55 protein-coding genes (2 of these 55 only partly in view) are annotated in these 56,037 nt (G+C 64.6%); 32 read left to right on the top strand and 23 right to left on the bottom strand.

Going from position 1 to position 56,037, the window contains the following annotated elements; all coding sequences use genetic code 11:
- The 6 genes in view from ACP159_RS18280 to ACP159_RS18255 are tightly spaced (at most 10 nt apart) and all read left to right on the top strand, a layout consistent with a single transcriptional unit that may run on beyond the window.
- Positions 1-142 carry the 3' end of a monovalent cation/H+ antiporter subunit A gene (locus ACP159_RS18280; protein ID WP_425101147.1) on the top strand. It extends 2,738 nt beyond the left edge of the window, so 142 of the gene's 2,880 nt are visible here — the last part of the coding sequence; its start codon lies beyond the left edge, outside the window; it ends in the stop codon at positions 140-142.
- Between the two features lies 1 nt (position 143).
- Positions 144-551 carry a Na+/H+ antiporter subunit C gene (locus ACP159_RS18275; protein ID WP_425101146.1) on the top strand — a complete coding sequence of 136 codons (408 nt, stop codon included), beginning with the start codon at positions 144-146 and terminating at the stop codon, positions 549-551.
- A complete protein-coding gene (locus tag ACP159_RS18270) occupies positions 551-2,164 on the top strand; it encodes a monovalent cation/H+ antiporter subunit D (protein ID WP_425101165.1) in 1,614 nt (537 codons plus the stop codon). The genes ACP159_RS18275 and ACP159_RS18270 overlap by 1 nt, the downstream gene beginning before the upstream one ends.
- Positions 2,165-2,167: 3 nt before the next feature.
- On the top strand, positions 2,168-2,659 hold the full coding sequence (locus ACP159_RS18265; RefSeq protein ID WP_425101145.1) for a Na+/H+ antiporter subunit E: 492 nt from the start codon (positions 2,168-2,170) through the stop codon (positions 2,657-2,659).
- Complete coding sequence (locus ACP159_RS18260) at positions 2,656-2,925, top strand: K+/H+ antiporter subunit F (RefSeq protein ID WP_425101144.1); 270 nt, start codon at positions 2,656-2,658, stop codon at positions 2,923-2,925. Before ACP159_RS18265 ends, ACP159_RS18260 begins: the two co-directional genes overlap by 4 nt.
- Positions 2,926-2,935: 10 nt before the next feature.
- Complete coding sequence (locus ACP159_RS18255) at positions 2,936-3,304, top strand: Na+/H+ antiporter subunit G (protein ID WP_425101142.1); 369 nt, start codon at positions 2,936-2,938, stop codon at positions 3,302-3,304.
- A 42-nt stretch (positions 3,305-3,346) separates the two neighbouring features.
- On the opposite strand, the gene ACP159_RS18250 is transcribed toward ACP159_RS18255, so the two are convergent.
- Together ACP159_RS18250 and ACP159_RS18245 are read right to left on the bottom strand one after the other, a co-directional pair.
- Positions 3,347-4,153, bottom strand: coding sequence for a sugar phosphate isomerase/epimerase family protein (locus ACP159_RS18250; RefSeq protein WP_425101141.1), 807 nt, complete (start codon positions 4,151-4,153; stop codon positions 3,347-3,349).
- A 2-nt stretch (positions 4,154-4,155) separates the two neighbouring features.
- Positions 4,156-5,835 carry an FAD-dependent oxidoreductase gene (locus ACP159_RS18245; protein ID WP_425101140.1) on the bottom strand — a complete coding sequence of 560 codons (1,680 nt, stop codon included), beginning with the start codon at positions 5,833-5,835 and terminating at the stop codon, positions 4,156-4,158.
- A 111-nt stretch (positions 5,836-5,946) separates the two neighbouring features.
- Between ACP159_RS18245 and ACP159_RS18240 the strand changes: the two genes are divergently transcribed.
- From ACP159_RS18240 to ACP159_RS18210, 7 genes are all read left to right on the top strand, one after another.
- Positions 5,947-6,894 (top strand): LysR substrate-binding domain-containing protein, encoded by a 948-nt coding sequence (locus ACP159_RS18240; RefSeq protein ID WP_425101139.1) that lies wholly within the window; start codon positions 5,947-5,949, stop codon positions 6,892-6,894.
- 147 nt (positions 6,895-7,041) lie between these two features.
- Positions 7,042-8,043: a Bug family tripartite tricarboxylate transporter substrate binding protein gene (locus tag ACP159_RS18235; RefSeq protein WP_425101138.1), complete on the top strand. Its 1,002-nt coding sequence runs from the start codon at positions 7,042-7,044 to the stop codon at positions 8,041-8,043.
- Between the two features lie 101 nt (positions 8,044-8,144).
- Positions 8,145-8,717: a tripartite tricarboxylate transporter TctB family protein gene (locus ACP159_RS18230; protein WP_425101137.1), complete on the top strand. Its 573-nt coding sequence runs from the start codon at positions 8,145-8,147 to the stop codon at positions 8,715-8,717.
- Positions 8,714-10,216, top strand: a complete 1,503-nt coding sequence (locus ACP159_RS18225) for a tripartite tricarboxylate transporter permease (RefSeq protein WP_425101136.1) — start codon at positions 8,714-8,716, stop codon at positions 10,214-10,216. The genes ACP159_RS18230 and ACP159_RS18225 overlap by 4 nt, the downstream gene beginning before the upstream one ends.
- A 3-nt stretch (positions 10,217-10,219) precedes the next feature.
- Positions 10,220-11,062 carry a shikimate dehydrogenase family protein gene (locus ACP159_RS18220; protein ID WP_425101135.1) on the top strand — a complete coding sequence of 281 codons (843 nt, stop codon included), beginning with the start codon at positions 10,220-10,222 and terminating at the stop codon, positions 11,060-11,062.
- A 198-nt stretch (positions 11,063-11,260) separates the two neighbouring features.
- A complete protein-coding gene (locus ACP159_RS18215; protein ID WP_425101134.1) occupies positions 11,261-11,611 on the top strand; it encodes an MbcA/ParS/Xre antitoxin family protein in 351 nt (116 codons plus the stop codon).
- Complete coding sequence (locus ACP159_RS18210; RefSeq protein ID WP_425101133.1) at positions 11,611-12,123, top strand: RES family NAD+ phosphorylase; 513 nt, start codon at positions 11,611-11,613, stop codon at positions 12,121-12,123. Before ACP159_RS18215 ends, ACP159_RS18210 begins: the two co-directional genes overlap by 1 nt.
- Before the next feature lie 593 nt (positions 12,124-12,716).
- Here the strand turns inward: ACP159_RS18210 and repC are convergent.
- From repC to repA, 3 genes are all read right to left on the bottom strand, one after another.
- Positions 12,717-13,817, bottom strand: a complete 1,101-nt coding sequence (gene repC / locus ACP159_RS18205) for a plasmid replication protein RepC (RefSeq protein ID WP_425101132.1) — start codon at positions 13,815-13,817, stop codon at positions 12,717-12,719.
- 240 nt (positions 13,818-14,057) lie between these two features.
- A complete protein-coding gene (repB, locus tag ACP159_RS18200) occupies positions 14,058-15,026 on the bottom strand; it encodes a plasmid partitioning protein RepB (RefSeq protein WP_425101131.1) in 969 nt (322 codons plus the stop codon).
- Positions 15,026-16,225: a plasmid partitioning protein RepA gene (repA, locus tag ACP159_RS18195; RefSeq protein ID WP_425101130.1), complete on the bottom strand. Its 1,200-nt coding sequence runs from the start codon at positions 16,223-16,225 to the stop codon at positions 15,026-15,028. Before repA ends, repB begins: the two co-directional genes overlap by 1 nt.
- 500 nt (positions 16,226-16,725) lie before the next feature.
- Between repA and ACP159_RS18190 the strand changes: the two genes are divergently transcribed.
- Complete coding sequence (locus ACP159_RS18190; protein WP_425101129.1) at positions 16,726-17,805, top strand: hypothetical protein; 1,080 nt, start codon at positions 16,726-16,728, stop codon at positions 17,803-17,805.
- A 61-nt stretch (positions 17,806-17,866) separates the two neighbouring features.
- On the opposite strand, the gene ACP159_RS18185 is transcribed toward ACP159_RS18190, so the two are convergent.
- On the bottom strand, positions 17,867-18,865 hold the full coding sequence (locus ACP159_RS18185; RefSeq protein WP_425101128.1) for a substrate-binding domain-containing protein: 999 nt from the start codon (positions 18,863-18,865) through the stop codon (positions 17,867-17,869).
- A gap of 151 nt (positions 18,866-19,016) precedes the next feature.
- On the opposite strand from ACP159_RS18185, the gene ACP159_RS18180 reads away from it, so the two are divergent.
- The 4 genes from ACP159_RS18180 to ACP159_RS18165 are packed head-to-tail and all read left to right on the top strand — an operon-like array spanning position 19,017 to position 24,120.
- Positions 19,017-20,039 carry an ABC transporter substrate-binding protein gene (locus ACP159_RS18180; RefSeq protein ID WP_425101127.1) on the top strand — a complete coding sequence of 341 codons (1,023 nt, stop codon included), beginning with the start codon at positions 19,017-19,019 and terminating at the stop codon, positions 20,037-20,039.
- Positions 20,040-20,096: 57 nt separating this feature from the next.
- Positions 20,097-22,271, top strand: coding sequence for an ABC transporter permease (locus ACP159_RS18175; protein ID WP_425101126.1), 2,175 nt, complete (start codon positions 20,097-20,099; stop codon positions 22,269-22,271).
- Complete coding sequence (locus ACP159_RS18170) at positions 22,268-23,326, top strand: ABC transporter ATP-binding protein (protein ID WP_425101125.1); 1,059 nt, start codon at positions 22,268-22,270, stop codon at positions 23,324-23,326. Before ACP159_RS18175 ends, ACP159_RS18170 begins: the two co-directional genes overlap by 4 nt.
- Positions 23,326-24,120 carry an inositol monophosphatase family protein gene (locus tag ACP159_RS18165; RefSeq protein WP_425101124.1) on the top strand — a complete coding sequence of 265 codons (795 nt, stop codon included), beginning with the start codon at positions 23,326-23,328 and terminating at the stop codon, positions 24,118-24,120. Before ACP159_RS18170 ends, ACP159_RS18165 begins: the two co-directional genes overlap by 1 nt.
- Here ACP159_RS18165 and ugpC read toward each other — a convergent pair whose 3' ends face one another.
- The 10 genes from ugpC to ACP159_RS18115 form a co-directional block, all read right to left on the bottom strand.
- Positions 24,121-25,119 (bottom strand): sn-glycerol-3-phosphate ABC transporter ATP-binding protein UgpC, encoded by a 999-nt coding sequence (gene ugpC, locus ACP159_RS18160; protein ID WP_425101123.1) that lies wholly within the window; start codon positions 25,117-25,119, stop codon positions 24,121-24,123.
- A complete protein-coding gene (gene ugpE, locus ACP159_RS18155; protein ID WP_425101164.1) occupies positions 25,119-25,955 on the bottom strand; it encodes a sn-glycerol-3-phosphate ABC transporter permease UgpE in 837 nt (278 codons plus the stop codon). Before ugpE ends, ugpC begins: the two co-directional genes overlap by 1 nt.
- Positions 25,956-25,972: 17 nt before the next feature.
- Entirely contained in the window at positions 25,973-26,854 is an 882-nt protein-coding gene (gene ugpA / locus ACP159_RS18150) for a sn-glycerol-3-phosphate ABC transporter permease UgpA (RefSeq protein WP_425101122.1), read from the bottom strand.
- 210 nt (positions 26,855-27,064) lie between these two features.
- A complete protein-coding gene (gene ugpB, locus ACP159_RS18145; protein WP_425101120.1) occupies positions 27,065-28,363 on the bottom strand; it encodes a sn-glycerol-3-phosphate ABC transporter substrate-binding protein UgpB in 1,299 nt (432 codons plus the stop codon).
- A 94-nt stretch (positions 28,364-28,457) separates the two neighbouring features.
- On the bottom strand, positions 28,458-29,357 hold the full coding sequence (locus ACP159_RS18140; RefSeq protein ID WP_425101119.1) for an HAD-IIA family hydrolase: 900 nt from the start codon (positions 29,355-29,357) through the stop codon (positions 28,458-28,460).
- Between the two features lie 2 nt (positions 29,358-29,359).
- Positions 29,360-30,112: a phosphonate ABC transporter, permease protein PhnE gene (gene phnE, locus ACP159_RS18135; RefSeq protein WP_425101163.1), complete on the bottom strand. Its 753-nt coding sequence runs from the start codon at positions 30,110-30,112 to the stop codon at positions 29,360-29,362.
- Between the two features lie 62 nt (positions 30,113-30,174).
- A complete protein-coding gene (phnE, locus tag ACP159_RS18130; protein ID WP_425101118.1) occupies positions 30,175-30,990 on the bottom strand; it encodes a phosphonate ABC transporter, permease protein PhnE in 816 nt (271 codons plus the stop codon).
- Entirely contained in the window at positions 30,987-31,778 is a 792-nt protein-coding gene (phnC, locus tag ACP159_RS18125) for a phosphonate ABC transporter ATP-binding protein (protein WP_425101117.1), read from the bottom strand. The genes phnE (ACP159_RS18130) and phnC overlap by 4 nt, the downstream gene beginning before the upstream one ends.
- A 69-nt stretch (positions 31,779-31,847) precedes the next feature.
- A complete protein-coding gene (gene phnD / locus ACP159_RS18120; RefSeq protein ID WP_425101116.1) occupies positions 31,848-32,816 on the bottom strand; it encodes a phosphate/phosphite/phosphonate ABC transporter substrate-binding protein in 969 nt (322 codons plus the stop codon).
- Between the two features lie 72 nt (positions 32,817-32,888).
- Complete coding sequence (locus ACP159_RS18115) at positions 32,889-33,710, bottom strand: DeoR/GlpR family DNA-binding transcription regulator (RefSeq protein ID WP_425101115.1); 822 nt, start codon at positions 33,708-33,710, stop codon at positions 32,889-32,891.
- Between the two features lie 160 nt (positions 33,711-33,870).
- On the opposite strand from ACP159_RS18115, the gene ACP159_RS18110 reads away from it, so the two are divergent.
- The gene (locus ACP159_RS18110) at positions 33,871-35,505 is read left to right on the top strand and encodes a Na/Pi cotransporter family protein (protein ID WP_425101114.1); all 1,635 of its coding nucleotides are present in this window, start codon (positions 33,871-33,873) and stop codon (positions 35,503-35,505) included.
- A gap of 120 nt (positions 35,506-35,625) precedes the next feature.
- Here ACP159_RS18110 and ACP159_RS18105 read toward each other — a convergent pair whose 3' ends face one another.
- Genes ACP159_RS18105 through ACP159_RS18095 form a run of 3 tightly spaced genes read right to left on the bottom strand, consistent with a single transcriptional unit; the run spans position 35,626 to position 37,653 of the window.
- A complete protein-coding gene (locus ACP159_RS18105) occupies positions 35,626-36,081 on the bottom strand; it encodes an RpiB/LacA/LacB family sugar-phosphate isomerase (protein ID WP_425101113.1) in 456 nt (151 codons plus the stop codon).
- Between the two features lie 22 nt (positions 36,082-36,103).
- A complete protein-coding gene (locus ACP159_RS18100) occupies positions 36,104-36,871 on the bottom strand; it encodes a triose-phosphate isomerase (protein WP_425101112.1) in 768 nt (255 codons plus the stop codon).
- The gene (locus tag ACP159_RS18095) at positions 36,868-37,653 is read right to left on the bottom strand and encodes a DeoR/GlpR family DNA-binding transcription regulator (RefSeq protein WP_425101111.1); all 786 of its coding nucleotides are present in this window, start codon (positions 37,651-37,653) and stop codon (positions 36,868-36,870) included. The genes ACP159_RS18100 and ACP159_RS18095 overlap by 4 nt, the downstream gene beginning before the upstream one ends.
- Positions 37,654-37,789: 136 nt before the next feature.
- On the opposite strand from ACP159_RS18095, the gene ACP159_RS18090 reads away from it, so the two are divergent.
- Both ACP159_RS18090 and fsa read left to right on the top strand, forming a co-directional pair.
- Positions 37,790-38,818: a class 1 fructose-bisphosphatase gene (locus ACP159_RS18090; RefSeq protein ID WP_425101110.1), complete on the top strand. Its 1,029-nt coding sequence runs from the start codon at positions 37,790-37,792 to the stop codon at positions 38,816-38,818.
- A gap of 3 nt (positions 38,819-38,821) precedes the next feature.
- A complete protein-coding gene (gene fsa / locus ACP159_RS18085) occupies positions 38,822-39,475 on the top strand; it encodes a fructose-6-phosphate aldolase (protein ID WP_425101109.1) in 654 nt (217 codons plus the stop codon).
- 225 nt (positions 39,476-39,700) lie between these two features.
- On the opposite strand, the gene ACP159_RS18080 is transcribed toward fsa, so the two are convergent.
- From ACP159_RS18080 to ACP159_RS18070, 3 genes are all read right to left on the bottom strand, one after another.
- Positions 39,701-41,092, bottom strand: coding sequence for a UbiD family decarboxylase (locus ACP159_RS18080; RefSeq protein WP_425101108.1), 1,392 nt, complete (start codon positions 41,090-41,092; stop codon positions 39,701-39,703).
- Positions 41,079-43,514: an efflux RND transporter permease subunit gene (locus ACP159_RS18075; RefSeq protein ID WP_425101107.1), complete on the bottom strand. Its 2,436-nt coding sequence runs from the start codon at positions 43,512-43,514 to the stop codon at positions 41,079-41,081. The genes ACP159_RS18080 and ACP159_RS18075 overlap by 14 nt, the downstream gene beginning before the upstream one ends.
- Positions 43,515-43,579: 65 nt before the next feature.
- A complete protein-coding gene (locus ACP159_RS18070; protein WP_425101106.1) occupies positions 43,580-44,470 on the bottom strand; it encodes an outer membrane lipoprotein-sorting protein in 891 nt (296 codons plus the stop codon).
- Positions 44,471-44,859: 389 nt separating this feature from the next.
- Between ACP159_RS18070 and ACP159_RS18065 the strand changes: the two genes are divergently transcribed.
- The 11 genes from ACP159_RS18065 to ACP159_RS18015 all read left to right on the top strand — a co-directional run bounded on the left by ACP159_RS18065 (position 44,860) and on the right by ACP159_RS18015 (position 55,725).
- Entirely contained in the window at positions 44,860-45,528 is a 669-nt protein-coding gene (locus tag ACP159_RS18065) for a phosphoribosylanthranilate isomerase (RefSeq protein WP_425101105.1), read from the top strand.
- Positions 45,525-46,337: a tryptophan synthase subunit alpha gene (gene trpA, locus ACP159_RS18060; RefSeq protein ID WP_425101104.1), complete on the top strand. Its 813-nt coding sequence runs from the start codon at positions 45,525-45,527 to the stop codon at positions 46,335-46,337. The genes ACP159_RS18065 and trpA overlap by 4 nt, the downstream gene beginning before the upstream one ends.
- Positions 46,334-47,188: an AfsA-related hotdog domain-containing protein gene (locus ACP159_RS18055; RefSeq protein ID WP_425101103.1), complete on the top strand. Its 855-nt coding sequence runs from the start codon at positions 46,334-46,336 to the stop codon at positions 47,186-47,188. Before trpA ends, ACP159_RS18055 begins: the two co-directional genes overlap by 4 nt.
- A complete protein-coding gene (locus ACP159_RS18050) occupies positions 47,188-48,507 on the top strand; it encodes a protoporphyrinogen/coproporphyrinogen oxidase (protein WP_425101102.1) in 1,320 nt (439 codons plus the stop codon). Before ACP159_RS18055 ends, ACP159_RS18050 begins: the two co-directional genes overlap by 1 nt.
- On the top strand, positions 48,504-49,673 hold the full coding sequence (locus ACP159_RS18045; protein ID WP_425101101.1) for an MFS transporter: 1,170 nt from the start codon (positions 48,504-48,506) through the stop codon (positions 49,671-49,673). Before ACP159_RS18050 ends, ACP159_RS18045 begins: the two co-directional genes overlap by 4 nt.
- A 109-nt stretch (positions 49,674-49,782) precedes the next feature.
- A complete protein-coding gene (gene gfa / locus ACP159_RS18040) occupies positions 49,783-50,418 on the top strand; it encodes an S-(hydroxymethyl)glutathione synthase (protein WP_425101100.1) in 636 nt (211 codons plus the stop codon).
- Between the two features lie 110 nt (positions 50,419-50,528).
- The gene (locus ACP159_RS18035; protein WP_425101099.1) at positions 50,529-51,248 is read left to right on the top strand and encodes a LuxR C-terminal-related transcriptional regulator; all 720 of its coding nucleotides are present in this window, start codon (positions 50,529-50,531) and stop codon (positions 51,246-51,248) included.
- 10 nt (positions 51,249-51,258) lie between these two features.
- Positions 51,259-52,416 (top strand): FIST N-terminal domain-containing protein, encoded by a 1,158-nt coding sequence (locus ACP159_RS18030; protein WP_425101098.1) that lies wholly within the window; start codon positions 51,259-51,261, stop codon positions 52,414-52,416.
- Entirely contained in the window at positions 52,416-54,743 is a 2,328-nt protein-coding gene (locus tag ACP159_RS18025) for a PAS-domain containing protein (protein ID WP_425101097.1), read from the top strand. The genes ACP159_RS18030 and ACP159_RS18025 overlap by 1 nt, the downstream gene beginning before the upstream one ends.
- Positions 54,740-55,384 (top strand): hypothetical protein, encoded by a 645-nt coding sequence (locus ACP159_RS18020; RefSeq protein WP_425101096.1) that lies wholly within the window; start codon positions 54,740-54,742, stop codon positions 55,382-55,384. Before ACP159_RS18025 ends, ACP159_RS18020 begins: the two co-directional genes overlap by 4 nt.
- On the top strand, positions 55,384-55,725 hold the full coding sequence (locus tag ACP159_RS18015) for a hypothetical protein (protein WP_425101094.1): 342 nt from the start codon (positions 55,384-55,386) through the stop codon (positions 55,723-55,725). The genes ACP159_RS18020 and ACP159_RS18015 overlap by 1 nt, the downstream gene beginning before the upstream one ends.
- Before the next feature lie 36 nt (positions 55,726-55,761).
- On the opposite strand, the gene ACP159_RS18010 is transcribed toward ACP159_RS18015, so the two are convergent.
- Positions 55,762-56,037: the 3' end of a UbiX family flavin prenyltransferase gene (locus tag ACP159_RS18010; RefSeq protein ID WP_425101093.1), read on the bottom strand. Its footprint extends 360 nt past the window's final position; the window shows 276 of its 636 coding nt (coding positions 361-636); its start codon lies off the right edge, out of view; the stop codon is at positions 55,762-55,764.

Raw genomic sequence — 56,037 nt, 5'->3', positions numbered from 1 at the left:
GGTGATGCTCATGCTCTATTCCCTGTCCCGCCTCGCCCGGCATTCGGGCGAAACGGTAAACCTCGAACCGATGGACTACGACCCGTCCAAGGCCCAGCATTACTTCGAGGATGGTTTCAGGACCGAAGGGGAGAAGCACTGACATGGAAATCCTCGTCGCCTCCGCCATCGGCATCCTGACCGCCTGCGGCGTCTACCTGATCCTGCGCCTGCGCGTGTTCGCCGCCATCCTCGGCCTGTCGCTGCTGTCCTACGCGGTCAACGTCTTCCTGTTCGCCACCGGGCGGCTGTCGACCGACGCCGCTCCGATCCTAGACAAATACGCCGAGAACCCGGTCTACACGGACCCCCTGCCCCAGGCCCTCGTGCTGACCGCCATAGTCATCAGCTTCGGCATGACCGCCGTGCTGGTGATGTTCACCCTTGGCGCCTATCTCGAAGCCGGGAACGACCGCATCGACATGGATGAGGTCGAACCCGACGTGGACGCCCCGATTACAGAAGGCATTGCTCTCGACATGGATGCCGAGCCGATGGAGGAGCGCAAATGATCACCCACTGGATCATCGCGCCTGTCGCCCTGCCGGCGCTGATCGCACCACTGATCGGCTTTGTCATGCGGCACGACATTTCCGTGGCCCGGGCGTTCTCGGTTGCCGGGAACATCCTGCTGGTGGCCATTGCCGCCGGACTTGTCGCCATGGCGGGCGATGGCACCGTGCACGTCTACCGCCTCGGAAACTGGCCCGCGCCTTTCGGCATCGTGCTCGTTCTCGACCGGCTCAGCGCCACCATGGTGCTGCTCACGACGGTCCTTGCACTGATCGTGCTGATGCACGCCATCGCCTCCGGATGGGACAAACGCGGCAGGCATTTCCACGCGCTCTGGCAATTCCAGCTCATGGGCATCTGCGGTGCGTTCCTCACCGGAGACGCCTTCAACCTCTTTGTCTTCTTCGAAGTGCTGCTGATCGCCTCCTACGGCCTCATGGTCCATTCCGGCGGCCGGGTCCGGCTTCAGGCGGGGCTGCAGTACCTCGTGATGAACCTGGCTGGCTCGACGCTTTTCCTCATCGCCCTCGGCACGCTCTACGCCTCCACCGGCACACTCAACATCGCCGACCTGAGCCTCAAGGTGCAGCAGATGAGCCCGGACGACGCCGCGATCCTGCGCGTTGCCGCGGTGCTCCTCCTCCTGGTCTTCGCCATCAAGGCGGCGATCCTGCCGGTGCATTTCTGGCTGCCCGCGACCTATGCCAACGCCCCGGCCCCTGTGGCCGCGCTCTTTGCCATCATGACCAAAGTCGGCGCCTATGCGATCATCCGCATCCACACAGTGGTCTTCGGCCCCGGCACCCCGGCCACGGACGGTCTCATCACCACCGTGCTGTTCCCGGCAGCGCTCATCACCATCGCCATCGGTGCCTTCGGCGTGCTCGGCGCGCGACGGCTCATGTCGCTGCTGGCCTATTCCGTGATCGGCTCCATGGGTACGCTGATGCTGGCGATCTCGGTCTTCGAGCCCTACGCCATGACCGCGGCGCTCTACTACATCTTCCATTCCACCTTTGCCGCCGCGCTGCTCTTTCTCGTGGCGGACCTCGTCATCACGCGGCGCGGCAACGACATCCTGCGGCCACAGCCGAAGACCCTGCAAAACGGCCTCTTTGCCGCGCTGTTCTTCGGCGGGGCCATCGCGATGGCCGGGATGCCGCCGCTGTCCGGGTTCCTCGGCAAACTGCTGATCCTCGACGCGCTGCGCGGCGAGCACATGACGGCGGCGTGGATCGCCATACTGGCCGGGAGCCTGATCACCATCCTGGGCTTCGCCCGTGCGGGCTCCGTGCTGTTCTGGAAATCCGAACAGGTCACTCCCGAACCCGGCACCGGCCCCGTCGACGCCCTGCCCCCGCCGCCAGAAGCGCCTTTCCACGAATGGGCTCCTGCGGGCCTGGCGCTTCTGGCGCTCGCGGCGCTGACCATCTTCGCCGGACCCGCGGTGCAATATGCGGCGGACGGCTCCGACGAGTTGTTCAACCCGGCGGGCTACATCGGTGCGGTGCTGGACCCGGAGGCGCAGACGAAGGTTTTCGGCAAACATGACGAGGCCGATGCCGCGGATAGCCACGGCGAGACCACGGAAACCCACGGGGAGGGTCACTGAGCCATGTTCAAACGCATCTTCCCCCACCCGCTGCTGTCGCTGCTGCTGGTCATCGTCTGGACCATGCTCGTCAACAAGGTCACGGTCGGCAACCTGTTGCTCGGCGTCATGATCGGCTTTGCCTTGCCGATCATGACGGCAGCCTACTGGCCTGGCCGTCCGGAGATCCACCGTCCGCTCAAGATCGTCGAGTACATCCTCGTGGTGATCTGGGACATCGTCGTGGCCAATGTCGAGGTGGCGCTCATCGTCCTGTTCAAGCGGCATCGCGACATCCGTTCCCACTGGATCGTCGTGCCGCTCGACATCACCACACCGGAAGCGATTACCGTGCTGGCGGGCACCATTACCATGACGCCGGGCACGGTCACCGCACTCCTCTCCTCCGACGCCGGCAGCCTCCTGGTGCATTGCCTGCACACCGACGATCCGGAAAGCGTCATCGACGACATCAAGTCCCGCTACGAGGCCCGACTGAAGGAGATCTTCGCATGATCGGCTATGCCCTCACCTTCGCCATGACCTGCTTCGGTATCGGCCTGCTGTTCTGTCTCTGGCGGCTGTTGCGCGGTCCGACCCGGGCGGACCGCATCCTCTCGCTCGATACCATGGTCATCAACATGATCGCCATTCTCGTGCTCTACGGCATGAAACACGGCACGGCGGTCTACTTCGAAGCCGCGATGCTCGCCGCCATGGTCGGCTTCGTCTCCACTGTCGCCTTCTGCCGCTTCCTGCTGCGCGGCGACATCATCGAATGAGGAGCCGTCCATGATCGTCGACATCCTGATCACCGTCTTCATCGTCATCGGCGGCGTGTTCGGCCTCGTCGGCTCTTTCGGGCTGGTCAAGCTGCAGGACGCCATGCAGCGCCTGCACGCCCCGACCAAGGCCACCACCGTCGGCCTGGGCGGCGTGCTCATCGCCTCGATGATCTACTTCGCGGTGAAGGACGGGCATGTGTCCTTCCACGAACTGCTGATCACGCTGTTCCTGTTCATCACCGCGCCGATCACCGCGCATTTCATGGCGCAGACCTACCTGCGCATGCACCGGGAGGAGACCGATCTGCCGCCCTCCGGCCGTCCGGTCGGCTGGTCGATCTACCGGGACCCGCCCGAGGTCGAAGAGAGCGAGTGACGACGGCGCTTTGGCCGGATACGCAAGCGCAGGGCGAGCGCGTTATCCGGCATCGTCCAGGAATGCCCTGACCGACGAGCCCAATTCCCGAATGACCTGCAAAGCGGGCGTCGAGCGCATCCGGGCACTCTGCGGAACCTCGATCCCGAGAGGCAGATCCGGGGGCAATGCCGTCAGGAACGCTGTCAGGTCGATCTCCCCTGTCCCGGGCAGGAGCCGTTCCTCCCGCGCGGCGAACATCAGCGCAGCCTCGTCGTAAGACGGCAGGACCGGCGCGTCGCACAGGTGGGCGAACCGCAGGCGCTCGCGGGGCACGGACGCCAGCGTGGCATGCGACGATCCGGATCGGTCGAAATGCAGGCTGTCGGGCAGGATACCCACGCCCGGACCGGCCTCGGTGACGAGACGCAGGGCATCGTCCACCGTGCGAATGTCGGTCCAGGGGAAGAACTCGAGCGCGAGGCCCAACCCCCGCATCGCCGCCTCCCCGGAAAGGCGGCCCAGGGTGTCCGCCATACGGGATTGATCCGGATCATAAGGCGCGGTGATCACCTCCGTCGCGCCAAGCTCCGCCCCCACGTCGAGGAACGGCAGGAGCGTGGCGACGTCGGTCTCCGCCGATATCCGCACGAACTCGATGTCGTGGACCCGGACCCCTGTGGCGGCCATCGCGGCGCGGGTTACCCGCAGCAGGGCCTTGTCCTCCATGAGGGGATACCCCGGCGATGTCGGCGTCACGCGCAGGAGCCGCAGCCCGACCGCGTCGAACCCGCCTTCCGCCGCGGCGTGGATCAACTCGGGAGGGGTCAGATCAATGGCCGAGAGGTGGGCGAGGGAGAGTGTGCGCATGATCAGGCCTTGGTTGCTGCGTGCCGGCCCGCGATGAAGCCGAAGGTGAGAGCCGGACCGAGATTGATCCCGCCAGCGGGATAGTGACCGCCCATGACGCTCGCCATGTCCGTGCCGGCGGCATAGAGGCCGGGCACCGGCGCACCCGCCGCGTCGAGCACCCGCGCGGAGCCGTCGGTCTGCAATCCGGCAAAGGTGCCGAAACTGCCCGGCACGACCTTGACCGCGTAGAACGGCGGGTGTTCCAGGGGCGCGAGGCAGGGGTTCGGCGCGACATCCGGATCCCCCTGCAGGCGCATGTAGGGCGTGGTCCCCCGCCCGAAGGCAGCGTCGTCCCCGCGGCGGGCTCCGTCGTTGAATGCCTCAACCGTGTCCTCCAGTCCGTCCGGGTCGATGCCGCAGGCCCGCGCCAGTGCCGTCAGCGTCCGGGCGCGGGTGACGTAGCCGTTCCTGACCCAGGCGCCGAGGGGCACCGGCGCGGGCCGGACGATACCGAGACCGTATCGACGGATGAAACGGTGATCGCAGATCAGCCAGCTTTCCGCCGCCTGCCCGTCCGGCAGGGTCCGGAGCATGTCCAGCACGTAGTCGTGGTAGCCGAGCCCCTCGTTGGTGAAGCGCCTGCCGTTCGCCAGCACACCGATCACACCGGGTTTGCCCCGGTCGATGATGTGCGGAAATATGCCCGTCGTGCCGTCCCGGTTCGGGACACGGGAGACCGGGCAATAGGCCACAGCGCTGGCCAGCGTGGTCGCCTGCCGGCCGCCGACGCTTTCACCCAGGCGCAGCCCGTCGCCCGTGGCATGCGGCAACGCCAGTGACAGATGCGCGTCCGGGTGTGGAACCTGCACGGCGCGGCGTATCGGATCATGCGGGAAGCCTCCGGCAGCCAGCACGACACCTTTCGTGGCCGCGATCCGCACGGGCCCCTCCGGTCCGTCCAGCACGGCACCCGTCACCCGGCCTTCGTCGGTCACCAGACCCGATGCCGCATGTTTCGGCAGCAGCACCACCCCCGCATCCAGTGCCGACCGCAGCAGTCGGGCCACCAGAGCATTGCCGTTCCGGACTTCCATCCCCCGTCCGTATCGGATCAGGTCCCGGACATGCCGCGTCAGCCGGCGTCCGACATGCACCGCCGAGCTCAGCGACCGGGTTGCCGTCATGAAGGCCCGCAGGTCCGGTCCCGCCTGGATGGTCATCCCCCAGAAGGTCGTCTCCCGCATCGGCTTGCGGAGCAGGGACACCGCCGGGCCGAGGCCCCGCGCGTCATAGGGCTGCGCGATCACCGATCGCCCGCCCATGCCTGCGCCGGGCTTCTCGCTGTAGGTGTCAGGGATCGTCGCGCCACAGTCGAAGGTCAGCGCCGTGTTTGCGTCGAAGAACCCGACCATCTGCGGCGCTGCCGTCAGAAAGGCGTCCACAAGGTCCGGATTGAAGGCGTTGCCGAGCACGGACTCGAGATAGCGGCGCGGCTCCGCGGGATCCTCGACGATACCGTATCGGTGCGCCACCGGGTTGCAGGGCGCCCAGATCCAGCCACCCGACCAGGCAGTGGTGCCGCCCAATGTCGCGGACTTCTCGGCCACGATAACGCGCAAGCCATGGTGCGCCGCCGTCACCGCTGCCGCGAGACCGGCCGCGCCCGAGCCGATCACCAGCAGATCGCAGTCCCCGTCCATCTCCACCCTCTCCCGTTTGTCAGGAAGGTTGCGCCGTGGGCGCATAACGTCAAATGCTTGTTTTTATCCATGCGTAACGTCATGTTAATCTCAACCCACGGGGAGTCCACCATGCCGGAAATGACCCTGCGCCAGATCGAGGTGATCCGCGCCGTGATGCTGACCGGCACCATCAACGGAGCCGCCTCCATGCTGGGCGTGTCCGCCCCCGGTATCAGCCGTTTGGTGAAGCACACGGAGGAGTCGCTTGGAATCCGGCTGTTCGAGCGCAAGGCGGGGTTGTTCCTGCCCTCCGTCGAGGCGGCCAAGGTCTTCGACCAGCTGCGCGAGGTCTACAAGGGCGTGGAGAACCTGCAGCACGCAGTGGGTGCCTTGCAGCAGGGCGAGGATGTCCGGCTTTCCTGTGCCTCCGCCCCATCGGTGGCGCAGGTGGTTGCCGCGCGGGTGATGCAGCGGGTGCGGGCGCGCTATGCCGATCTGTTCATCGACCTGAACATCCTGAAGATCGAAGAGACAGTGGACTACCTTCTGCTGGAGCGCGGCGAGTTCGTCATCATGTCCTCGCCCGTTGCCAACGCCGCCGTGGAGAACGAGAAGATCGCCGAAGGGCGGCTGCTGGTGATCCTGCCGGAGGGCCATCCGCTGGCGAACCGCGCGGAGATTTCCGTGCATGATCTTGTCACGGAGGACGTGGTTGGTCTTGAACCGGCGGACCCTTACGGCCGCCTCCTGGCCCGGCCTTTCGAGCAGGAAGGGCTGGAGGTTCGCCACGCCGTCCGCGGACGTTTTGCGCAGACGCTGGTAAGTTTTGTGCGGTACCGTCTCGGCGTGGCGGTGATCGACGAGTTCTCCGTGGCGGAGATCCACATCCCCGGCATCGTCAGACGGCCGCTCAAGGAGCAGACCGGCGTCGGCATCCATGTGGTTCGCAAGAAAGGCCGCGTGCTCTCCGGCTATGCGGACTTCGCCATCGCACAATTCCGCCGCGAGTTGTCAAAGGCCATCGAAGCCGGGCCTGCCCTGCGTGGCGGGCAGATGTCCGTGGGCCGAGGAAAATAACATCAGGTTAATCTGTGCGCCGTCTAGGTATTTGACGTTAAGCCGTCGAATCAGCGAATGTGTGACGCATCGTTCCCGCGAGGAGGAGGACCCAGGATGACGGACCTCGGGATCAGGGGAACAGGCAGACGCTTGAGGGAGGATACCATGAAGCGCATTTTGATGGGCGCCGTTGCGGCCTTTGCACTGACCGCGGGCATGGCGGCAGCCGAATACCCGGAAAAGGAAATCCAGGGCATCATCCAGTGGGGAGCCGGCGGCTCCACCGACACCGTGATGCGCTCCGTGACGCCCCACGCCGAAGAGGTTCTGGGCGGCACCGTGGTCATGCAGAACATGACCGGTGCGGTGGGCGCGATTGCGCTGAACTACGTCGCCGACGCGGCGGCTGACGGCTATACTGTCCTGATGGGCGCCGAGAACCCGATGCTCTACAAGATCATGGGTCTGGGCGACAAGGATTACTCGGAGTTCACGCCGATCAATCTGCTGGCCCGGGGCACGCCGCTGCTCGTCGCCAACAACGATGCACCGTTCAACACCTATTCCGAGATGATCGCCTATGTGAAGGCGCATCCCGGCGAGGTGCGTTTCGGCTCCACCGGCCCCGGCGGCCTGCCGTCGGTCGTGACCGCGATGGTCGAGGCGGTCGAGGGTGATCTCGACGTGATTTTCGTCCCCTACGACGGTGACGGCCCGGCGCTGACCGGCCTGCAGGGCGGCGCGATCGACGTCATGCCTGCCGTGCTCGGCGCGGCCATCGAAGGCGTGAAGGCGGGCACCATGAAGGCTCTGGGCGTCGTCGACCTGGCCGAGAGCGAAAAGCTGCCGGGTGTCGAGGCGGTTGGCGCGGTGAACCCGGATTATGCCACCTACCTGCCCTGGGGTCCGTTCTTCGGCGTCTTCGTCAAGAAGGGCACGCCGGATGACGTGGTCGCCAAGCTGACCGATGCCTATGCGCAGGCCGCGACGAACGCCGACTTCACCGCCCTGATGGACGGGCGCGGCTTCACCCTGATGAACATCTCCGGCGACGAAGCCGAGGCGTTCCTGTCGAAATGGCAGCAGGGCACGGCGTGGCTGCTTCAGGATGCCGGCATGACCAAGGCGTCACCGGAGGACTTCGGTATCGCCCGCCCGGCGCAGTAACCGGCTTCTTGTCGGGCCACCGGCCCAAGATCACTCCGGGTGCCGCATTCCACCGGGTGCGGCACCTTTTTTCTGAGCAAATCCAACGGGAGGAGGGCCCCATGAGGATTGATCCTGACCATCACGACGGCACGTCGGACGCCACGCCCGGCGGTGAACAGGGCAAACGCCGCCCGGGGGAACTGGTCTTTGCAGGGTTTCTGCTGCTGGCCAGCCTCTATCTCACCCGCGACGCCTGGGGTATCGAGAATTCCTTTGGTCCCAACGGCCTGTCATCCCCCCGTTCGATACCGCTGGCAACCACCGTCGTCATGGTCATCAGCGCGGCGCTCGTCCTTTTCAGGACCGTGCGACTGCCGCTCGACCGCAGCGAGACGGTGATGAAGGACATCCTGCCCTGGACCGTGATCCTGTTCGTGGGCCTGCTCGTCGGCTACGGCGTTCTGCTCCGGCCGGTCGGCTTCCTGCCCGTTTCGGCACTGTTCCTGATCGTCGCGATCAAGGTGCTCGGACGGCGCGGCTGGCCCTGGACCATCGGAATCGCGCTGCTTTCCCTGCTGATCATCTGGCTGATCTTCCGCATCGTCTTCTCCGTACTCATGCCCGCCGGCATCGTGCCCGAGGCCGAACTGGTCCAGGCGTTTCGCGCGCTCGTCTCGGGAGGTGCGCAATGAGTGCCGTCATGGATTTCTTCATGGTCTTCACCCAGCCGCAACTGCTGTTGCTGGTGGGCCTTGGCACCTTTGCCGGCGTTTACGTCGGCGCGATCCCGGGTCTTTCCGTCACCATGGCGGTGTCGATCCTGATCTCCTTCACCTTCTCCTGGGACGTCTACCCCGCGATCTCGCTGATGATCGGCATCTACATGGGCGGCGTCTATGGCGGCTCGCGCACCGCGATCCTGCTGAACATCCCCGGAGCGCCCTCGGCTATCGCCACGGCGCTGGATGGTTATCCGATGGCGCAGCGTGGCGAGGCGGGCACCGCCATCGGCGTGACGACCGTGATGAGCTTCATCGGCGGTTTCATCGGGATCGGCGTTCTGGCGCTGGCCGCACCGTTCGTCTCGGACTTCGCCCTGAAATTCCAGCCGCGGGACTACATGCTGCTCGCCATTCTGGGAATCCTTCTGGTCGGTTCGCTGTCGCAGGGCAGCCTTGTCAAAGGCATCTTCGCCGGAGCGCTCGGTATCGCCATCGGTGCGGTGGGGCGCGACCCGCTGACCTTCACCGAACGCTTCACCTTCGATCTGCAACTGCTGAACGGCGGCATCTCCTTCATCGCGGTGATGATCGGCATGTTCGGGGTCTCCGAGGCGCTCCTGCAGTTGCACCACGTCGACAAGGACGCGGTGCGCCAGAAGATCACCCGCATCGTGCCGTCCCTGGCCACCGTCAGGAAACACCTGCCGCTCAGCCTGCAGACGTCCTCCATCGGTGTCATCATCGGCGCCCTGCCCGGCACCGGCGGCGACATCGCGGCCCTCATGGCCTATGACCACGCCAAGCGCGTGACCAAGAATCCGGATGTTCCGTTCGGCCAGGGGGCGATGGAAGGCCTCGTGGCCCCGGAAACCGCCAACAACGCCGCCGTCGGCGGAGCCTTCATCCCGATGATGACGCTCGGCATTCCCGGCGACGCGGTGACCGCCATCATGATCGGTGCGCTGTTCATCCATGGTCTGAACCCTGGCCCGATGCTGATGATCGAGAAGCCGGACATGTTCTGGTTCATCGTAGGCTGCCTCGTCATGGCGAATTTCTTCATGCTGCTGTTCGGTCTGACCGGGATCAAGCTGTTCACCAAGATCGTCGAGATGCCGCGGTCCGTGCTGATCCCGCTCATCATGCTGCTGTCGATTGTCGGCGCATTCGCGGTGAACAACGCCGTTACCGATGTCTACTGGATGCTCGGCTTCGGGGTCTTTGGCTACTTCATGCGGCATTACGGCTATCCCCTCGGCCCGGTGATCCTCGGCGTGATCCTGTCTCGGCTGCTCGATGACAACTGGAGACGGGCGATCATTTCGGAGCGCGAGGACCTGGGACGGTTCTTCCACGGCATCCTCACCAGCCCGCTCAGCCTGACGCTCTTCATCGCCGTCATTCTGGTCTTTGTCTCGCAGACGCCTGCCTGGCGATGGGGCAAGGCGAAGCTGCTCGGAAAGGCCTGAGCCATGGCGGAGGCGGATCTCAAACTGGGACTGATCGGCGACAACATCGCCCGGTCCCGCTCGCCGCTGCTGCACAGGCTGGCGGGTGCTCAATCGGGCGTGACCGTTCAGTACGATCGGCTGATCCCGAGTGATCTGGGAGAGAGCTTCGACGAGGTTTTCGACCGTTGTACCGGACGCGGCTATCGCGGGATCAACGTGACCTATCCATACAAGGAGCGTGCTGCGAAGAAGGTCACCGTCCCCGATCCACATGTCGCCGCCATCGGTGCAGTGAATACAGTCCTGTTCGAACCGGACGGCCCGCGTGGGCTGAACACCGATTACACCGGCTTCGTCGCCGCCTACCAAGGCGTTCGGGACAGCGGCCCGGGCGTGTGTTGCCTTATCGGCACCGGCGGTGTCGGGCGGGCTCTGGCGTTCGGACTGCTGTCGCTGGAGGCGGAAGAAATCCGGTTGGTTGACCGCGATGCGGGCAAGGCCGAAGCCCTGGCGTCCGACCTGCGCGCCATGGGAACCTCGTGCCGCATCGTGACCTTCGGCGATGCTTCGGAGGCTGCGGCAGGCGCGCAGGGGGTGTTGAATGGCACCCCTGTCGGGATGGTCGGCTACGGCGGCCCCCCCCTGCCCTCCCCTGCCATGTCCGGTGCTCAATGGGCCTTCGACGCGGTCTATACACCAGTCGAGACGGAGTTCCTGACGAATGCGGCCAAGGCCGGACTGACGATCATCTCCGGGTACGAGCTGTTCTTCTGGCAGGGCGTGCACGCCTGGGCGCACTTCTCATTGGGCCGACCGCTCGATCCGGTAGCCCTGCGCACTGCACTCGAAGCCGGTGCAGACTGACGTCTGACCGCACCGCCGGGGTGGACCGTCGGCGGCGGGTCACAGGTGATCGCGGGGCGACTGCCATGACGTTTGGTTCCGGGCGAAATCCGCGCCGCGAAGGCTCCCCCTGCCCTGTCCATGGCTGCCATCCCGCTCGGGCTTGATTTCCGGCGATTATGACGCTATATACTGTCATAATTACCGATGGAGACGCTGATGCAATTCGCCAAACTTGCGGAAGACGGACATTTCGAACCTCGCAAGATCGCAGCGGTTCTCCGGACGTCCTCCGAAGAGGTAGCCATGACCGTGGGGCTTGGCAAGGACGCGTTGCAACGGCGCACGCGTATCCTGTCGGACAAGACCCAACGTCGGCTGCGGGAACTCGTCGAGGTCCTCAACAAGATCGAGCCGCGTTTTGGCTCGGAGTTGATGGCCTATGCGTGGTATCGGTCTGAACCCCTGCCCGGTTTCGATGGACGGACTGCCATGCAACTGGTTCAGGATGGCAAGGCGCAACAGGTTCTCGAATACATCGACGCGGTCGACGCGGGCGTCTTCGCCTGATGCCGCTGACGGACGGCCGTTACGCAGGACCTCTCTATCGGGCCCTGAACCCCGTCTATGCCCGCGACCCATTGTCTGGTCGTGGCGCCGAGCTGCATGGCGGGCGGTTCAATCCAAAAGGAACACCCGCGCTCTATACTGCGCTCGATCCCGCCACTGCCCTCCGCGAAGCCAACCAGGTGGGCAGTCTGCAACCCACGGTGCTCGTGAGTTATCGTGCCGATCTCGGTCCGATCTTCGACACGCAGGATCCAGAAAGCCTTCGGGACCTTGGCGTATCGCCGCATCACCTTGCCGACTCTGGCTGGCGGGCCGCGATGCTGGACGGGCGGCCAGTTCCTTCGCAGGACGTGGCACGAAAACTGATCGCGGACGGCTTCGCGGGCTTGCTGATCCGCAGTTTTGCAAAAGGGGCGTCCGAGAGCAGTCTCAATATCGTTCTCTGGACATGGTCCGGGGCGCAATGCACGCTTGCTGTGATTGACGACGAGAACCGCTTGGGCCGTTTGTGACCGTTTCACCATGCCCAAGAAGGGATGGTTGAAACGGGACCAAGGCGAGTTTCAGCGGCTTCCGCTGGGCAGTCCGCGACTTGGATATGGCAGTCTGTTGCAGCCACTCGGGGCTTTCGATGGCATGGCGTCGCGTGACTTCGAAGAGAAGTGTCGATCAAGCGCTTCTTGTGTGACATGTGCAAGAGTCATGGGGCTAACGAAAGAGACCTCTGGCTTGCCGTTGCTCCCCTTGCCCATCCCACCTGACGCGGCGCTTTGTATCCAAACGGAGTAACCCGGCAGGACAGTTATCATTCGTTCCCCTTGGAAGTGCCGGTTGCAAAGTCATCTTGTCCACCGCGGTGGACAAGTCTTCGAGCACTGGCGGGTTTGACTCGTGGGTCTGGTCCGACACCCCTCGTGCCTCCTGGACAAAGAACCCCGGTGCCCGACCGTGTCTATCAGACGAATACAACAAGACACGTTGTGGTGTGAGCCTGAGAATCTGGTTCGCTGTCCCTTGTCCCGGAAATCTGACCGCCGGCTTCGAGCAAGCAGCGCGCATGTTCGATGTTGGGATGACTCGGTCATGTCACGTGTTCAGTTTCAGGTCAGGTATCCGCTGCCCGGTGTCGTGCGTGTCCACCGCGGTGGACACGCAGGGCCGAAGGCGCGTTGCGCAAGAGTTGAGCCACGAGTTTTGACGGATCGAAGTCTGACCTTCTTCGGCCGAGGGTGACGCTGTGAAAGTATGCGGCGAAATCCCTGATCCTGCTTCCGAGCTGCAAAATGAGAAATATGGCGCAGGACGCCTTTCTCGAACCAACCTCTTTCAAAGCCTTTTCGAACTTCGTGATGTGAATGCCCACCATGGGTGCTAGGATTCGGGCATGACTTTCGATAGCGACCCAGCTGTCCAACGGCGTTGCTGAGAAGGAGACTGCCTGGTCACAGACCGCAGTCAGTTCCTGAAAGGTCGGAATGTCCGCGCTCTCTGGCGTTTCCATATCTTTTTGTTCTTTTATAGACCTAGAATGGTGCCGGACATTATGACCGTCGTTGGCGGGCAGTTTGCATGGTTCGGGCACGTCCACCGTGGTGGACAAGTCCTCGCATACGACCGTGATTTCAGACAATAGGGCCCGATATTCAGCAAGCGAGAGGTTCCGCCGCAAGGTGCGGCGCACATCCGAAGAAAGGGTGTTCCCGCGCTGCGCTTCGTCGAGCACAGCGAGTTTTGTCAGGATCTGCTTGCGCAGGAACAGGCGATCCCGGCGTGCGTTTTCCTGCTCCTGGGCTGCGGCAAGCAATTCCCCCGCGCGCTGCATAAGTGGGGCAAGAGACAGGCCAAAACTGATGGAGTCGCCGTCGGACGATGTCACTCGATACCGCTTGCAATTCGGGCTGTCCTGACGATGCATGAACCCGAGAGCGATGAAGCGATCAATGTGCCTGCGCAGGGTGCGTTCGTCGATTCCGCCAACACGGCGACAGATTTCGCGGTTGGATGCGAATACGGTTTCGCCGTGACCGGGCCGGAGAAAGCTCAGCATGGCCTGCAGCGTCTGGACGTGCCCCGGCCGGAGCCCGAACAGGGCGCGCGTGTCCCGGAGCGCACGGAAGATGGCCCAGATGTCGCGCTCAGCGGTGGTGTCATGACCCGCGCCGGACTCGGGGCGGGTGGCCTGTATAGAAAGTCGAGTGAATGCCATGATTATGGAACGATGACCGGTCTGGCCCATACCTTCCCCGGCTCTTCCCGCAGTTTCCGGCGAGAAAAGGCAATAAAAAGACGTCCACCGAATCGGTGGCTCTTGACCGCCATGTCGGAGATTGCTACATCTTGGGTGCTAATCAGATGATGAGGGCTCTCCGGGGGAAACCTTGGGGGGCTCTTTTCTTTCTGGTCTTCGTCTTGCTCCTCTGCTCGTGTTTACGGGTTTGACCGGGGATCAGGTCCCCGAGCCTCGCTCATCCTGCCATTGGTCGAACAGTGCGCGCAGTGTCGTTTCCGCGCGTTCTTCGAGCCATTGGCCGAATTCCGGGTTGTCCTTGCGGGTGATCTTGATGGCCACCGTCTTGCTGTCCACCGAAAGCGTTCCGACAGGGTTGCCGCCAGTGTCCCTGACGACCGTATTCCGACTGCTCGCGTCTGGCCTGGTTGCGGTGCGCATCCGGCTTGTACAGGCGGCGTAGACAGCTTGAAACTTCTCGGCGCTCGGGATGTCCTCAGTGAGAGCGGCGAGCGTGCTTCTGGCGATGTCCACCACTGGCAGCTTCGGCGAGAGTGCCGCCAGGTCGCCCCATTGCCGGCGACCGATACCATGGGCCGGACCGATCAGACGGACGAGATCGTCCGGCAACTGCTCGATCACCACGCGATGGTTGGAGACCCCTTGCCGGGTCAGGCCCAAGGCGTCCTGAATCACACCAGGTTTGTAGCCAGCCTCCTGCATCTCTTTGATAAACAACGATTTTTCTATAAATGATGGGTCGAGACGCAGATTGTTTTCCTGGCCTTGCGCGATCAGAGAGGCGTCGTCGCTCAGTGTTCGCACAATTGCCTTGACCGGCCCGCCGATCTTTCGGATGGCTGCAAGCCTGCGTCGACCATAGACGATGCGATAGCGATCCGGCTGGTCCGAGGGGCGGACCATGATCGGCACTTGCTGACCATGCTTCCGAATGCTTTCGGCGAGATCGTCTATGCTGGCATCTTCAAGCGTCAGGCGGTCCCGCAGGCCGTCCATGTCGATCCGCTCAGGGTCGATATCGCGGATCGAATTGGCGGTGATTTCCCGCAGGGAGTCGCGCAACCCACCCACAGAACCGGGCAATTTCGCGGGCTTGGCCGGGGCAGGGGAGGGGGCCTCGGCGGCTGATTCCTCTTTCGGGGGCTGGTTGAAGATCTTGCGTGCCATCAGCGCCGCCCCCACGCCAGCTGGATCGTCTGTTCGAGTTCATCGGCCACGCTGTTTACGCTGGTCAAAGCCCGGTCGATCGTCTTGCGGATGAGCTGGCTCGGGTCGACCTCGTAAATTGTCTGCTGTGTCATGCCGGCGTCGGAAATGGCGGTCGACTTCAGCATCGGCTCCGTCATGACCTGGCCTGCGAGGATAGACCGCAGGTACCCGGCCATCTGCGTTTGCGGCCCGTCCGAGGGCTCGTACCGGGTGATCAGGAACTTGACGAAGTCCCAGGTAACCCGCCGCCCGATGGCGTCTTCGACCGCCTTGACGGTCTCGGACGCCAACTTGAGAAACTGGCTCATCGACGCGATGTCGAGCATGCCGGGCACCACGGTCACCAGAAGGCCGGTCGAGGCGGCCAAGGCTGTCAGTGTGAGGAAGCCCAGCTGTGGGGGACAGTCGATCAGCACGATGTCGTAGTCGGCCTCGACCTCCTCCAGCGCCAGAGCGAGCCGTTCCGCGAAAACCGGCTGAACCCGGCGGGCCAGCGCGTTTGCCGTCTCGGTCTCATACTCCGACAGCATCAGGCCGGCGGGGACCATGTCGAGCTTGTGGAAATAGGTTTTCTGGATCACGTGCGACAGGGGGACCTGGTCTTCGTAGCGCAGGGCGTCATAGATGGTGCCGCCTTCGGCGAATTCGAGCTCCGGCCGGAACCCGAAAAACGTCGTCAGACTGGCCTGCGGGTCCAGATCAAGCACAAGTACACGGTAGCCCCGCAGGGCATAGCGATGTGCGAGATGGATGGTCGCGGTCGTCTTTGAACTGCCGCCCTTGAAATTCACCACCGATATGACCTGAAGCCGGTCTCCTTCCCGGCGTCCGGGTCGGTACGCGTCGGCGTTCTTCCCGGTCCGGGCCAGGATGGTGCGCAACGCGTCTACGTCTTCGGCGGTGTAGAACCTGTGGCCGCGTCCATCGGTGTGGACCTCGGGAAAGCTGCCATCCTTGTGACGATTGCGCAGGTTAGACGTGCTGACGCGCAGCACCTCGGCCACTTCCGTAGAGCTGAAGCGGCGCAGCGATTTGCGCACCTCCGGCTCGAACGCAACCTTCATCTGTCGGTCGAGCGACTCCGCAAGACTGTCGGCGAATGCGCCGATGTCTGACGAGCCTATCCCTTGCGGATGGCCCATGTTTCTATCATCCATTGTCTGCCGCCTCTCATGGCCTTTGCCAAGGCTCTTTATCATTCTGACGGTCGAAGCCACGTCTGACGCGTTTTGCCGTCAGAATGGGAATGCCACGAACATGCGAGTCCGGCAAGAAGAATCTAGATTTGGTGGAAAAGTTATCCACAGCACTAGACGCACAGGCTATGGGCTCTGGTTGTTAATCTGTTGAATACTCAAGACAAAATTTGCCGAGGGCCGGACGTTTCCCGCTCTGGATAAAAACCTGCGCTTGGGACAACAATACAGGAAGGACTCCGGTTTCCGGAAGCAAAACTGACGGTTGAAACGGTGATTCCGCGTGGTGTCCTTGCATGTAAATCGGACTTGCCAGAGGGGAGCAACTGGCGACAGAAACTGGCGGTTTGCTCGGTCCATGGCAGTGACAGGGGTTTACCCGGCTGTGGGTTCCAACGGCGGCTAAAGCTTCCCATATGAAAACTCTTGGGTAATGCGCAAAAGTTCTCTATTTTGCGCATATGAAAAAGCAACCCTCCCGTTTTCCGGACGATTCTGAACGGCTCCGAAAAGCCGTGGAGGCGGGGGAAAGCGCCCCTCCAGACGCGCCGTGGTTCGAGCTGGAGCCCTCGGATGATGATCCGGACCTTTGGTTGCAAGGGCCACGGGCGGATCCGGACGAACGGGCCGTTGTTGCCGAGTGGGCCGAGGCGGAAGCATCTCGTGCAGCGCAGCTCGCGCGGGTGGCCGGCCGACTGGGAGCGCTCGACGATCGGCTGTTGCGTGGTCCGGTTGGGTGGCGGCACAGGCTGGCGTTGATCGAGGCGGCAGACCTCAGTTGGTTTTCGGGCGAACGCGTGAGTCCGGACCGCCTCGCGCTCTGGACCTCCATGCGTCTGTCCGGAGTCCAGGAGGATGTTGACGCGTTGGCGAGCACGCATTGGGCGGTGCGGCGGCTGAAGGGCGGACCAGGCCCCTTGAGTGATCTCGCGGCGTTCCTGGACCGCCGTGACCCTGAGCGCCTGGACAAGGACGCCGAGCGGTTCGAGGATCGCGCGGATGCCTGGCTTGGCGTGATGAAGGCGGCGTCGTCCCTTCACCCGATCACCCGGGCTTGCATGGGGTTTCATCTCTGGAGCCTCGCGGGACTCAGCCAGAATGGTCCCGGCATCGAGGCCGCCGTCACTGTTGCGAGAGTTGCGGCAGAGCCGGGACGCGGTGCGGTCTTTGCGCCAGTGGCGATGGGTGGGGCAGCGGGCCTGCGGGCTGCTGGCTTGCCCTCCGTGCGACTTGCCCGGTGGCTGGATGGCATGGAAAACGCCATCATGACGGCGATGCGCCATCTGGACGATGTCGAGAAGTGGGCGGAGCGGGCGAGGGACCGCATGGCCTCGCTGTCGGGCCGGACCCCTGCGGCCTTGACGGCGGTTTTCAAGGATTGGCCGATCGTCTCGGCGCCCATGGCCGAAACCTTGACGGGAGCAAGCCGCGCGAGCGTGCAGCGCAACCTGAACTGGATGGCGGATCAGGGTCTGGTCCGGGAAGTCACCGGACAGGGGCGGTTCCGGCTCTGGCGGATCGCGACCCGGGTGGAGGCGTGAGCCGGAGAGGGCTCTTCCCCGGATGTGACTTGGGCAAAGAGCCGAACCCTTGCGGCAAGGGTCAGGATTTCACCGTTCCCCGCCAGACCATCCGGCTTGTCAGGACGACGCGCTGTTGCGGCGCGTCCGTTGCGGGGGCGGCGAGGCCCTGAACTGCCGCACGGGCGATTTTGCGCACCGGCTGCCGGAAGGTGGTCAGTGCGTAGGATTCCCATCCGGCCTGGTCGATGTCGTCGAACCCGATCACGGACAGATCCTGCGGCACGCGCAGCCGCAGTCGCCTCCGCGCCGCGTCCATGAAACCGCAGGCAATCAGGTCCGTGGTGCAGAACACCCCATCGGGGCGGTCGGTGCGGCTCAGCAGCCGGGTGCCGAGGTCGAGGCCGGTCTGATAGGCGGTAGCGCCGAGCGCCTCTTCCAAAATCGGCACACCGGCGTCCGCTGCGGCCTCGCGGAAGCCACGCGCGCGGTCATCGAGACTGGCGGTGCCGGCTTTGGAATTGGCAAGGGCAATGCGATGGCATCCGGCGGCGCGGAGTGCGGCGAAGGCCTGTCGCCCGGCGTCCGCATCGCCGACGCGGATCATCAGCGAACCGGGCCGTTCCTCGTCGCGGTTGATCAACACGAGTTTCATACCATTGCGCCGGCAGGTTTCGGCGAGTGAACTGTCCGGCATCCCCGACAGGACGATGGCCGCGTCGGTTCGATAGGCGATGGCCTGTCGCAACGCCTTGGCCACGCTGTCGTCGGATCGGTCGGTGTTGATCAGGATGCCGACCTTGCCATCCGCCTGCAGCTGTTCGGTGAGCGCCGCGAGCAGCGCGGAGCGATAGGGTGTGTTCACCTCGGCGGCAATCAGGGCCACGAGACCGGTGCTCGACGTGATGAGGCCGCGGGCAAGGTGGTTGACCTGGTAGCCCAGCTCCTCGGCGGCGGCCTCGATCCGGGCCCGCGTCTCCCGCGCGATGGAAGCGCCGGGCGTGAAGGCCCGCGACACGGCCGCGCGGGAAACGCCGGCGAGTTCCGCAACGTCGCGGGCGCTGACCTGTCGTTTGGCCATATGGTTTGCAATCCTGTGCAAGTCGTCAGTTCGCCAATCTAACAATACCTATGTGAAGATTTGTTGACAACTTGTGATTCGAAAGACACGCTGATGCACAGCTGTGCAAAACAGTGCCCCCGGGTCCACCGGGGGAGCCAGGGAGGATATGATGAAGACATTGAAATGCGCCCTTCTGGGCGGGGTTGTCCTGTTTCCCGTTGCGGCGATGGCCGGTGAACTGAACCTGATCTGTTCGGCGGACGTGGTGATCTGCGAGAAGCTGGTAAGCGAATTCGAGGCCAGCCACTCCGACATCGACGTCAACATGGTGCGCCTGTCGTCGGGCGAGGCTTATGCCAAGATCCGCGCCGAGGCACGCAATCCACAGACGGACTTGTGGTGGGGCGGCACTGGTGATCCGCATTTGCAGGCGGCCGCCGATGGGCTGACGGCGGAGTACAAGTCGGAGATGCTGGACAAACTCCAGCCCTGGGCGCAACAGCAGGCGGCCACGTCCAATTATCACACGGTCGGGGTCTATTCCGGCGCGCTCGGCTGGGGGTTCAACAAGGACATCTTCGAGAAGAAAGGTATTGCCGCACCGCAATGCTGGTCCGACCTGCTGAACCCGGCGCTGAAAGGCGAGATCCAGATCGCCGATCCGAATTCCTCCGGCACGGCCTACACCACGCTCGCGACATTGGTGCAGATCATGGGCGAGGACGAGGCTTTCGACTTCCTCAAGAAGATGCACGCCAACGTCTCGCAGTACACCAAGTCGGGCAGCGCCCCGGTCAAGGCGGCGGCGCGGGGCGAAACCGGCCTCGGCATCGTATTCCAGCATGACGCGGTGGCGCAGGCGGTCGAGGGCTTCCCGGTAGAGGTCGGCTCGCCCTGCGAGGGCACCGGATACGAGATCGGCTCCATGTCGATGGTCGAGGGCGCGCAGAACGAGGCGGAAGCCAAGGTCTTCTACGACTGGGTGCTCACCCCTGAGGTGCAGAACATGATGCCGTCCGCCGGATCATTCCAGATCCCGTCCAACGCTTCGGCCACGCCGCCGAAGGAGGCGCCGGACCTGTCGAAGATCAAGCTGATCGACTACGACTTTGCGGAGTATGGCAGCGCAGAGCGGCGCAAGGCGCTGTTAGCCCGCTGGGATGCCGAGATCGGCAGCCTGCCGCTTCAGTAAGGGAACCCCGGGTTGCGCGGCCAGGATCGCGCAACCCACGATTTTCCGGACTTTCCTATGAACACTGACAACCGCAGGCTCGACCTGGTCCTTGTGGGCAGCATGCTCGCGCTCTTGCTGCTGCCGTGGTACCGCGTACGGTCCGGTTTCTTTACCTTCGAGTGGGTGGCAGATGTCGTCGGCTCGGACAAACTCTGGCCGGGCCTGGTGCAGGCCCTCACCGGGCGCTGGCAGCTTTGGCCGCTCCTGCTCCTGCTCGCCTTCGCGGCTTACCTGCGGTTGGCGCGCCAGCCGGGAGAGCGGGGCAGGGCACTGGCGTTTGCAGGCATGGCGGGCCTTGGCTGGTTGCTTGTCGAAGGGTTGTCCATCGGCCTGCGCGGCTGGAACTGGGGCTTGCTTGAAACGCTCTTCGGTGACGTGGCCGGGCAGCAAGCATTCGGCGCGGGGGCCATCGCTCTCGGCATCGCCTTCGCGCTCATGGTTGCGTTCGGCGCTGCGGAACGCGGCGCGCTCAAAGGGGATGCCTTTGTCCTCGGGTCGATTACGCTGCTGGTTCTCCTGGTCGCGGTCTTCGTCTTCTACCCGCTGGTCTCCATGTTCACCGGCGCGTTCCAGGACTTCGACGGCTCCTTCACCTCGGAGGGGGTTCGAAACAATATCTTCGATCCGAAGATCTGGTCGCTCGCCTGCCTGACCGGTGGCAATTGCGGCGTGGCCTGGCGGACCTTCTTCCTGGCCATCTGCACCGCAACCGGCTCGACGCTGCTCGGCCTCGTCTTTGCCCTTGTGGCGACGCGCACCGGATTCCGCTTCAAGGGATCGCTGCGGCTGCTGACCGTCCTGCCGATCATCACGCCGCCCTTCGTGGTTGGGCTCGCGTTGACCATGTTGCTCGGGCGGCAAGGCACGCTGACCCAATGGATCGAGGCGGCAACCGGATACGAACTTGGCCGCTGGCTTTACGGCCTGACCGGCATCTGGATTGCGCAGATGCTGTCGTTTACCCCGATTTCCTTCCTCGTGCTGATCGGCGTGGTCGAAGGCATCTCGCCCTCCATGGAAGAGGCGAGCCAGACGCTGCGCTCGGACCGTTGGCGCACCTTCCGAAAGGTGTCCCTGCCGCTGATGGCGCCGGGGCTGGCGAATGCCTTCCTGATCGGCTTCATCGAGTCGATGGCGGATTTCGGCAACCCGCTGGTCCTTGGCGGGTCTGGCGGCGTCCTGTCGACGGAGATCTTCTTTGCCGTCGTGGGTGCGCAGAACGATCCGGCACGCGCCGCGGTCCTCGCCTCGGTCCTGCTGGTCTTCACCCTCTCCGCCTTCCTTGCACAACGGCTCTGGCTGTCGGGCCGCAACTTCGCGACGGTTACCGGCAAGGGTGACGGCGGCCGACATGCGCAACTGCCGCGCCGCGTGGCCTGGCCGGTCATCACGATTGCGGTGGTCTGGGCGCTCTTTACCGTCACGGTCTACGCGATGATCCTCTTTGGCGGTTTCGTGACGACATGGGGCCTCGATCACTCGCTCACCTTCGAGCATTACATCCGTGCGTTCGGTGTCACGCTGACGGACGGCTTTGCCTGGACCGGCGTCGCCTGGGACAGCTTCTGGACAACCATGGAGATCGCCCTCATTGCCGCGCCTCTGACCGCCGCCGTGGGCCTGCTGACCGCCTGGCTCATCGTGCGCCAGCGTTTCCCGGGGCGGTCGGTCTTCGAGTTCGCGCTGATGATGAGCTTCGCCATTCCCGGCACGGTCATCGGCATCAGCTACATCATGGCCTTCAACCTGCCGCCGCTGCAGATGACCGGCACGGCGGCAATCCTCATCGCCTGTTTCGTCTTCCGCAACATGCCCGTCGGCGTGCGCGGCGGCGTGGCGGCGATGGCGCAGCTCGACGGATCGCTCGACGAGGCCTCCCTGACCCTCGGCGCAGGCTCCGCGCGCACCATGCGCAAGGTGATCCTGCCGCTGATGCGCCCGGCGATCCTGGCCGCGCTGGTCTACAGCTTCGTGCGGGCGATCACCTCCATCAGCGCGGTGATCTTCCTGGTCAGTGCGAAATACAACATGGCAACGGCCTATATCGTCGGCCTTGTCGAGAATGGTGAATACGGCATCGCAATCGCCTATTCCTCCGTCCTGATCCTCGTGATGATCTCGGTCATCGGCGGGTTCCAGGTGCTGGTCGGGGAGAGGCGCATCGGGCGGGCCCGGGAGGTCAAGGCATGACACAGAGAGGCGCGGTGGAATTCCGTAACGTGGTCAAGACATTCGGACAGTTCACGGCAATCCCGGACCTGTCGCTGAGCATCGCGCCGGGGGAACTGGTCACGTTGCTCGGCCCGTCGGGCTGCGGCAAGACGACGACGCTGCGGATGCTGGCAGGGCTGGAGAGTCCGACAAAAGGCAGCATCCTCATCGGCGGTCAGGACGTCACGCGTCTGCCTGCGGACCGGCGCGACGTGTCGATGGTGTTCCAGAGCTACGCATTGTTCCCGCATATGAGCGTGGCGCAGAACGTCGCCTATGGTCTCGAAGCCGGCAGCATGAAGGCCGCGGAAGCGCGGGAGAGGGCAGGGGAGGCCTTGGCGCTGGTCGGGCTCGACGGTCTCGGTGTGCGGCTGCCGGCGGAATTGTCCGGCGGGCAGCAGCAGCGGGTTGCGGTGGCGCGGGCGCTGGTGCTGGAGCCGCAGGTGTTGCTGCTGGACGAGCCGCTCTCCAACCTCGACGCCCGTCTTCGCCGCCGGGTGCGCACGGAAATCCGCGAGTTGCAGCAACGGCTCGGCTTCACGGCGGTCTATGTCACCCACGACCAGGAGGAGGCGCTTGCGGTCTCCGACCGGATCGTGGTGATGAAGGGCGGCGTGGTGGCTCAGGTCGGCACACCCCGCGAGCTCTACGAGGCCCCGGCCTCGGAGTTCATCGCGGATTTCATCGGCGAGGCGAATGTGATCGAGGGCCGGATCCTCTCGGTGTCCGGCGACACGGCACAGGTGGATGTCGGCGGCGTCGTGCTGTCGCTCCCGGCGCGGGGCCTGCGGGAAGGTCCGGCGCGCCTGTCCATGCGGGCCAATGCGGCCAGGGTTCGCACCGATGGCGCCGGGGTGCGCGGCACGGTTGCGTCCTCGGCCTACCTTGGCGACCACGTGGAATATGAAATCGACGGGGCGCTCGGGCGGATCTTTGTTGTCGATGACGAAAGCGACCGGCCGTTGTCCGTGGGTACGGCCGTGGTGCTCGACCTGCGCCCGCGCGGGCTGGCGCTCATCCCGGGAGAGGCATGATGGATTTGACCGAACGGCTGGCAGTGGCCGAGCAGGTGGCGCGGGACGCCGGGGCGATGGCTCTGGACTACTTCACCCGGCGTGACGCCTTGGCGATCGAGACGAAGCGGCACGTGACGGACCTTGTCTCGGAAGCCGACCGCAACGTCGAGACGTTGATCCGCGATGCCCTGGCCCGCGCCTTCCCCCAAGACGCGCAACTGGGCGAGGAGCATGGCTTGTCGCAGGGAACCTCCGGGTTCACCTGGGTGATCGACCCGATCGACGGCACCGCGCCCTATCTCAACGGCCTGCCGGGGTGGTGCGTCTCCATCGGCGGTCACGATGCGGACGGTCCGGCACTCGGCGTGATCGTGGCGCCGGTGCTCGGCGAGACCTTCGTTGCGGCGCGGGGGCAGGGGGCCTTCCTCAACGGTGCGCCGATGCGGGTCATGCCGGGCGACCTGCGCTCCGGCCTGCTCGGCATCGGAGCGAACGACCGGGTGGCCTCTGACCGGGTTGGCCAGATGCTGGCGGACCTGATGGAGGCGGGATCGAGCTGGACGCGCTACGGGTCCGGCGCGCTGATGCTGGCCTGGGTCGCGGCAGGACGGCTCGTCGGCTATGCCGAACCCCGGATGAGTGCTTGGGACTGCATGGCGGCCTATGCGTTGATCCTGGAAGCGGGCGGGCGCGTGCGCCCGTTCCCGACCGGCGAAGCCTTCGCCAAACCCGCACCGGTGCTCGGTGCCGGTCCCGGGACGTTCGAGGAACTGACGGCGATCTGCGCCTTCGGCACCTCGGAGGCCTGGTAGTCAAACCCGCTTGCCGGAGAGGTCGAAGCGCATCTCCCGGCTTGCGTCCCAATCCAGCGTCACGCTTGCGCCCTCCTGCGGGATGGGGGCATGTGCGTCCTGCCGAACGGTCAGCAAGTCACCGTTCCGCCCGCGCAGGTGTACCAGCGTCTCCGCCCCCAAAGGCTCGGCATAGGCGACATGCGCCGTCAGGCGACCCTGCGGCGTGATCCGCATGTGCTCGGGGCGGATGCCAATCTGTCCTTCGCTGCTTTGGCCGATCATGGACGGTGCAAGGAAATTCGTCGGCGGCGAGCCGATGAACCCCGCGACGAAGGCGGTCGCCGGGCTCGCGTAGACGTCCAGCGGCGCGCCGATCTGGTCGGCGACACCGCCATTCATCACGATCATCCGGTCGGCGAGGGTCATCGCCTCGACCTGATCGTGGGTGACATAGAGCGAAGTCACGCCAAGGTCGCGCTGCAGGGCCTTGATCTCCAGCCGCATCTGGACGCGCAACTTGGCGTCGAGGTTCGACAGCGGCTCGTCAAAGAGGAACACGGCGGGCTTGCGCACGATGGCGCGGCCCATGGCGACACGCTGGCGCTGGCCGCCGGACAGCTCGCGCGGCTTGCGCTTGAGATAGGGCTCCAGCTGCAGCATCGTCGCGGCCTGCCCGACCCGCTCCTCGATCTCCGCCTTCGGGGTTCCAGCGATCTTCAGCCCGTAGGCCATGTTTTGCTCGACCGACATGTGCGGATAAAGCGCGTAGTTCTGGAACACCATGGCGATGTCCCGGTCCATCGGCTCGACGTCGTTCACCACGCGCCCGTCGATCTTCACCGCGCCGGATGTCACCGTCTCAAGCCCTGCCACCATGCGCAACAGGGTCGATTTCCCGCATCCGGACGGGCCGACGATCACGATGAACTCGCCATCGCGCACGTCGATGTCGACGCCATGGATCACCTCGGTCTTGCCGAAGGATTTGCGGACGTTTTCAAGGGTCAGGGTCGCCATTACTTCTCGCTCTCCACAAGGCCGCGGATGAATAGTCTTTGCATCCCGATCACGACGATCACCGGCGGGATCATCGCGAGGATCGACGTTGCCATGATCACCGGCCAATCGGCGATGTCGTCTCCGGACGGGAACATCTGCTTGATGCCCATGACGATGGTGTTCATCGACGGATCGGTGGTGATGAGCAGCGGCCAGAGGTATTGGTTCCAGCCATAGATGAACAGGATCACGAACAGCGCGGCGATGTTCGTGCGGCTCATCGGCAGCAGGATGTCCCAGAAGAACCGCATGGGCCGCGCCCCGTCGACCCGCGCCGCCTCGGCGAGTTCATCCGGGACAGTCATGAAGAATTGCCGGAACAGGAAGGTTGCCGTGGCGGAGGCAACAAGCGGCAGGATCAGCCCGCCATAGCTGTTGAGCATCCCGAAGTTGGCCGCGACTTCGTAGGTCGGCACGATGCGGACCTCCACCGGCAGCATCAGCGTCAGGAAGATCAACCAGAAGAACAGGTGTCGTCCGGGGAAGCGGAAGTAGACGATGGCAAAGGCCGACAGCAGCGAGATGGCGATCTTGCCCACGGCAATGCCGATGGCCATGATTCCCGAATTCAACAGCATCAGCGCGACCGGCGCATTCACCCCCGACGTCAGCGCCTTGGAATAATTCTCCCAGAACTGGTCGCCCGGCAGCAGTGGCATCGGCGGGCGGGCAATCTCCGGCTGGGTCACGGTTGACGCGACGAAGGCCAGCCAGATCGGGAAGAAGATGAAAAGTACGCCGAGGATAAGGCCCAGATGGGTCAGCCAGAGCCCCGCTCCGCGTTTCTCAACCATGCCGTTGCGATCAGACATCAGTAGTGCACCCTGCGCTCGATGAACTTGAACTGCACGACGGTCAGGATGCCGACGATCACCAGAAGGATGACGGATTGTGCCGCCGAGGAGCCGAGGTCCTGACCGACGAATCCATCGGCATAGACCTTGTAGACGAGGATCGTGGTGGATTGTTGCGGGCCGCCCGAGGTGATGGTGTGGATCACGCCAAAGGTTTCGAAGAAGGCATAGATGATGTTGACCACCAGCAGGAAGAAGGTTGTCGGCGACAGCAGCGGCCAGACGATGGTGCGGAACCGGGTCCAGAAGCGTGCCCCGTCGATGGCGGCGGCCTCGATCACCGATTTCGGGATGGCCTGCAAACCTGCAAGGAAGAACAGGAAGTTGTAGCTGATCCGGCCCCAGGCCGAGGCGACCACGACAAGCCCCATCGCCTCCGACCCGTTCAGCACGTGGTTCCAGTCATAGCCAAGCTGGCCAAGATACCAGGTCACCACGCCGACCCGCGTGTTGAACATGAACAGCCACAGGACACCGGCGACGGCGGGCGCGACGGCATAGGGCCAGATCAGCAGCGTGCGATAGGTGCCCGAGCCCTTGATCAGGCGATCCGCCAAGACCGCGAGATACAGGGCGAGGCCCATCGAGACGACGGTGACGAGGATTGAGAAGACCGCCGTGGTCAGAAAAGCGGCCCGGTAATAGGGATCGCCCAACAGATATTCGAAGTTGCCAAGCCCGACCCATTGCATCGACAAGCCGAAGGGGTCCGGGATGAACAGCGATTGCCAGACGGCTTGCCCCGCCGGGTAGAAGAAGAAGACGGCTGTAATCAGCAACTGCGGCAGGACCAGAAGCAACGGCAGCCAGACGCCTTTGAACGTGACGCGCTTTTCCATCAGCACACCGCCTTTCGGAGGCGAGGATGCGGACGGTGCGGTGCGCCAGTGGCAACGGCGCGGTCCGGACGATCAGGGGCGGGCAAGGGCATGGACCGGATACTCTTTGCGGGGATCTCGGGAGCGGGCGGCAGGCGGATGGGAGCCACCGTGAAAGAGGGCGAGGGAGAGGCCCCGAAAGACCGGGGCCCCTCCCGATAGTTTAGCGCGTCAGCGGGCCGATTGCTCAAAGCGACGCAGCAGCGGGTTGCCCCGCTCGACGGCGGAGTCCAGCGCCTCTTGCGCGGACTTGTCGCCCGCCCAGACCGCTTCCAGCTCCTCGTCGATGATCGTGCGGATCTGGTCGAAGGACCCGAGGCGGATGCCCTTGGAATTCTCCGTCGGCTCGTTCGCGGTCATCTGCTTCACCGCCACGTCCGTGCCCGGGTTGGCGTCATAGAAGCCCTGCTCGGCGGTCAGGTCGGCCGCTGCCTGGGTGATCGGCAGGTAGCCGGTGTCCTGATGCCACTTTGCCTGGATCTCCGGCGAGGAGAGGAACTTCAGGAACTCGGCCACGCCGGCATCGTCCTCGTCCGACTGGCCTTCCATGACCCAGAGCGAGGCACCGCCGATGATGGTGTTCTGCGGCGCATCGACCAGAGCGGCCCAATAGGGCAGCGGACGCACGCCGAACTCGAACTGCGCTTCGGCCTTGATCCCGGCGTAGCCCGCCGAGCTTTCGGTGAACAGAGCGCATTCTCCGGCGCGGAAGTTCGCGCCGCCCTCGTTGCGGCGACCAGCGTACATGAACTTGCCGTCCTTCGCCCAATCGCCCATGGCCTGGATGTGCGCGACTTGCGCGTCGCCATTGAACACCAGCTCCGTGTCGGTGCCTTCGAAGCCGTTGGCTTTGGTGGCGAAGGGCACGTTGTGGTAGGCCGAGAGGTTCTCTAGGTGAATCCAGCTTTGCCACGCCGTGGTCAGCGGGCAGCTGACACCGGCGTCCTTGAGCTGGGTCAGAACCTCACCCACCTGCTCCCAGGTGGACAGGTCGATGTCCGGGTCGATGCCGTTTTCCTGCAACATGGTGCGGTTGACCCAGAGCACGGGTGTGGACGAGTTGAACGGCAGCGACAGCATGTTGCCGTCTGCGGAGGTGTAGTAGCCCTTGACCGCGCCGATGTACTGCGACTGGTCGAAGCCGTCGCCCATCACTTCGTACACGGGCCGCACCGCGCCCTTGGCAGCCATCATGGTGGCGGTGCCGACTTCGAAGACCATGAGGATGTCGGGTTGCTCCCCGGCGCGGAAGGCGGCGATGCCGGCGTTCAGCGTTTCGGAGTAGTTGCCCTTGTGCGTGGCCACGACCGTATAGGCGTCCTGCGATGCGTTGAAGGTCTCGACCTGCTCCGCCACCAACTCGCCAAGGCGGCCGGTGAAGGCATGCCAGAACTCGATTTCCGTCGCGGCGAAGGCCGGGGCGGCGGTCAGGATGGCAGCGGAGGCCATCAATGTCCGGGTCAGTTTCATCTCGTTTTCCCTCCTGGGTCAGTCTGTTGGACCGGCGTTTGCCGCCGGGATGCTGCGCGTTGTGCCCGCGCTTGGTGAAAGTTCCGTGACAGGGTCACGGGCGGGTCACGATGACGTCGGGCACGATGCCCGACCGCGTGATGGCGGCCTGCGGATCGCCTTCGGCAAAGAATCCGTAGCCGGCGACCAGCGCCGAATGCACGCCAGCGGTCTGCGCCCCGAGGATGTCGGTGTGCAGGCTGTCGCCCACCATCAGGATGCGGTCCCGGGGCGGCAGTGGGTTCAGCCGTGCAAAGGCGAGGTCGTAGATATTGGCGAAGGGCTTGCCGAAGAATTCCGGCGTGATCCCGGTGCGGTCGGCGAGGCGGTGCGCATAGTGGCCCGGTTCGGTGGAGAAACCGCTCTCGCGCGGGGCGACGATGTCGGGGTTGCCGACAAGCACGGGGCGCGGGCGCTCGGCGATGGCGGCTTCGAGAAGCGCCTGCCGCCCCTCCGTCCAGGCCGCGCTGCCGACGAGCAGGAAACCCTCGACTTGTGCATAGGGCGCGGGATCTTCCTCGAGATAGACGAGATCGAGTCCTTCGAGATCGCGCAACCCGGTGCTGCGTGTCGCCATCAGCCCCCAGCGTGTTCCACCGCGTCCCTTCAGCCCTTCGAGCAGGGTGCGGCGGCTGGTGATGACCTCCTCCGGCGCGAAGTCATAGCCGAGCCGCGCATATTTCTCCATCAACGCGGCGTGGGGAAACCCCGCCGCGTTGGAGACGATGAGCACCTGCTTGCCCGCGGCCCGCAGGTCCGCGATGCGCCCGGCGACACCTTCGATGGCGGTCTCGCCAATGTTCAGAACGCCGAAGGCGTCGAGCAGGAAGGCATCGTAGCGGTCCGCCACATCGGCGAGCGTTTCGACGCAGTGCGGCCGGGTTGCGGTGTTAGACGGTGCAGGCAGGCGGTGCCGCACCGCTTCGTACGCCGCAAAGGCGGTATCCACGGTCATGCTCAAATGATCGCCCCCCGGACCTTGGCCGAAACCCATTCGGAAATGACGACGGCGGCGAGGATCACCAGCAGGATCAGCGAAACCTGCGGCCAGGCCAGCACGTTCAGCGAGCTCTGCAACTGCAATCCGATGCCGCCCGCGCCGACGAGGCCGAGCACGGTCGACTCGCGGATGTTGATGTCCCAGCGGAAGACGGCCACCCCGGCCAGTGCGGGCAGGATTTGCGGAACGATGCCAAAAGCCATGACCTGCCAGCGGCTGGCGCCGGTGGCGGTGATCGCCTCGACCTGGCCGTGGTCGATTTCCTCGATGGCCTCGTAGATCAGCTTGGCGCAGAAGCCGATGGAGCGGATGGCGATGGCCACCACCCCGGCGAACACCCCCGGCCCGATGATGGCGATCAGCAGCAGCGCCCAGATCAGCGAGTTTATCGAACGGGTGGAGACGATGATCAGTAGCGCGACGGGCCGCGCGATAAGGCGGGACGGCGTGGTATTGCGCGCCGCGAGGAAGGCCACGGGAATGGCCAGCAGCAGCGAGATCAGCGTGCCCAGCGTCGCGATGTTCAGCGTGTCCCAGATCGGGCGGCCGAGCTTGGCGATGTATTCCCAGCGCGGCGGGGTCGCCCGGTCCCAGATGTCGCCCGCGATGCGCGGCGCGTCCCAGACGAAGAACCAGGTGGTCGCGCTGGAAATCTGGTGCCAGCAGTAGAGGAAGACGGCGAGCCCGATCAGCCACCCGAACCAGCGCATGAGTGCCTGTCCGGTGGTCCTGCGCCGCCAGACCTGCGTGTCGTTTTGCGTCAGGACCACCATCACTGAACCCTCGCCCGGATCACGCCGGAGAGATACTCCAGCGCCATGACGATCCCGATGATCAGGATCAGGATGGCCGCCGCCGTGTCATACTCGTAACGGTCGAAGGCGGTGTTGAGCGTCGCGCCGATGCCCCCGGCGCCGACGAGGCCGAGGATGGCACTTTCGCGGAAGTTGATGTCGATGCGGTACATGGACAGACCGACGAGACGCGGCATGACCTGCGGCTGGACGCCGTAGTTGATCCATTGCATCCAACGCGCCCCACTGGCCTTGATCGCCTCCGCCTGCACCCGGTCCATCGCCTCTATGTCTTCGGCCAGCAGTTTCGACAGGAAGCCGATGGTGGCAAAACTCAGCGTCAGGAACCCGGCCAGCGGGCCGAAGCCGAAGATGGCGACAAGCAGGATCGCAACGATGATCTCCTGCAAGGCACGGCTGATGGCGATGATCGCGCGGCAAATCACGTAGACGGGCAGGGGCGCGATGTTGCGCGCCGCGCCCAGACCGATGGGGATGGAGATGGCGATCCCCACGACAGAGGCCGCCACAGTCATGATGATGCTCTCCGCAAGGCCATCCCAGATGTCGGACCAGCGGGTGATGAAATCGGGATGGGTAAAGGCCAGCACGAATTGCCAGCCCCGGTCCAACCCTTCCCAGACCCGGCCCCAATCCACCGGAATGGTGGAGACCGCCGCGACGAGGTAGACCGCGAACCCTGCGATCAGCCCCCAGCGCAGCCCGGCATTCCGGATCAGCGGCGGTTTGCGCCAGCCTGTGCCCAGCATGTCGTCGAGTTCCCGGTGGCTCATTCCGCCGCCTCCGTCTCGGGGTCGTCGTCTTTCTGGATCGTCGCCTCCCAGTCTTCCTCGCCATAGATCTCGGTCAGCTTGTCCGGGGTCAGCGCGGTCGGCAGCCCGTCGAAGACGATCTCGCCGAAGCGCAGCCCGACAACGCGCGGCACGAACATCTGCGCCAGCGCCACGTCGTGGATGTTGATGATCGCCGCGAGGCCGCGCTCGGCGCAAAGTTCGCAGATCAGCCGCATGATCTGGCGGCTGGTCTTCGGGTCGAGAGAGGCGGTGGGCTCGTCCACCAGCAGCAGCTTGGGCTGCTGGATCAGCGCCCGGCAGATGCCGACCCGCTGGCGCTGACCGCCGGAGAGTTCGTCCGCCCGCTTGTCCGCCATGTGCAGAAGGCCGACGCGGTCGAGCAGGCGAAACGCCTCGTCCACGTCCGATTGCGGGAAGCGGCGCAGGAACGAGCGCCAGAAGCCGACATAGCCAAGCCGCCCGGAGAGCACGTTCTCCATTACCGTCAGTCGCTCGACCAGCGCGTATTCCTGAAAGATCATGCCCATCTCGCGCCGCGCCCGGCGCAGGGCTCCGGCCCCGAGTTTGGTCAGATCCGTCCCGTCCAGCATCACCGCGCCGGAGGTCGGTTCCACCAGCCGGTTGATGCAGCGGATCATCGTCGACTTGCCCGCGCCCGAAGGCCCTATCAGCGCCAGAACCTGGCCGGCCGGCACGTCGAGGTCTATGCCCTTCAGTGCCATGTCGCCCGTCTTGTATGTCTTTGTCAGTTTTTCGAGGCGAAGCATGCCCGTTTCCCAAGTGCGAAGCGGACGGAGCGCGATGGCCCCGTCCGGGTGTCAGTCAGTGAAAGCGGATCACTCGCAGGCGTAGGACACGCCGTTCGCGGCGTCGATCTTTCGGATCACGTCCCAGAAGTCCTTGTAGTTCATCTCGATGAACTGTGCCTCGTTGGACTTGGAGAATTCCTCCTGCAAGGACGAGCCTTCCCACGGGAAGGTGAAGAACGCGTCGCGGATCTGCTCCTGCAACTCGGGCTTGAGGTTGTAGACCACGCCGAAGCCGGTGGTCGGGAAGGTCTGGGACTTGTAGATCGAGACCACCTGATCCGGTTTTATGACGTCGCGCTCGATCATGCGGTGCATGACGGAGTTGGCGATGGCCCCCGCGGTGTAGTCCTTGTTGGCGACCCCAAGGATGGTGTTGTCATGCTTGCCCGAGAACACCGGCTCGAAATCGCGTTCGGCTTCCATGCCGTACTCGCCCTTCAGGATCGCGGACGGAGCCTTGAAACCGGAGTTGGACGTGGGCGAGGAGAAGGCCAGCTGCTTGCCCTTGATGTCTTCCATCTTCTCCACGCCGGAGCCGGGGTAGGTGATGATTTCCATCTCGTAGCCGAAGGAGCCGTCCTCGGAGGCCATGATGGTGAAGGGGCGGAAGCCCGCGCAATTCACCGCCAGCGGGTTGGAGCCGGTGTTGAAACCGGAGATGTGCAGACGGCCGGAGCGCATCGCCTCGATCTGTGCGGCGTTGTTCTGCACCGGGAAGAAGATCACCTCCTTGCCGGTCTTTTCCTTCAGATAGTCGAGGAAATCGGCCCAGGCCGTCTTGTAGACGGCGGGATCTTCGACCGGCGTATAGGCAAAGACCAGCGTATCGGGGTCGAGCCACTGGCTCTCGTCCGTGGGGATATCGGCGACGAGGTCGCCATCGGCGTCGCAATACCGCGCGTCCAGATCGCCGCGCGGGCAGTCCTGCGCCATGGCCGCGGTGGACAGCAGCGCCATCGCGGATGCGCCGAGCATCAGCTTGAATGTCTCTTTCATTGTCTTTCCTCCCGATTGTGCGGCTTTTGCGCCGCATTGTTCTGTCTTGGTCTGTTCCAGTAGCGCGAAGGGTCAGTCCGCGAGCACGATGTCGACGCCTCCCGCCGTCAACGCCGCCGACAGCGCGGCTTCCGGCATCCTGTCGACGACCAGCCCGTCGAGATCCTCCGGACTGCCGACGACATTGAGCCCCCGCCGTCCGAATTTCTGCGCGTCGATCAGCAGGTGGCGCGACGCGGCGCGGGCCAGCATGAGACGCTTCACCGCCGCGAAGCCGGGTACGGTTTCCGAAGGGCCGTCCTCCGTCAGGCCCGAAGCCCCGATCATGCAGCGATCGACGTTGTAGCGGGCGAGATAGTCCAGCGTGTCCGTGCCGGTGACGGCGGATTCGGCAGGCTGATAGGTACCGGGGCAGAGGATCACATGCTGCACGCCGGATTCGAGCGTCATCGCGATGGGGATCGAGTTGGTGATGACGGTGCAGGGCGTGCCGTTCAGGGCCAGTGCCCGGGCGAACTGGATTGTTGTGGACCCGCTGTCGACCATCAGTGTCTCGCCGGGCTGTACCATGAGCGCCGCCCGCTTGCCGATCCGTTCGCGCTCGCCGATCCGGGCGTGGGCGCGCTCGTCGAGGCCGGGATAATGTCCCGGCGATGCCGCCGTTGCGCCACCATGGGCACGCGCCACGAGGCCGTCATCGGCCAGCGCATCGAAGTCGCGGCGCACGGTTTCGGTCGAGACGTGCAGGATCTCCGACAGCTCCGAAATCCGCACATGCGGCCGCAGTTTCAACTCAAACAGGATGCGCTCTCGCCGCTCGGCCTTGCGCAGGCGCACAGGCCCGTCGGCGGCCCCGTCCTTCGGCTTGCCCGTGCTGAGATCGGCCTGCGTCATCCTGTTCCCTGACTCGCGGTTCGCGATCATGTTTGTGGCATTTCAGGCGAGTTTCAATCATTTTTGTTGCATAACCCACATTCTGATGATGAATTTCCCTGCAACCCCACGGATTGCTCCGGGTTATGAAAGGTTTACAAAGGCTTTGATCGCGTTTCTCATGCATCTCTTCGCAGCGGTCGCGCTGCTGCTCTGGGCGGTTCGGCTGGTGCGTACCGGCGTCGAGCGGGCGTTCCTGGGCGAGGTCAGCCGTGGCCTGAGACGCCTGAGCCGCCATCACCCGACGGCGGTTCTCGGCGGGTTGCTCGCGGCCATGCTGATGCAGAGCGGCACAGCCGTGACGCTGATCGCCAGCGGCTTCATCGCCGGTGGAGCCATCGCTCCGGGCGCGGCACTGATGCTGATCATCGGAGCGGAACTCGGCTCAGCCGTCATGGCGCGTGTGCTGTTCCTGCCGATCCAGGCGGCGGTTCCCGTGCTGCTGTTGGTGGGGGTGGGACTCAACTTCCGGTCCGGGCGGCAGACATTGCAGCAGGCCGGGCGGATCCTTGTGGGGCTCGCGCTCATGCTGCTGGCGCTCGGGATGATCCGCGAGGCCACCGCACCGATCGCGGGCAACGAGATCGTGCGGGCCATCGCCGCCTACCTGTCCGGCGACCTGCTCAGCGCGTTTGCCCTCGGGGCCGTGCTTGCCTGGTCGATGCATTCGAGCCTTGCTGCCGTGCTCACGGTTGCCAGTCTTGCCGCAACCGGCGTGACGCCCTGGCCCGTGGCGGCGGCGCTGGTGCTCGGGGCCAATCTGGGCGGGGCGGTCATTCCGATGACGCTGCTCGCCGGCGCCGCGCGGGCGGTGCGGGCGGTGACCACCGCGAACCTTATCGCCCGGGGCAGCCTTGCCCTCGCGGGCCTTGCGGTGCTGGCCTGGGGCGGGCTGCCGGTTCCGGCCATGGACTCGGGCGCGATGGCGATCACGCTGCACGTGCTGTTCAACGCCGCGCTTGTTCTCTGTGCCCTTCCGCTGTCGACGCGTCTGCCGCGTCTGGGGGAGAAGGTCCTGCGCCCGGAGCCGGAAATGGCGGAGGAGAGTCTGAGCGCGCTCGATCCCGACGCCCTCTCCGACCCGCGCCTCGGCCTCGCTTGTGCGCGGCGGGAACTGATGCGCATGGGCGAGACGGTGCAGGCCATGCTGCTCCTGGTCAAACCCCTGTATCGCCAGTGGGATGCCCAAACGGGCGCACGCATCCGGAGGTTCGAGGATTCCGTGGACCGGATGCACTTCGAGTCGAAGCTGTACATTTCGCGCCTCCGGGCCGGGACGCTCTCGGACGACCAGTCCCGGCAGACCCTGGAGCTTGTCACCGTGGCGAACGGATTGGAGGAGGCCGCCGACCGGATTGCGGTCAACCTGCTGGCCATCGCGCAGAAGATGCAGCGACAGGCTGTCCGGTTCTCGGACGAAGGGCTGGCCGATCTCGAAACGCTGCATGACGTGGTCTGCGCCAATGCGCAGCTTGCGATGGGCGTGCTGACCACCGGCAGCGCGGACGACGCCCGGCAACTGGTGGCGCAGAAGGACAAGATGCGGGGGCTGGAGCAGACCTTGCAGGAACGGCACCTGCAGCGGTTGCAGGATCGCGGCTCCGACAGCGTCGCCAGCACGAACATGCACCAGGAAATCCTGCGTCTGCTCAAGCAGGTCAACACCTCGCTCAGCTACGCCGCCTACCCGATCCTGGAAGAAGCCGGGGCCTTCCTCAGCACCCGCCTTGCCCGGAGCGCGGCACCCGGAGAGTGATGTTCGGGCAAGGGTGCGACTGGCGCCGCACGGCAACGAAAAAGCCCATGGCGCAGGGGGGGAGGCGCCATGGGCTGGGGTGGCCTGGTCGGGGTCGAAACCCCGGAGGGAGGGAGGATCTCAGGCCTTGTTGTACTTGGCATCAACGTCCATGATTGCCGAAACGTTCCCGGCCGAGGGACCATTTTCGTCAAATTTTTTCGACAGCCAGGCGTCAGCGATGTCCTTGGCCAGTTCCGCCCCGATCACGCGCGCACCCATGGTGATGATGTGGGCGTTGTTGGAGGTCGCGGCTTTGCCTGCCGAATAGGTGTCGTGGCACTGCGCGGCACGGATGCCGGGGACCTTGTTCGCCGCGAGGCAGACGCCGATCCCGGTGCCGCAGATCAGGATGGCGCGCTCGTATTCGCCCGCGAGGACGGCCGAGGCGACGCGGTCACTGAGGTTGGCATAGAAGGCGTCCGGACCCGCCGCGGTGCGGGAGATTTCGGATACGTCATGAGACTTGGAGAGATGCTCGGCGAGGATCTTGGCGAGACCTTCGCCCGCGCTGTCTCCGGCGACTGCGATTTTCATGTCAGTGTTCCAATGCAAGGGTTTACAGTGTGGCGGCGCATCTGGCGAGGATGTCGAGGTAGCCCTCGGGGTTCCACGCAGAGCGTCCGATGAAGAGGCCGTCGATATGCGGGCAGGCGATCAGTTCCTCGCAGTTGCCCGGATTGACGGACCCGCCATAGAGGCAGGGGATCTTGCGGCCCAGCACGTCCTGCGCCACGGCGATGATCTCCGCCTGCCGATCGTCGGCGTAGCCCGAGGTGGCCGGGATGCCGTTCTCGCCGATGGCCCAGACGGGCTCGTAGGCGAGGACGATGGTGGCGTCCTTTTGCGGGCCGGTGAGCTTGCCAAGGGCGCCGCGTACCTGATTTTCGAGCACCTCTCGCGCCCGGCCCGCTTCGCGCTCGGCCAGCGTCTCGCCGATGCAGATCAGCGGGATCAGCCTATGACGCACGGCGGCTTCGGTCTTGAGGCCGACGGTCTCATCCGTCTCGCCGAAATGCGCGCGGCGCTCGGAATGGCCCAGCTCGACCAGATCGAGATTGCAGTCGGTGAGTTGGAGGGGAGAGACCTCCCCGGTCCAGGCGCCCGCGTCGGCCCAGTGCATATTCTGTGCCCCGACCTTCACCGAGGTATCCTCGAGGAGCCGCTTGACCTCTCGGACCGCGGTGAAGGACGGGACGACAAAGCGCTGAATGCGGGGATCGCGCGATGCGTCCGCCGCGGCCAGCGCCTTTGCGAATTCTTCGCCCTCTGCGAGGGTCTTGTTCATCTTCCAGGATGTGCCAATCCAGATGTCGGGGGTGTTCATGCCGTGGCTTTCTCGGGGTCTTGTGTCGCAATGGTGAGGGCGATGCCCTTGGCATCGAGCGCCTTGCGGGCGTCTTCGGCGGGCAGGGCGTCGGTGATGATGTGGTCGAACTCATCCAGGGCGGCGAGCCGGTAAAGCGCGGCCTGCCCGAAGCGGGTATGGTTGACCACCAGCACCCGCATCGTGGCCTGGTCCATCATCCGGCGCTTCGATTGCACCACGCTGTCGTCCATGTGGAAGGTTTCCAGCCCCATGACGGCGGGGGTGGAGATAAAGGCGATGTCAGCCCGCAGGGTGGCGAGCGCGTCTTCGGTCAGCTTGCCGAGGTAGGCATTGTACTTCGCCGAATAGGTGCCGCCGAGAGCAATCAGCGTGACGCCGGACTCGGCTTTCAGCGCGTCGATGACGGCGGCGTTGTTGGTGATGACGGTCAGGGGCCGCTTCTGCGGGAGCATCTGGCCCAATACGGCGGTCATGGAGCCGTCGTTGATCATCACGGTCATGCCCGGCTCGATCAGGTCGAGCGCGGCACGGCTCATGGCGGCCTTCGCCCCGGCGTTCTGGCGCTCGCGAAAGCGGAAATCGGACTCGAACCGGGTGCCGGACTGGATCGTTGCGCCGCCCCGCACCTTGCGCAAAAGGCCCGCGCCTTCGAGTTCGTCCAGATCGCGGTGGATTGTCATGCGCGACACGGCGAAACGCTCGGCCAGAGCGTCAAGCTCCACCGTGCCTTCTGCCACCAGCAGATCCATGATCGCTTGCTGTCTGTCGTCGCGTTTCACTGGTGAGTCCTCCTGATACGTAACATGACACGTCACAAAAATACCGTCAATGGTGTGATTTTGGGATTTTTTGATGTTATTTTCTGTTGTGATTTTGCGTGAGGGCGCTATATGTCGGGCAACGGAGGAGACAGCGATGCCCCATGAAATGACATCCGACGTGATGCCCCTCGCGCTCGACCGGGATGAACCGATCACCGCGCAAAGCCTGCCGGAGTACCTGCACCACTGGGCCGGAGACGACGATGCGCGGCAGGCGCTGGCGGCGCTGGTGCTGGCCATGGCGGATGAGGCGGTGCCCTTGGCCCTGCGGCTCGCGCAGGGGAGCCTGCCCGGCGATCCGACACATATCGTGGGAGAGAATGACAGCGGCGACCGGCAGAAGGCCCTGGATGTGGGCGCACACGATCACATGATCGACGCCTTCCGTGGCCTGCGCGTGGCGAAGGTCCTGTCGGAAGAAGCCGAAGAGGTCGAAGAAATCGACCCGAACGGCATCTTCGACGTGGCCATGGACCCGATCGACGGCTCCGGCAGCATCGGCATCGGCGCGCCTCTGGGGGCCTTGTTCGCCATCTTTCCGGCGGGGGAGTCGTTCCTGCGCAAGGGGCGCGAGATGCTGGGCGCGGCCTATGTGAGTTTCGGCCACTCGGTCGATTTCGGCTTCAGCCTCGGGGGTGGGGTCGTGATCGCCACGCTCGACCCGGTGAGCGGCGAATATTTCATCGACGCAACGGACGTGCGGGTGAAGGAGAAAACCACGACCGTGGCGTTCAACGTCAGCTATTACCGCCGCTGGAGCGATGGGCTGCAAGCCTACGTGCGCGACGTTCTGGACGGCTCCACCGGCCCGCGCGGCATGGACTTCAACATGCGCTGGATCGCGGCGGCGGTGGGTGACCTGCACCGGATTTTGCGCCGGGGGGGCCTGTTCATGTACCCGGGCGACACCCGCCCCGGCTATGGGGACGGCTACTTGCGCATCGCCTACGAAGCTTTCCCCATCGCCTACCTGATGGAGCAGGCCGGGGGCGCCGCGACGGATGGCGTGACGCCGATCCTCGACCTCGCGCCTGCGCACCTGCACGACCGCGTGCCGCTGGTTTTCGGCAGCGCGGAAGAAGTGAACACCGTGAAAACCTACCTTATGAAAAAGGGAGACTGACCCATGAAATTCTTTGTGGACACCGCAATCATCGACGACATCAAGGAACTGAACGATTATGGCCTGCTGGACGGGGTGACGACGAACCCCTCGCTGATCGCCAAATCGGGCCGTGACTTCAAGGAAGTGATCGCAGAGATTTGTGGCATCGTGGACGGGCCGGTTTCGGCGGAAGTCGCCGCTCTGGACTTCGACGGCATGGTCGCGGAAGGCGAGCATCTGGCGAAGATCGCGGACAACGTGGTCATCAAGCTGCCGCTGACGCTGGACGGGCTGAAAGCCTGCCGCCACTTCACGAACAAGGGCATCAAGACCAACGTGACGCTGTGCTTTGCCGCCAATCAGGCGCTGCTGGCGGCGAAGGCCGGAGCGACCTATATCTCGCCGTTCATCGGGCGGCTGGACGATCTGAACATCGACGGGATGGAGCTGATCGCGGAAATCCGGGCGATCTACGACAACTACGGCTTCGAGACGGAAATCCTCGCCGCCTCGATCCGCACGGCGAACCACGTCAAGGACGCGGCGATTGCCGGGGCGGACGTCGCAACGATCCCGCCGGGCGTGATCAAGGGGCTGGCGAGTCATGTGCTGACAGACAAAGGCCTCGACCAGTTCACGAAGGATTGGGCTGCGACAGGTCAATCCATTCTTTGAGGTCTTTCGCCCCGGCTGCGCCGGGACGACTCGCCCGCGCCTTCGGCGCGGGCTGAGGAACGCCGCTCCACGGCGTGCGGGGGCGTTGCCCCCACCCGGCCCTTCGGGCCTTCCCCAAGGTATTTCTGGACCAAAGAAGGATGGGCGCTGGATCCTGCTTCTCCGGTTCGAAAACACATCTCTCCGGCATTTTTGGTCTGCGGGCGCGTGACTGGTCCCGAAATGTTAGCCGAAGCTCCGCCGCGTCTGATTCCTGAGTGCGTCCGGAACGGTGGCGTCGATCCAGCTACGGCAGGGTGATGCGCCGCCATGTGCTTCCCACTCGGGGCATTGCGAGGGGTCCATGCGCAAGGGGGGCAGGCCGTGGATGGCATGGGTGTCGCGGGCGGGGTTGCAGCGTGTGGTCATGGCCCAGAGTACGTCCTCGTCGGAGGACAGATCCACGTCTTCGTCGGTGAAGACGATGGTCTTGGTAAAGGGCATGACGTCGATCAGGCGTTTCGCCAGTTGCGCGAGGTCGAGTTGACGTGTTGCACCGGGCTTGAGCGAAACATAGAGCAGGAGCATCCCGCCCCCGGCAGCGCTGTATCGCAGGTCGGCGATCTGGGAGAGGCCGCCGTGGGTCCGCAGCGAGAGGGCAAGTGCCAAGGCGCCTCCAAGCGCCAGGATCGAGGATTGCTCCCGTCCCGGACCGAGGCAGGACTGCAGGACCGCGCCGGGGCGGTACGTGATGCGGTCGATTTCGACGATCGGCAGGTCCGGCCCGGCATGGCCGTCATAGCCGAGGAACTCCGGCAGGGTGACGCCCTTCGGGCGGGTGCCGAGGGTTTCGGGGGTGGTCTTCGCCGTGAGCCGGGCGTGGAGGACATATTCGGCTTGCGGCAGGTACAGGGCTTTGTCCCGGGCAACGGCAATCGCAGTCCCGGCCAGCGCCCCGGCGAGGTTCAGCTTGTCGAATTCTTCCGGCAAATGCGCCGTGGCGGTGGCCGAGGCAACGGCGACAGCGGGCGGCACGCCGATGTTGATGGAGACTGGAAGGTCCTCGCCCTTGTCATGGGCTGCCTTGGCCAGATGGCGCAGGGCGCGGCTGGGCAGCATGGAGATGGCGAGGCGGTTCGGTCCGTGCACCAGCATCCGGTGCGCGGAGAGGGCGAGGCCGGGACCCGGCTTGCCCGCCAAGACGAAGCCCATGGTGATGTAGGGACCCGCATCACGGGGCGTTATCTTGGGGAAGGGCAGGGCGGTGAGGTCGGGCTTTGCCTCGATGTGGTCGCACGTGCCGGGGACCGGGGGCAGGGGGGCGAGGCGGCGAACGGCATCCGGGACAGCGCGGCCCGCCAGGGCCGGGAGCCATCCTTTCAGCCTCGCTTCGCAGCCATAGAGACCGAGAAGCAGGTCCGGTCCCGTGGCTTGTCTGTAGAGCACGCCCGGCTCCGGGCCGGGCCGGGGCCGGGCAGGCACACCGGCGTGACTGGCGGCGAAATCGGTGCAGGCTTCGTCCGGGGAAAAGCCGGTCTTGGTGACGAAGGGACCCGGGTGTGCCGGGTCCCTCAGCGAGGCGAGGGCCGCGCGCAGATCGCACGCGGCCTCCATGGTTTTCGGCTCAGGCCGGTGCATCGGTGAACTCCGCCGTGGCAGTTGCCTTCGGCTGCCGCAGGCGGTCGTAGACCATGAGCGCCGCCGGGCCGATGAAGACTTCGGAGAGCAGGGCCAGCAGCGCACCCGAGGCCATCAGCAGGCCGAAGCTCTGGATGTTCGACATGGAGGAGAGGTTGAACACCGCGAAGCCGGCCATGACGACAACCGTGGTGGTGAACACCGCGCGGCCAATGTCGGACATGGTGGCGCGGATGGCCTCCTGCATCTCCAGACCCTTCTCCAGACGGCTCTTGACGCCGTGGAAGAAGTGCAACGTGTCATCGACGATCAGGCCGGTGATGATGCCGCCGATCAGCACCGTGAAGGTGTCGAGCGGGATGCCCAGATACCCCATGACCCCGAGCAACACCACGAAGGGGGCGACATTCGGCACCATGCTGACGAGGCCGAGGCCAACGGAGCGCAGGGCGAGAACCATCATGCCTGTCACCAGTGTGAGGGCGATGGCATAGGACACCGTCATGCTGTCCAGAACCTTCTTGGAGGTCTTGGCAAGCAGGGCGATAAGGCCGGTGCTCTCGACCTTGGCGGTGTCGCCGAGGGCCGTCTCGAAGCGGGTTTCGATGGTCTCGATCACATCCGTGTAGAGCTTGGCCTCAAGCCAGGGCGTCTGGAAGGAGACGCGGCCCGACGAGTAGTCCATGGAGACGTAGCGCTTCATGTCGTCGATGCCCTGACCTTCGAGCAGCAGCAGCTGATCCCAGATCTCTTCCTGCCCGGGGATGGTCCGCGCGGCGAGGTCGCCGTCGTTGATCGCCTGGTTTGTCTCTTCGAGGAAGGAGATGATCGAGGTGTGACGCCCGATCGGGATGTCCACGGCGGCATAGGAGCCAAGCGCGGTTTCCTCGACTGTCTTCAGGAGCGTTTCGTCGCGGAAGTCATAGCCGGTCGTCGGCGTGATGACCATTTCGAGGTTCACGGTGCCGTGGAAGGTGTCGTCGATGAACTCGGTGGACTGACGCGCCTGGTTGTCCTGCGGCAGCCAGAGCAGCGAGTTGTGCGAGTAGCTGAGGTTGAAGATCCCCAGAGCCGCGGCGAGGGTCACACCCGCGCAAAGGGCCAGCGTGCGGCGCGGAGCCTCGGCGGCGATCATGGCGCCCTTGGTCAGGACGGAAGCGATGACGCCCGGCTTTTCCGACTGCTTGTTGAGGTACCGCTCGGGCAGGGTGCGGAAGACCAGCGTCGCCCAGGTCATGGCGAGCAGGTAGGACACACCCACGGAGACGGTGCCAAAGACACCGAGCGCGGTGATCGGTGCAAGGGGCGCGGCAGCGAGGCCGATGAGACCGCCAGCGGTGGTCAGCGCGGTGAAGAGGATCGGCGTGTTCGCCTTCTTCACGGCGATCTTGAGCGCCTCGCGGCCATCCTTTTCAGTGCTGCGGGCCTTCAGGACCGTGGCGATGAAGTGGATGTAGGTACACAGCCCCACGACCAGCGTCATCGGGATGAGCAGCTGCACCGGGGGCGTCATGGCGGTGCCGGTGGCGGCGACGGTGGCGAGCGTGGTGAACAGCGCGGTGGCAAAGCTCAGGAAGGCGCCGAGGGCGACGAGGAAGCTGCGGTGCAGCGCAATCATGGCAAGCACGGTGAGGATCACGCAGGCGAGGGTGAAGCGCGGCATGTCGCCTTCCATCATCGCGACGATTTCCGTGGAAAGCACGGGGGCGCCGGCAATGGCGATCTCGAAACTTTGACCTTCATACTTCGCGGCAATGGCGCGGGCGGCGGCGGTCATTTCCGCGTATTGCGGGGCGCCAAGGAGCGGACGTTCGCTGAGCGGTGTAAAGACGATCTCGCAGGTCGCCCCGGAGGACGGATCGGGCACACAGTCCGCGGCGGCGGGCGCGTAGCGATAGGGCTCGATCACAACGGCTGCGGTGCTGCCGTCCTTCGAGACGATGAAGTTCTGATAGAGCGGCGTATCGAGGATGCGGTCCTTCAGCTCTTCGGGGTTGCGGCCACGCTGGAGCATGTTGCGGACGAGTTCTTCAAGGAACACACCGCCGTCCTCATGCTCGATGAAGGGGATGTTATAAGGAGAGAAGATTTCCGAGACATAGGGGACATTGTCCGCCAGTTCGCGGTGCATCTTCGAGAATTTCGTCAGGAACTCGGTGGAGAAGACGTTCTCCGACTTCACCGCCACGACAAGGCGGTTGTCCTGCCCGAACTCGCGGCGCATGGCGTAATAGGTGGCCAGGGCCGGGTCGCTTTCATGCATGAAGGCTTCGACACGGCCGTCTTTCTGGAGGGAGGGGAGGTTGGTCGCGACATAGCCGAAGACGGCTGCCAGAAGGACGACGAAGGCGATCAGGCGGCGGGTGTAGACCAGCTGCAAAAAGCGCGTCATCGCCCCTTCGATGAAGGAAAGCGGGTTCATGGATCGGGCTCCTGTTGGGGTGTGAGGTGGCGCGGCCGGGGCAAGGCCGACCGCGCCGGGTCAGATCAGTTGGTTGCGAAGTTCTCGGAGCGGAAGTCCTTGAAATCGCTCGCCGGGTTGGAGAGGTCATCCAGCTCGAACCAGCGCGACGGCAGGCCGATGTTGAAGGCCTCGCCCTCGGTGTGGAAATCGGAGAAGGAGACGACGCGGCCTTCCTTGATGGTCGAGACGCGGTACTTCGCCGGGGCAAAGACACCGTTGACCCAGCGCAGGTCGAGCGTTTCCAGAACGCGCTGTTCGTTCGGCGCATCGGCGTTGAAACTGGAATAGATCGGCATGAAGGTCTCGGTGTCGGCCCAAAGCTCGCCGTCGCGCAGGCCAAGACGGATGACTTCATCCTCGGTCCGCGGGTTCACATAGATCTTGTAGACCGGATAGCCGCGGAACTCGCCGACGCCGAGCATCTTGCAATCATAGTCGTCCGCCTGGCGGATCAGCATCTCGCCCACGGCGAGGTCGGAGCCGTAGAGGCGCTGCGAAAGGTCCTCGGACTTCACGTCGATGATCTTGTCGGCGGAGGGCAGGTAGACCCAGACCTTGTCCGGCAGGCCCTTCTCGAAGCTGTCGCGCACGGAGGATTCGACCCCGGCCAGCTCTTCGGGATCGAAGACGTAGGAGCGCAGGCGGCGGTTGATGCCGTCATTCTTGTGCGCGGCGGCGATGCGGCGGGTCTTCACGGCGCCGGTCTCGTCGGTGATCTTCATGTGCACGATGCGCCAGCTGTCATAGCCGTTGTAGCGGTTCTGAACGCCTTCCATCACCTGGCGGCAGTCATTCGTGACGGGCGATGTCGGGGTGGCCGGTTCGAGCAGCGGCTCGGCCCCGGCGTAGCCTGCCAGAGAGGCGACGGCTGCGGTTGCGAGAGCGAAAAGGGGCGTGCGGGTCTTGCAGAACATTTGTGATTTCCTCAGGTCAGAATTGAAATGGAACGGTCATTTTTATTCCGAGGTCACCCTCGCCTGAATCTTCCAAAAAACAAAAAGGCGTTTCGTCGGTTTGTAAGACGTTTTCACACGGAAGATTTTCGAATGTGACGGAAAATGGCGCAACCGTCACGTGTGTGACTGACGGATATGCGGTGTTCTCCGCGTGATGGATGCGCGAACAAGCCCTGTATAAAAGGACTCTCGTGACGCTGTCGCCAATGTCACACTGTGTTTGCCAGCGTCACACAGCGTGCGGGCCGCGCACAACTCGGCGAAATATTGGACACTATGTAACAAGGCTTTTGCCTATCGTTTTTCCATGAAGTGAATTCCGTAATTCTGATTCCGGAGAGATAAAGATGGATTTGAAGATCTGCGGTATAACCAATCGCGAAGAACTGGACATTCTTGACCAGGAGGGCGCCCGCTATGCAGGATTGTGGACCGGCATAGCGGGGCACCCGAAGAACCTGAGCGACGCGCAACTGGCCGGACTGGCGGAGTGTGCGGAGCGGGTCACGCCGGTCGCGGTCTGCGTGAAGCGGCGGGTGACGGAGCTTTGGTCGCTCCTGAAGCACACGCCGGTGAGGCATGTACAACTGCACGGGTTCAATGCGCCGCGCGACATTGCCTATCTCAAGGACCAGGGGCTGACGGTCATCAAGACGGTCCACGTCGATGACGATGGCTTCAGTCCGATCCAGCGCCTGATCGACCCCTACAGGACCGCGGGCTGCGACGTGTTCCTGATCGACCGCATCGGCGGGCGGCAGGCGATCGGCTCCACAGGAGTCAGTCTTGATGCGTCCGTTGCCGCGTCCTGGCGGGACCGGCTGGACGGCTCGCGTGTCTGGCTGGCCGGGGGGCTGACCCCGGACCGCATCTGCGACTTGTCCGAAACGACGGGTTTCGAGGCGGTGGACGTCGATTCCGCCGCGCGGATCAAAGGCGGTGCGATCCACCGCAAGGCGGCGCGGATGCTCGTGCTTGCTTCCTCCCCATCCACCTTGTTCCAGGCTGCCTCATGATGAACCATACCCCCGATTTCTCGAATGCCACGCCGGTGATCCCTTCGCGGGCCCGGTTGCACCGGCTGTGCCCGCTGATCATGGCGGGCGATCCGTCGCTCGCCGCCACACGGGACCTGCTCCGCGAATGTGTCCGGATCGGCGTTGCGATGGTCGAGCTGTGCCTGCCGTTCCGCAACGCCTTCACCGATGGCAGGACGCTGCTCCATGCACACGAGCGGGCCTTGCGGAATGAGGCCGGCGCCGAGGCGGTGATCGCCATGGCCGCCGAGTTCACCGGGTCCCTGGACATCATCCTGCTGGCCGATTCGAGCCATACCCTGCGTCCGGAAGGATTCGAGAAAATCCTCGGGCTTGCGAAGCAGGCGGGGTTTGCCGGGGTGCTGCCTCATGGCTTGCCGCCCGTCCTGACCACCCGCTTCGACCTCGCCGCACGGGGTGCGGGGTTGGCGCAGGTCGGGACGATCTATGCCAATGCGCTGCCGGAAGTGCGTCAGCAGGTGCTCGGCCGGGCCGGGGCGTTCATCTATCTCGTTTCATCCTATGGGCGGTCCGGAGGCTCTGTCGATCCGGCGGACCTGACTTGCCAGATCGAAGCCCTGCGCGGGCACACGACCCTGCCGATCGCGCTCGGGTTTGGCCTCAAGACCCCGAGTGATGTGGGCAAGGCGTTTGCCGCAGGGGCGGACATCGCCATCGTCGGCAGCGCGGTGTCCGGCGTCGTCGAAACTGCGCTTGCCGCCGGGCTCGACCCCGTCGAGGAAACCGCCGCCTTCATCAAAGCGCTGAACCGGGAGACGAAGGCATGAGCGCCCTTGACCGCCGCATGGACCTGCGCAACGCAGTCCTGCAATATTGCCCGAGCGACCGCCCCGGCGTGGCGCGGCTGATCATCGACCAGTCCCATCCGTTCTTCTTCGACCATCCGCTGGACCATGTCCCCGGCCTGTTGCTGCTCGAAAGCGCGGTACAGGCAGCGCAGAATTGCGCCACGGCGCCATGCTACGTCAGTGCCGTGCGGGCGGATTTCATCCAGTACGTTCTGTTCGATGCGCCGGTGACGGTGGAGACCTACACCGCCGAGAAAAACGGGCGGTTGTGCTGCAAGGTGGAGATCCATCAGACCGGCAAGCAGCGCGCCCGGATCGAGGTCGAGCTGACCCGGCAACTGCGCCCGTTGCCGAAACGGGAGACCTTCCAGCCGGGACATGGTCTGCCGCCGTGTGACGGCAAGCCGCTCAACAAGGTGCGGCCGGAGAACGTGCTGATCACCACGCCGGTGGTGACGGATGATCACATCGAGACGCGTCTGCTGCCGATCTCCTCCCGCTGCCTGTTCGCCGACACGACGCAGGCGGTGCATCCGCTCTATCTGCTCGAATGCTTCATGCAGGTGCAGCGGTATCTCAATGCAACGGCGGATGGCGATCACCGCATCCGCGACATTCTCACCGGCGTGACCATCGAGCAGGTCGAGCCCTTGGCTGACCTCTCGCAGGGCGTGTTCCTGCGCGGGGCCCGGCAGTTTTCCGACGTCGGCAGGGGGCGGCTGAGCCGCTCCGCCTGGCTCTACGCTGCGCAGAAACCCTTTGCCAAATGTTCCATTCACACCGCCCGCGTGCAGAGCCGGGCAAAGAAATCAGTTCAAGGAGAAGCCTGATGGATCCCGTTCATATCATCGGTGCCGGCGTTTCCGGCCTCGGCGCCGCCCATTACCTCGCCGCCCGGGGCATTCCGAGCATCATACACGAAGCCGGGACCCATGTCGGCGGCCGCGCTGCCTGCATCCGGCAGGGTGAGCATGCCTTTGAAATCGGCGGCAAGAATTTCTCCAGCGCCTGGGTGCGGTTCAATGCCTTGCTCAAGGAGTTCGGCATATCGGAGTTCGAGGACCAGCACCCGGGGTTCCACATCGTCCTGAACGACGCGCTGGTGGCGTTGGAGAAGTCGAAGACGCTGACCGGCGATCTGCGGCTGGCGTCGGCGCTGGGGCCGCGCGGGGCCCTGCAGTTCCGGAACTTCCTAAACTACGCCCGGCAGAATGCGGATCGGCTGAATTACACGGATGGGCTGATCGAGCAGGTGGAAAACCGCTGGGATCACAAGACCATCGACCGGCATTTCACCCGGCGCCTGAATGATGGGCCGCTGCGCCTGTTTTCCATCATCATGGGCGGGGCAGAGCCGTCGGAGCTGTACCCATCGCTGATGATGCTCTTCGCCTCCGGCTTCGGCAAAGGCTCTCATCACGCCATCGCGGGCGGCATCGGGCAGTTCCACGATTCGCTGGCGCAGGGGAAGACCATCCGCTTCGGTTCCAAGGTGCGCAAGGTTCTGACCTACGACGGGCATGTCAGTGGCCTGATGCTGGAGGAGAAGACCGGGCCGCGGATGATCCCGGCAAGCCGGGTGATCTCGGCGGTGCCCGCGCATGTCCTGCGCCAGATCGCGGACCTGCCCGCCTATGGCCGGGTGGCGCTCGATCAGCTGCGGTATTTTCCCCTGGCGATGGTCAACGCCGTCTACGACGCGCCGGTGTTCAAGGATGGCGTGCATTCGATCATGTTCGAGCCGGGTGCGCCTTTGGGCCATTGCTCCGCCAACCGCCTGCATTCGCCGCATCACGTCCGTTTCACCCTCTCGGGCAAGGCGGCGCGCGACATCCTCGACCGTTCCGACTCGGAGCTGGTGCAGATCGCGGAAGAGACCTTCTCCAAGCGGTTGCCGATCAAGGCGGCGCGGCTGAAAGTGCACGTGGCGCGGCATCCCGGCGGCATCTGCGGCTATGCGCCCTTTTTCACGCAGAAAAAGCGGGACATCCTGCGGGCGGCGGAAAGCGTCAACGGGCTGGAGATCGCCGGGGATTACCTCGAAGGGCACACGATGGAAGGCTGCCTGACCTCCGCCGACCTCGCGGTGCAGCGCCTGCTCTCCCCGGTGCAGCGCAAGCCGGTTCCGCAGCGGTGGGCGGCGGAATGAGCGTCGCCGAAGACTTGCCGACCCTTGCGCCTTCCCGGCGCGGGGTGATCTGGGCCGCAAGCGCCTGCGCCGTCATGAGCGGCGCGGCGATTGCTCCGGCGGTTCCGTTGATGGAGGAGGCGCTGGCCGGCGGCGCGTCGGTCTGGGGTCGGATCGCGCTCGTGCTGCCGGCTTTCGCCATCATGCTGGCGGGCCCGGCGATTGGACGCAGGACCGCGCAGATGGACCAGCGCAAGGGCTTTATTGCGGCGCTCTGCGCGCTGGCGGGGTTTGGCATCCTTGGCGGGTTCGCGGGCGGCTTCGCCTGGCTTCTTATGAGCCGTATCGGTCTTGGACTCGCCACGGCGGCGGTTCTGTGCTTCGCTACGGCGGCGATTGCGGTGCAGTATCAGGGCGCCGAGCGGGCCGAGGTGGTGAACCGGCAGTCGGCGATCAACACCTTCGGCGGCGTGGTCTTCGTCCTGCTTGGTGGGCTGTTGTCCCAGATGGGCTGGCGCGTGCCGTTCGTGCTCTACCTGATGGCCTTGCCGGTGGCGTTCGTCGTCTCGGGCTTCGACTGGAAAGCGCCTGTGAGGCAGGTGTCCGCGCGGCCCGATCTTGCCACGTTGAAGACGCCACTGGCGACCATTGCGCTCGCCATGACCGCTTTTTATCTGGTCCCGGTCCAGGCTCCGTTCATGCCAGCGGTGCGCGACATGCCGGCACTGGCAGGGTTGACGATTGCCGCGGCGACGCTGGTCAGCGGGCTGACCTCATGGCGCATTGCGGCGCTGATGCAGGCGGTGCGAGAGGAGACGGCCGAAGCGGCGGCGATGGCGGCGGTGATCCTCGGGCTCATGGAATTCGGGCTTGGCACCTCGGTTCCGGCATTGCTGATCGCGGCGATGCTGCTTGGCGCAGGCTTTGGCGTGCTGTTGCCGCTGACCGTGCGGCGGATCATGGCGGCGGGGCCTCCGGAGACCGCCAATGCCACGGCGGGGCTGATCGCTTCGGCGCTCTATGCGGGGCAGGTCTTCGCCTCGCTGCTTGCGTTGCTGCTGAGCGCGGGCGGGGCGGGGACACCCTTTGTCGTGCTTTCGCTGGCCCTCGCTCTGACGGTCTTCCTGCATGCCAAACGGGATCGGCTACGGCCCTGGGGACGGTGGATCGCGCAGAACATCGCCTGACTCCGGCGTCCCGGACACAGACCAAGGGTTGAATTGTGCGAATCAACCCATGCGGTCACCGTCCTTCAATGGCCCGCGCACAAGACGCGGGCCGAAGGGAGGACAGACAATGTCACTTTTGGACAAGCTCTTCGGAGGCAACGAGGGGGTTTCCGGCCCCAGTACGCCCCAGTACAGCCATGTGAAGATTCATCCGCAGGTGGATCACGGCATCCCGCCGACGGGGGTCGGATTTTCAGGTGGCACGTTGCGTTGCAAATGCACCACGAACCCGGTTGTGGTGCGGATCACGGCGCAAACCGCCCACAACCACGTGTGCGGCTGCACCAAGTGCTGGAAACCGCAGGGAGCGATTTTCAGCCAGGTGGCGGTGGTCGGACGCGATGCGCTCTCTGTCGAGGAGAACGCCGACAAGCTGGAGATCGTCGACGCCAGCGCGGCCATCCAGCGTCATGCCTGCAAGGGTTGCGGCGTGCATATGTACGGCCGGATCGAGAACACCGGGCACCCGTTCCATGGCCTCGACTTCGTGCATACGGAATTGTCCGGACAAAGCGGCTGGTCCGCGCCCGAATTCGCGGCCTTCGTCTCTTCGGTCATCGAAAGCGGGGTCGACCCGAGCCGGATGGACGAAATCCGGGGCCGTCTTACGGAGTTGGGACTTTCGCCCTATGATTGTCTCTCTCCGCCCCTGATGGATGCCATCGCTACCCATGTCGCCAAGGCCAGCGGTGCGCTGAAGTAGCCGCGCGGATAAGCCACATTAGACATTAGTATCGGATTCCCGCCGATCGGAAACTGAAGCCTTGCAATGAATCCGGCATACGATAGCCTCCTCCGCAGGGAGGCACTACCATGCAACACTCAACCATTGCGGTAACGCAGGGGCATGTAGACGATGTGCTCATTGTCGACGACCACCCGCTTTACAGCGATGCCCTGGCATCGTCGGTAGAGCGGGTTTTTCCGGGATCATCATGCCGGAAATCCAGAACCCTCAGAGAGGCGCTGGAGATCGTCGATCGCGGCTTCGAGCCGCAACTGGTCATGTTTGACCTCAAGTTGCCGGATGTTGCCGGCATTTCCGGGTTTCTCAACCTGCGGCGGCGGTTGCCGGATACACCGATTCTGGTGATTTCCTCGCTCGCCTCGGTGGAACTCGTGCATGCGCTCATGGATGAGGGCGCTGCCGGGTTCATGCCGAAGGACAGCTCCGCCGCGGACCTGCGGCATGTGCTCCTGGAGGTCACGGCCGGGCGCAAGTACGTCCCGGGCGATTTCCGACAGGTGCGCAGTGCGGCGGCCTTGCCGGAGGACCTGAGCCCGGAACTGGCGGCGCTGACCCCGCAGCAGAAGAAGGTGATGAAGCTGATCTGCGCCGGCAAGCCAAACAAGCAGATCGCCTATGAACTGGATCTCGCGGAGGCGACGGTGAAGGCGCATATCACCGCGCTGTTGCGACGCCTCGGGGTGAAGAACCGCACGCAGGCGGCCGTGCTCGTGGAGGCGGCCATGCTGAACGCGCCCGACCATGGCATTGCCGAGCCGGAAGCGGCGAGCTTCCTCGCGCACTGAGACCTGCACCATGCGGGATGACCCAATCGGGCCGCGCTATGTCACCGTGGCACATTCCACGGCGACGGATCCGCGGCAGGCGGTGGACGAGGTTGCGCCGCAGATCGACCTGCAGACCACGCGCTTCGTGCTGGTCTTTGTGCCCGCGCACATGGACCTCGCCGTGCTTGGCGAGGCACTCGACGCGGCGCTTGGCGGGGTGCCGGCCTTTGGCTGTACGACGGCCGGCCAAATCACGCCGGATGGCTATGCCAACGACAGCTTGCTGCTGATCGCCTTCCCGGCACGGCATTTCCGCTGTGCCTCCGTGCTCTACGACCAACTCGACCCGCTGAACATTCCCGAGATCATTTCGGAGACCACCAAGCACGCGGCCCGCTTCCGGCATTCGGAGGGCTGGGAGCGGTTTGCGTTGCTGTTCACCGACGGTCTCTCCAACCAGGAGGATCTGCTCGCCTCGACCCTGGAGTCCGCGCTTGGCGATCTGCCGATCTTTGGCGGGTCGGCGGGGGACGGGCTCCAGTTCCGCGAGACCTTCGTGTTGCACCGGGGCCGGTTCCATTCCAACGCGGCGGTGCTCTTGCTTCTCGAAACCAACCTCGAGTTCCGCGGCCTGACCTTCGACCATTTCATGCCGACCGACACGCAGGTGGTGATCACCAGTGCCAATCCGGAAAAGCGGGTGGTCTACGAGATCAACGGTGCGCCCGCCGCGCCCGAATACGCGCGGCTTGTCGGCCATCCGGTGGAGGCGCTCAGCCCGCAGATCTTCGCCGAGAACCCGCTGCTCGTCCTGCACAAGCAACGCCATTATGTCCGGGCGATCAGCGACGTCACGCCGACACAGGGGCTGACGTTCATGGCTGCGATAGATGATGGCCTCATCATGACGTTGGGCCGGGGGAAGGAAATTGTCGACACGCTGCGATCGGGTCTCGGTCTCGTCAACGCGGCGGGCGCGCCACCGGATTTCGTGCTCGCCTTCGATTGCGTTCTCAGGCGGCTGGAGATCGACCAGAAGGGGTTGACCGGCGTGGTTTCGGAGCGGTTCAACGAACGCCGGGTCTTCGGGTTCAACACCTATGGCGAACAGCACCGGGGCTTGCACATGAACCAGACTTTCGTTGGCGTGGCCTTCTTCGGGCCGGAGCGCAGGAGCTTGCTCTAGTGCTTGTCGATCCGCACCTCAGCGCCGAGGAAAAGGTCGCCCGGCAGGCGAAGATCATCGACGCGCTGATGCGGCGGGCGAACCGGCAGAAGGAACTCGGCCTGTCGGCCTACAGCGCGTTCCAGGCGGCGATCGAGTTGCGTGCGCAGATCGCCGAGAAGACGCGGGATCTCGAACTCGCGGCCAGCGAACTGGAAGTCGTGCGCGGCGCCCAGGAAAAGACCCGGGCCAACCTCGACCATGCGCTGGCGGCGATGGAAGGCGGGTTTGCGCTCTTCACGGACGGAACGCTTTCGATCTGCAACGAGCTCTTTCGCAGCCTGATGCCGGACATTGCAACGCGGATCAAACCCGGGCTTGGACTTGAGGCCTATTTCAGCCTGATCACCCAGAGCGACTGGCTGAAGTCCACGGATCGAAAACTGCATAGTTCCATGGCGCATGTCGGCGGGCCGGACGGGGGATCGGTGTTGTCGATCACCATCGAGTTGAAGGGCGACCGTTGGTATCAGCTTTCGAGCCAGCTGACCGGATCGAACGACGTGGTGCTGCTGCTGACCGAGATCACGGCCATCGTGCGTCAGAACCGCAGCGAAAAGGAAAGCCTGATCGACAAGCAGGCGGCCTATCTGCAGGCGGTGTTCGAGAACATGTCGTCGGGCTTCTGCACCTTCTCGCCGGATGGCGAGGTCATGATACTCAACAACCAGTTCCGCGTGCTGCTGGGCCTGCCGTTCACCTTGCTGCAACAGGGCACGCCGCTGAGCCGTTTGCTGGATTTCGCGCGGCGGCATGAGCTGATGTCCGAGGAGGCCCTCCGCAACCTGGAAGATTGGCAGGCGCAGATGCAGGAGGAGGAGGGTCTGCGGCTGCGCGTGGCGCATGGCTCGCAGCGGGTGCTCGATCTGCAGGCGCACGTGCTGCCCGACGGCGGTTTCGTGATCGAGCTCAAGGACGTGACACTGGAGAGCCGTGCCAAGGAAACGCTGGAGCGACGCGTGCTGGAACGGACCGCGGAGCTGACCCAGGCCAATTTGCGGCTCACCCAGCAATACGAGCAGCAGGCGCGGGTCGAGGAAGAATTGCGGCTGGCCAAGGAGCGGGCGGAGGCGGCTGTTTCGTCCAAGACCCGGTTCCTCGCCGCTGCCAGCCACGACCTGCTGCAGCCGATCAACGCGGCGAAGCTGCTTCTGGCCAACCTGATGGAGACCACGGAGGCGACCCAGTTTTACCCAAGCGTGACGCGCCTGCATCGCGCCTTCACGTCGACGGAGCAACTGCTGCGCTCGCTGCTCGACATTTCGCGACTGGACGGGGCCGAGACCGATGCCATCAAGCCGTCCGAGGTGTGCCTCGCCGGGTTGATGCAGGGCGTGTTCGAGGACCAGAGCGCGCTTGCGGAACAGAAGGGAGTCAAGCTGAGCGTGGTGCCGTCAATGGCTTTCGTCCGCTCCGACCCGGTGTACCTGCTGCGCTCGTTGCAGAACCTCGTGGTCAACGCCATTGAGTACAACCGGCCCGGAGGGCGCGTGGTGGTGGGATGCCGGCGGCGGCAGGGCAAGCTGCAATTGCAGGTCTGGGACGATGGCATCGGCATATCCCGCCGCGACCAGGAACGCATCTTCGAGGAATTCGGACGCGCCGAGAATGCTCCCATGGGCAGCGGCATGGGGCTGGGCCTGTCCGTCGTGGAGCGGGCCTGCCGCCACCTCGGGCACAAGCTTTGGCTGCGCTCGAAACCCGGGGCCGGGTCGATCTTCTGCATCGAACTCGACGAGATCGCCGCGCCGCTGGTGATGGCGGAGGACGAGCCCATCCTGTCCACGCCCAACGATCAGCGGCTGGACCTCATCACGCTGGTCATCGAAAACGACGAAGATGTGCTCTTTGCCACCACGGAAATGCTGCAGAGCTGGGGCGCGGACGTGCTGCCGGTACGCTCGACCGAAGAGGCCCTGCGGCACGTGCGCGACATGGGCATGCCGCCGGACATCATCCTGGCTGACTACCAACTGGATGGTGACGACACCGGGGTGAGGACGATCCGGGAAATCCGGGCGCTGACGCGGGTCAAGGTGCCCGCGATCCTGATCACCGCGAACCGCTCCGACACCTTGATGGAGGCGGGGCGGGACATCGGGTTTTCGGTGATGACGAAGCCGGTGCAGGTGTCGCGCCTGCGTCCGCTGATCGAATGGAAGGTGCGTTGGCAATCGCCGCAGACGGAGGTCGAGCCGCCTGTGCGGGAGGGCGCCGCACCGACAAAAGTCGACACTGACAGCACCGGGGCGGGGGCGCATGCTGGGGCCGGGGAGGATGAGCGATGATACGATACCTGGCATTTGCCCTGGCATTGGGATTGGCCGCGCCGGCGGTCCTGGCGGCTTCGCTGGACGGGCAGGAGACATATGACCTGCTGTTCCGGCAGGGCACGCTGGACGGCATCGACCGGGACAAGGCGCTGATCTACGACCGCACCGTGGTCAATGGCCTGCTGCCCGCGGCGGCCACGCGGGACAGTGGCGAGATCGCCCTGTCCTTCGGCGACGAGGACAGCAAGCTGGCGCAGCTCGAGTTCCGGCAGGACGGCAAGCACCGCGGCCTCGGCCAGTTCCCGGCCAGTGTCGGCAACCCGATGATCATGTATTTCTACGAAACCGTGATCCGCGATATGGCGGAGACCGCAGGGGGCAGTCCGTTCTACATCCGCAACCGGGTCAAGGAAGCGCTTGTGCAGCCGTCCGAGGTGGTCGAGGGCGAGGCAGACGTGGGCGGGCAGGTCGTGCCGACCCGGACGATCGTCATGCGTCCTTTCGAGGGCGATCCGAACGTGCACAAGATGCAGGGCTTCGGCGCGTTGGAGATGACCGTGGTGATGTCGGAGGCGGTGCCGGGGTGGTACGTGTCATTGAGCGCCGAAGCGGGTGACGTCTACAGCTCCCGAATGCTGTTCGAGGCGGTGGAGTGATGCGCTGGCTGTTGCTTGGGCTGCTGCCCACCGGCGTGCTGGCGCAGGGTGTCGCGGAACGGCTGAATGACTACCCGACCTTTGCCCGGGCGGACTATGTCTTTGCCTGCATGGCGACGAACGGGCAGAGCCGTCACGTCATGGAGCAATGCGCCTGTTCCATCGACGAGATCGCCAAGATCCTCCCGTTCGAGAAATACGTGGAAGCCGAAACCGTGCTGTCCATGCGCCGTGTGGGCGGTGAGCGCATGGCGATGTTCCAGAGCGCGGCGGTCGCGTCGACCATGGTGGCCGACTTGCGGCGGGCGCAGGCGGAAGCAGAGGTGGTCTGCTTCCGGTGAGGGCGGAATAGCGCTCCGGCTCAGCCTGACGGAACGCTATTCCGCCGTTTCCTTCCATCGGGGTGCCAGCGTGACGTGTATCCCGAGGGCGTCGAGCCAGCGTTGGACCTGGTGGTTGACGAGGTCCTCCAAGGTCTGGCCCCTGGTGTAGAAGGCGGGCATGGGCGGGGCAATGATCGCGCCCATTTCCGTGGCCAGCGTCATGTTCCGAAGGTGCCCGAGGTGGAGGGGCGTCTCGCGCACGCCAAGAACGAGGCGGCGGCGCTCCTTCAGTGTCACGTCGGCGGCGCGGGTCAGCAGGCTGGAGCCGAT

The organism is Tropicibacter sp. S64, assembly GCF_049803835.1.
GTDB lineage: Bacteria > Pseudomonadota > Alphaproteobacteria > Rhodobacterales > Rhodobacteraceae > Pacificoceanicola.
The sequence above is the reverse complement of the archived record's forward strand: the minus strand, read 5'-3'. Positions and strand labels throughout refer to the sequence as shown.

Coding starts and splice junctions, on each gene's coding strand:
- repC (WP_425101132.1), bottom strand. CDS start 13,817: ATGGCATTCACTCGACTTTCTATACAGGCCACCCGCCCCGAGTCCGGC.
- ACP159_RS18100 (WP_425101112.1), bottom strand. CDS start 36,871: ATGAACACCCCCGACATCTGGATTGGCACATCCTGGAAGATGAACAAG.
- ACP159_RS18165 (WP_425101124.1), top strand. CDS start 23,326: ATGGATTTGACCGAACGGCTGGCAGTGGCCGAGCAGGTGGCGCGGGAC.
- phnC (WP_425101117.1), bottom strand. CDS start 31,778: ATGCTTCGCCTCGAAAAACTGACAAAGACATACAAGACGGGCGACATG.
- ACP159_RS18170 (WP_425101125.1), top strand. CDS start 22,268: ATGACACAGAGAGGCGCGGTGGAATTCCGTAACGTGGTCAAGACATTC.
- repA (WP_425101130.1), bottom strand. CDS start 16,225: ATGGATGATAGAAACATGGGCCATCCGCAAGGGATAGGCTCGTCAGAC.
- phnE (WP_425101118.1), bottom strand. CDS start 30,990: ATGAGCCACCGGGAACTCGACGACATGCTGGGCACAGGCTGGCGCAAA.
- ACP159_RS18050 (WP_425101102.1), top strand. CDS start 47,188: ATGGATCCCGTTCATATCATCGGTGCCGGCGTTTCCGGCCTCGGCGCC.
- ACP159_RS18230 (WP_425101137.1), top strand. CDS start 8,145: ATGAGGATTGATCCTGACCATCACGACGGCACGTCGGACGCCACGCCC.
- repB (WP_425101131.1), bottom strand. CDS start 15,026: ATGGCACGCAAGATCTTCAACCAGCCCCCGAAAGAGGAATCAGCCGCC.
- ACP159_RS18020 (WP_425101096.1), top strand. CDS start 54,740: ATGATACGATACCTGGCATTTGCCCTGGCATTGGGATTGGCCGCGCCG.
- ACP159_RS18215 (WP_425101134.1), top strand. CDS start 11,261: ATGCAATTCGCCAAACTTGCGGAAGACGGACATTTCGAACCTCGCAAG.
- ugpB (WP_425101120.1), bottom strand. CDS start 28,363: ATGAAACTGACCCGGACATTGATGGCCTCCGCTGCCATCCTGACCGCC.
- ACP159_RS18235 (WP_425101138.1), top strand. CDS start 7,042: ATGAAGCGCATTTTGATGGGCGCCGTTGCGGCCTTTGCACTGACCGCG.
- ACP159_RS18030 (WP_425101098.1), top strand. CDS start 51,259: ATGCGGGATGACCCAATCGGGCCGCGCTATGTCACCGTGGCACATTCC.
- ACP159_RS18055 (WP_425101103.1), top strand. CDS start 46,334: ATGAGCGCCCTTGACCGCCGCATGGACCTGCGCAACGCAGTCCTGCAA.
- ACP159_RS18115 (WP_425101115.1), bottom strand. CDS start 33,710: ATGACGCAGGCCGATCTCAGCACGGGCAAGCCGAAGGACGGGGCCGCC.
- ACP159_RS18265 (WP_425101145.1), top strand. CDS start 2,168: ATGTTCAAACGCATCTTCCCCCACCCGCTGCTGTCGCTGCTGCTGGTC.
- phnE (WP_425101163.1), bottom strand. CDS start 30,112: ATGCGCTGGTTCGGGTGGCTGATCGGGCTCGCCGTCTTCCTCTACTGC.
- ACP159_RS18045 (WP_425101101.1), top strand. CDS start 48,504: ATGAGCGTCGCCGAAGACTTGCCGACCCTTGCGCCTTCCCGGCGCGGG.
- ACP159_RS18110 (WP_425101114.1), top strand. CDS start 33,871: ATGCATCTCTTCGCAGCGGTCGCGCTGCTGCTCTGGGCGGTTCGGCTG.
- ACP159_RS18015 (WP_425101094.1), top strand. CDS start 55,384: ATGCGCTGGCTGTTGCTTGGGCTGCTGCCCACCGGCGTGCTGGCGCAG.
- ACP159_RS18185 (WP_425101128.1), bottom strand. CDS start 18,865: ATGGCCAAACGACAGGTCAGCGCCCGCGACGTTGCGGAACTCGCCGGC.
- ACP159_RS18175 (WP_425101126.1), top strand. CDS start 20,097: ATGAACACTGACAACCGCAGGCTCGACCTGGTCCTTGTGGGCAGCATG.
- ugpE (WP_425101164.1), bottom strand. CDS start 25,955: ATGGTTGAGAAACGCGGAGCGGGGCTCTGGCTGACCCATCTGGGCCTT.
- ACP159_RS18190 (WP_425101129.1), top strand. CDS start 16,726: ATGAAAAAGCAACCCTCCCGTTTTCCGGACGATTCTGAACGGCTCCGA.
- gfa (WP_425101100.1), top strand. CDS start 49,783: ATGTCACTTTTGGACAAGCTCTTCGGAGGCAACGAGGGGGTTTCCGGC.
- ACP159_RS18250 (WP_425101141.1), bottom strand. CDS start 4,153: ATGCGCACACTCTCCCTCGCCCACCTCTCGGCCATTGATCTGACCCCT.
- ACP159_RS18275 (WP_425101146.1), top strand. CDS start 144: ATGGAAATCCTCGTCGCCTCCGCCATCGGCATCCTGACCGCCTGCGGC.
- ugpA (WP_425101122.1), bottom strand. CDS start 26,854: ATGGAAAAGCGCGTCACGTTCAAAGGCGTCTGGCTGCCGTTGCTTCTG.
- ACP159_RS18180 (WP_425101127.1), top strand. CDS start 19,017: ATGAAGACATTGAAATGCGCCCTTCTGGGCGGGGTTGTCCTGTTTCCC.
- ACP159_RS18220 (WP_425101135.1), top strand. CDS start 10,220: ATGGCGGAGGCGGATCTCAAACTGGGACTGATCGGCGACAACATCGCC.
- ACP159_RS18075 (WP_425101107.1), bottom strand. CDS start 43,514: ATGAACCCGCTTTCCTTCATCGAAGGGGCGATGACGCGCTTTTTGCAG.
- ACP159_RS18070 (WP_425101106.1), bottom strand. CDS start 44,470: ATGTTCTGCAAGACCCGCACGCCCCTTTTCGCTCTCGCAACCGCAGCC.
- ACP159_RS18225 (WP_425101136.1), top strand. CDS start 8,714: ATGAGTGCCGTCATGGATTTCTTCATGGTCTTCACCCAGCCGCAACTG.
- ACP159_RS18255 (WP_425101142.1), top strand. CDS start 2,936: ATGATCGTCGACATCCTGATCACCGTCTTCATCGTCATCGGCGGCGTG.
- ACP159_RS18105 (WP_425101113.1), bottom strand. CDS start 36,081: ATGAAAATCGCAGTCGCCGGAGACAGCGCGGGCGAAGGTCTCGCCAAG.
- phnD (WP_425101116.1), bottom strand. CDS start 32,816: ATGAAAGAGACATTCAAGCTGATGCTCGGCGCATCCGCGATGGCGCTG.
- ACP159_RS18090 (WP_425101110.1), top strand. CDS start 37,790: ATGCCCCATGAAATGACATCCGACGTGATGCCCCTCGCGCTCGACCGG.
- ACP159_RS18140 (WP_425101119.1), bottom strand. CDS start 29,357: ATGACCGTGGATACCGCCTTTGCGGCGTACGAAGCGGTGCGGCACCGC.
- ACP159_RS18080 (WP_425101108.1), bottom strand. CDS start 41,092: ATGCACCGGCCTGAGCCGAAAACCATGGAGGCCGCGTGCGATCTGCGC.
- ACP159_RS18245 (WP_425101140.1), bottom strand. CDS start 5,835: ATGGACGGGGACTGCGATCTGCTGGTGATCGGCTCGGGCGCGGCCGGT.
- ACP159_RS18035 (WP_425101099.1), top strand. CDS start 50,529: ATGCAACACTCAACCATTGCGGTAACGCAGGGGCATGTAGACGATGTG.
- ACP159_RS18065 (WP_425101105.1), top strand. CDS start 44,860: ATGGATTTGAAGATCTGCGGTATAACCAATCGCGAAGAACTGGACATT.
- ugpC (WP_425101123.1), bottom strand. CDS start 25,119: ATGGCGACCCTGACCCTTGAAAACGTCCGCAAATCCTTCGGCAAGACC.
- ACP159_RS18210 (WP_425101133.1), top strand. CDS start 11,611: ATGCCGCTGACGGACGGCCGTTACGCAGGACCTCTCTATCGGGCCCTG.
- ACP159_RS18260 (WP_425101144.1), top strand. CDS start 2,656: ATGATCGGCTATGCCCTCACCTTCGCCATGACCTGCTTCGGTATCGGC.
- fsa (WP_425101109.1), top strand. CDS start 38,822: ATGAAATTCTTTGTGGACACCGCAATCATCGACGACATCAAGGAACTG.
- ACP159_RS18240 (WP_425101139.1), top strand. CDS start 5,947: ATGCCGGAAATGACCCTGCGCCAGATCGAGGTGATCCGCGCCGTGATG.
- trpA (WP_425101104.1), top strand. CDS start 45,525: ATGATGAACCATACCCCCGATTTCTCGAATGCCACGCCGGTGATCCCT.